Genomic DNA, 57671 nt, shown 5'->3' with positions numbered 1-57671 from the left:
GTCTGCACACGGCGGCCTGATCATGCGCAAGGGACTGTTTATCGGCATCAACGACTACACCCATATTTCGCGCCTGAGCGGTTGCAGCAATGACGCCATGGCCATGGCCTCGGTGCTGAAAACCGACGCCGACGGCGACCCCAATTTCAAAAACGTCGTGCTGACCTCGGCGGAGGATTACCTGGGCCGGGAGATGCTCGAAGACCAGATCCGCGAGCTGTTTTCCGGTGACTGCAACGTCGCGCTGCTGTACTTCGCCGGGCATGGCGGCTTCGACACCGACAATGATGAGGGCATGCTGCTGCCCCAGGATTATCGCAACGCCAAGGACGGCATCCGCATCAGCGACATCCTCAACTGGGCGAGCAAAGCCACGCGCATCAAGAACAAAGTGATCATCCTCGATTGCTGCCAAAGCGGCGCCGCCGGCGAGGTGCGCGCCTTGCGCAGCGAAAGCAGTGTGGTCGGCGAAGGCATGACCATTCTCACCGCGTGCAAAAAGGAAGAGCCGGCCATGGAAGGTGCGCAACACGGCGTGTTTACCGGTTTACTGCTGCAGGCTCTGCACGGTGGCGCGGCGAATATCCTCGGCAAGATCACCCCCGGCAGCCTCTATTCCTTCGTCGACAACGCCCTCGACGCGTGGGAACAACGCCCGGTATTCAAGACCAACGTGTCGCAGTTCATTTCCCTGCGCGAAGTCTCGCCGCTGATCCCCAAAGAGATCCTGCGCAAACTGCCCGAGTGGTTTGCCGAAGCCGAATCGACCTATCCACTCGACCCCAGCTACGAGCCGACCGAAGCGACGTTCAACCCCGAGCACGGCGAGGTCTTCGCCCAGCTGCAAAAGTGCAATCGCCACAGCCTGATCGAACCGGTCGACGCCGAGCACATGTACTACGCCGCCCTCCACTCCACCGGCTGCCGCCTCACCGCGCTCGGCGCCTACTACCGCGAACTCGCGATTAAAGGACACTTTTGATGCCTGTCTTCATCAGCTACCGCCACATGGATCGTATGCAGGCCATGGCGATCAACAGTCGCCTGAAACAGGCGAACATCAAGACCTACCTGGATGTGCTCGACCCGGAATCGCAGACCACCGACGACATCACCGGCGTCATCACCCGCAACATCACCGAATGCACGCACTTGCTCGCGGTGGTGTCGGAGAGGACCGCTTTGTCGTGGTGGGTGCCGTTCGAGATTGGTGAGGCGACGATCAGCAACCGACGGATCTGCTCGTTCAAGACCGGGCCGGCGCAGTTGCCGTTGTATCTGGATAAATGGCCGAAGTTGAGTACGGACAGAGATCTGGATTTCTTTATCGATGCTTATCGCGAGGAAGTGACGAACAAGCGGTCGGTGATGCTGGATTCGATGAGTGAGTCGATGAAGGGGACTTACAAGAGGAATGCCGAGCAGTTTCATGATCAGTTGAAGAGCAGGATTCGGCGGGGGTTCTAAGACCTCACTTGTCTGGCTCCCGATCAATTTCGTAACGTTACGCAATTGATCGGCGAGGTGAAATTCCAGCCACAAAAAAGCCGACATCGCTGTCGGCTTTTTTGTGCGTCACTGCTTCGGCGCGGGGGCCGGGGCAGTGGCTGGCGGAGTGGCCGGCGCTGGCGCCGCACTCCCCGGTTCCGCCGGTTTCGGCGCGGCGTCATCAAACAGGTTCAACCGCTCGCGCAACTCATGCGCAGGCACCGGTTGCTGATCCGCCGGCAGCGCATTTGGATCAACCGGCGTTGCCGGAGCAGCGCCGTTTTGACCTTGATCTGCCGGTTTCGCTGGATCGGCACCTTGCGCACCTTCGATCGCGGCTTGAGCCTTTTTGGTCAAAACAACGATGTCGATACGGCGATTGACCGGGTTGAACGGGTTTTCCCGGTCGAACAACGCCGACGAGGCATAACCGACCACCCGCGCCACTTGCGCATCCGGATAGCTACCAGCGACTAACGCACGACGAGCGGCGTTGGCACGGTTGGCCGACAGTTCCCAGTTACCGAAATCGCCGGTGCCGATGTACGGCTTGGCGTCGGTGTGACCGCTGATGCTGATCTTGTTCGGCACCGCTTTGATGGTGTCGGCCATGGCCAGCAAAATGTCTTCGAAGTACGGCTTCAGGCGTGCAGAACCGGAATCGAACATCGGCCGGTTCTCGGCGTCCATGATCTGGATGCGCAAGCCGTTCGGCGTGATCTCGAAGAGGATCTGATCCTTGAATTTCTGCAGCTGCGGGTTTTCGTCGACCTTGTTCTGCAGTTCTTGCAGGAGCAGTTCGAGGCGCTCTTTCTCGACCATTTCGGCCATGCCTTCGACTTGCTCGGCGTCGACCGTGACCTTGTCCGGTTGCGGCTGGGACTTCACCTCAGGGTTGAGGGTGTTTTCCGGCGCCAGCGTCGGCGTGCCGCCCAGATCGATAATGTACGGCGTGCCGCTTTCGGAGAAGCCGACCGGGTCCTTGAAGTAACCGGCGATGGCGATCTTCTGCTCAGGCGTCGCGGTGGACAGCAGCCACAGCACCAGGAAGAACGCCATCATCGCCGTGGCGAAGTCGGCGAAGGCGATTTTCCACGCTCCGCCGTGATGCCCGCCGGCTATGCGCTTGACGCGCTTGATGATAATCGGCTGATTATTTTCCATGGCTTAGCGACCGCGAACGGCTTGTTCCAGCTCGGCAAAGCTTGGACGGTGGGCCGGGTACAGCACCTTGCGACCGAACTCGACCGCCAGCGACGGCGGCATGCCGGAAGCCGAAGCCACCAGCGAGGCCTTGATGGCTTCGTAGACGTTCAGCTCTTCCTTGGCATCGTGGGCCAGGGAGTGCGCCAGCGGGCCGAAGAAACCGTACGCCGCGAGAATACCGAAGAAGGTACCCACCAGTGCCGCACCCACGTGCAGGCCGATGGACTTCTGGTCGCCTTCACCCAGCGAGGCCATGGTCACCACGATACCGAGTACCGCCGCGACGATACCGAAACCGGGCATGGCGTCGGCAATGCCGTTTACCGCGTGGGACGGGTGTTCGAGGTCTTCTTTGAGGCTGTACAGTTCCATGTCGAACAAGCCTTCCAGCTCGTGCGGGGCCATGTTGCCGGACGACATGATGCGCAGGTAATCACAGATGAACGCGGTCATGCGTTCGTCTTTGAGCACGGCCGGGTACTTGGCGAAGATCGGGCTCGCGGCGGCATCTTCGATGTCGCCTTCAATGGCCATCATGCCTTCGCGGCGGCTCTTGTTGAGGATCTCGTAGATCAGGCCGAGCACTTCCAGATAGAAAGTGTGGCTAAAGCGCGAACTGAACATGCTCAGGGATTTCTTGAGCACGTGCATCGTCATGTAGCCGGGGTTGGCCTGCAGGAATGCACCGAGTGCAGCACCACCGATGATCATCACCTCGAAAGGCTGGATCAGGGCGGCAATCTTGCCGTGGGAAAGCACGTATCCGCCGAGCACGCTCGCGAATACGACGATGATGCCGATAATTTTAGCCATAGGTAGGAAAGTACTTACTGAGTCGGGTTCAAGGTCATATTCGGAAGTTAAAAAATCTCTTCTTCTACTTATCGGCAAAACTGCGCCAGACTATAGCCAGTTCAGGCGAAAAGCCAATTTAGCCCATGCCGGGCGCGTCTACAGTCAGTGAAGATCCCGTCCAGACATGGCTAATGAAACGAACGTCCCACACGTAAAACCAACCACCCTCGAAGGCTGGGTCAAACTGCTCGACAGCGTCCGCCTGCCCGTGCCGCAAGAGGCTCACGATAAAGTCTGCCGGGCGATCCGCGACAATCGCAGCTCGCTGCGCGACATTGCCGACCTGATGCAAGACAGCCCGGCGCTGGCCTTGAGCATCATCCGTGAGGCCAATCGTCACACCCACGGCACCATGGCCACGCCAGCGGAAAATCTTGAGGTGGCGATCAATCGCCTGGGCCTCGCCCGCACCGAAGAATTGCTCGCGCGCCTGCCCGCCGAACCGCAAATGCAGATCCCCAAGGCTCTGCGCCAGTTACAGATGATCAGCCAGCACGCGACGCAACAGGCCAACGGTTTTTTCGCCAGTCGCCTGGCGCGGCTGTGGCAGGACATTCATTGGGGCAGCCTGCTGTTTCTGTCGCCGCTGTGGCCACTGGCGCTCACTTATCCACAGTTGCTCGAAGAGTGGGAGCTGCGGGTTATCCACAAGGGTGAATCGGCACGCGTGGTCGAGAAGCAATTATTCGGCGTGCGCCTGCTGCGGATCGCTGAAGCGCTGGTTGCGGTCTGGCATCTACCGATCTGGGTGCAACAAGGCTATAAATTGCTGCTCAGCGAACAGCGTGAATTGGTGAAAGTGCTGCGCATCGCCCGCGACAGCGAACATCCGCTGCGCCAGCAGAATCGCCTGGATGACGATCCGACCTTGCGCCGCTGGCTCAACCAGCCGGCCAACACTGTGCTGCTGGCCAACGGTCTGGCGCTCTCGGCGCAACAGGCCTGGGACAGTCCGCACAGTGAACGCTGGCAGTACCTGACCAGCCTTTATCTGCAAATCTCGATGGATGACGTGCAGCAACAACTGCACCAGCAGGCGGCCAACAGTGCGCGTCAGCATGCGATGCCGGATCTCTGGCACCCGGCGGTTTCGCTGCTGTGGCCGTGGGGCACGCACCGTTTGCCGGCAGGCATGTTGCCCGCAGCGGCGCCGAGCGCTGAAGACCTCGGCCAATGGCGCCGCCAATGCGCCGAACTGCTCGCCGAACCGAGCCGCTTCACCAATGCCATGAGCCTGACCGTCGCCGCCCGCGATGCGCTGATTGCCAGCGGCATGCGTCGAGTGATGATCCTGATGGCTGACCGCACGCAGTCCAATCTGCGCGTGAATCAAACCGCTGGCCTGCCGAAAGAAGCGGCGGCGCTGAATTTTGTCGTCAGCCAGAGCAGCGTCCTGCAACGGCTGCTGGCGCAACAGGCGCAGGTGCGGATAACCCCGGAGAACAACGCGCAGTTCTCCGCCCTGCTGCCGCCGGGCCTGCGCACACTGTTTCGTGGCGAGCACTTGTTTCTGCGTTCACTGGTCAACAATGGCCGGGTGATCATGATTGTGGTCGCCGATCAGGGCGGCGGGCCGTTCGCCGACATCACCGTGCAAGCCTTTGGCAAAACCGCGCAGTGCATCGAAAAAGCCCTGCACAGCTTTAGCAGCCGCGGCCGATGAGGCTGCGCTACAATTCCCCCCTTTGTGCTCTGGAGACCTCGCATGTCTGACTTCTCTGGCTTGCCGCTCGTCATCGAACCGAGCGACCTGCTGCCTCGGCTTGAGTCTGAAGAGCTGATTCTGGTGGATCTGACCAGTGCCGCGCGCTACAGCGAGGGACATCTCCCCGGCGCGCGCTTTGTCGACCCCAAGCGCACCCAGCTCGGCCAGCCGCCGGCGCCGGGGCTGCTGCCGGCCAAAGCCGATCTGGAAGCGTTGTTCGGTGAGCTGGGCCATCGCAAGGACGCGGTCTACGTGGTTTACGACGATGAGGGCGGCGGCTGGGCCGGACGCTTCATCTGGCTGCTCGACGTGATCGGTCACGACAAGTACCACTATATAGACGGTGGTCTGCCGGCATGGCTGGCGGATGGCATGCCGATGTCGATTCAGATTCCACCGGCAGCCGGCGGCCCACTGCCGTTGACCCTGAACGAAGAGCCGACCGCGACCCGTGAATACCTGCAAAGCCGTCTCGGCGCCGCCGATCTGGCGATCTGGGACGCGCGCGGGCCGCTGGAATACTCCGGCGAGAAAGTGCTGGCCGCCAAGGCCGGACACATCCCCGGCGCGGTCAACTTCGAATGGACGGCGGGCATGGACAAGGCGCGTCAGTTGCGCATTCGCAGCGACATGCCGCAGATCCTCGAAGACCTCGGGATCACCAAGGACAAAGAAATCATTACCCACTGCCAGACCCATCACCGGTCGGGCTTCACTTATCTGGTGGCCAAATCCCTCGGTTATCCGCGGGTCAAGGGCTACGCCGGTTCCTGGGGCGAATGGGGCAACCACCCTGACACGCCAGTCGAGATTTAAGGTTTTTAAGGACAACTAATGAAAGAGCGTCTGTTTATCCTCAGCCAGTACCTGCTGCCTCATCACCTGCTGTCGCGCCTGGCCGGCTGCGTTGCCGAGTGCCGCGTGCGCTGGTTCAAGAATGCGTTCACCCAGTGGTTCGCCAAGCGTTATCAGGTGGACATGTCGCAAGCGCTGGTCGAGGACCTGACCGCTTACGAGCACTTCAACGCCTTCTTCACCCGTGCCCTGAAAGACGGCGCGCGTCCACTGGACGAAACCCCGGGCGCGATCCTCAGCCCCGCCGACGGTGCGGTCAGCCAGCTCGGCCCGATCGAACACGGTCGCGTGTTCCAGGCCAAGGGCCACAGCTTCAGCGTGCTGGAACTGCTCGGCGGTGATGCGGCCAACGCGGCACCGTTCATGGGCGGCGACTTCGCCACCATTTACCTGTCGCCAAAGGACTACCACCGCGTGCACATGCCGCTGGCCGGCACACTGCGCGAAATGGTCTACATCCCGGGCCGCATCTTCTCGGTCAACCAGACCACCGCCGAAAACGTGCCGGAGCTGTTCGCTCGCAACGAGCGTGTGGCGTGCATTTTCGACACCGAGCGCGGGCCGATGGCCGTGGTGCTGGTGGGCGCGATGATCGTCGCTTCGATCGAAACCGTGTGGGCCGGTCTGGTCACGCCGCCGAAGCGCGAGCTGAAAACCTTCCGCTACGACGAAGCTGCGCGTGCGCCGATCCATCTGGAAAAAGGTGCCGAACTGGGTCGCTTCAAGCTGGGTTCTACCGCGATCGTGCTGTTCGGGCCGGATCAAGTGAAGTGGGCTGAAGAACTGGCAGCCGGCTCGCCGGTGCAGATGGGCCAAGGCCTGGCACTGCCAAACGCCTGAGTACGCATCGACCGTCATGGATTCCCCTGACGTTCGATACCTCTGTAGGAGCTGCCGAAGGCTGCGATCTTTTGATCTTTGGACGCGGAGCGTCCACGGCTGCGTTCCCACGCAGAGCGTGGGAACGATCAAGATCAAAAGATCGCAGCCTGCGGCAGCTCCTACACGTTGTTATGTGTGCATCATCAATGACGAAGCGTTGAGGCAGAACACCCGCTCGCTTATTTGCTGCTATGGTTTTTGGCATGAGCCAAACCATATCCTCCCCACAGCTACGTGCGCCGACCCCGAGTCAGCCGCGCCTGTCGTTTTGCGAAGCCACCCCGCGCGACCTCAAGCGCTGGATCGCCGGCCTGCCCAAGGCCAATATCGGCGAAACCGCCCGCCAGTTGTATCAAGGCCTGGGCGAACTCAACCAGTTGCTCACCCCCAGCGACAATCGCCTGCAACTGCTCGAGCTGCTGCGTCCCGAGGTGTATTACGTCTGCCAGCATCTGGAGCGGCATTTCCTGCATCAGGCGATCATGCTCGACGAACGTTCGCGCAAGATCAGCAACCTCTGCCAGGCGCTGCAAAGTCATCTGGCGACGGGTTACAAACAGATCGTCCTGCGCATCGCGCCCAAGTACAGCAAAGATCGCGTGACGCTGGTCAGCACGGCACTGCAACGGGCGGCTCATGCGCTGAAAGGGCAACTGGTGCGCGCGACGCAACTGTACAGCCCGGCGCCGGAACAGCTGTGGTTCGAGCTGCATCAGTTGTATCGCTGCGCCTGTGAATTACAGCTGCAACAGCGGCGCGTGCCGGATGCGCTGGCCAGCCTCACCGCCGAACTGAGCCTCGAACAGACCTACATCGCCGCCCTGCTGCTGGGTAGCGCACGCTGCAATCAGTTGCGGCAGAACCAGATCGCCCGACTCGCCGAAGTGCTCGAACCGTGGAGCGCCCTGCTCAAACTGCATCCCGGCCGCGCCGACGATGGCTTGTTTGCAATCAGCGCGCAAATCGACGCCGGGCCGCGTTACCGCAACATGTTCCGCAGCGAACAAAAGGCTGGATTGCTCGGTTTCGATCCCCAGCCGCTGGTGAGCACCCTCGAAGCGCATTTGCTGCATCAGGACACGTCGACACCCTTGCCGATCCCGACCGGGCTCAGCTTCGACACTCTGCAACACCTGCATGCCGCGTGGGGCCAGACCGCCGAACGCAGCTTCCAGCGCACCGTTGGCCAGGGCAGCCTGACCGTGTGCGTGGGCATGAGCGCCCTGCACTTCCACCTCGGCGGCGAGCGCAGTTTCAGCGACATGCTCAAACATCCCGCCGCCCGCGCAGCGAATTTCAGCAACGCCGTGGCCAAGGGTGAAAAGGACAGCTGGAGTCAGGCGTTCGACGCGGCACCGCAAAACAATGAGCAGTTTCTGCCCTACGAAGAAATCCAGTACGACCACCTCGTCGAAGACGAAAGCAGCGCCGACGCTGCACCGCACTATCCGACTTATGCCTTGCCCGTGATCAATCACAGCCCGGGCGGCTATTGCCTGGCGTGGCCAAAAGAGGTGCCCGCCGAATTGCAGGCCGGGGAAATGCTCGGCATTCAGGACAGCGTCAGTCTGGGCTGGAGCATTGCGGTGATTCGCTGGATTCGTCAGGTGCGCGGTGGCGGCACGCACATGGGCATCGAGTTGGTGGCACCGCATGCGCAGCCGTGCGGCTTGCAGTTGGTGCGCTCGCGCGACGATCACAGCCAGTATTTGCGCGGGTTGTTACTGCCGGAAATCAGCGCGATCGACTTACCGGCAACCTTGCTGGCGCCGCGATTGCCGTTTCAGGAAGGCAATAAAGTACTGATCAACACCCAGGGCGAAGAACACCGCGCCGGCCTGGATCGGCGGGTGGCGAGCACGCACAGTTTCAATCAGTTTGCTTATCGCTCGCTGGAGGCCGCGCAGAATGGCGCGAGCGAGGAGGATTTTGATTCGTTGTGGAAATCACTCTAAAGCAAAAGATCGCAGCCTGCGGCAGCTCCTACAGGAAACCTATGTAGGAGCTGCCGAAGGCTGCGATCTTTTGCTCTTTATTTACAACTGCCCATCACGATCGCGAAAGCCCAGCAGATACAGCACACCATCCAGACCCAACGTCGAGATCGCCTGCTTCGCCGACTGCTTGACCAACGGCTTGGCGCGGAATGCCACGCCCAACCCGGCAATCGCCAGCATCGGCAGATCGTTCGCGCCATCGCCCACGGCAATGGTCTGCTCCAGACGCAAACCTTCCTTGTGCGCCAGTTCTTTCAACAGATCAGCCTTACGCTGCGCATCGACAATCGGCTCGATCGCCACGCCCGTGCACTTGCCATCCACCACTTCCAGTTCGTTGGCGAACACGTAGTCGATGCCAAGCTTGGCCTGCAATTGCTTGGCGAAATAGGTGAAGCCGCCGGACAGAATCGCGGTCTTGTAGCCCAGACGCTTGAGCTCGGCGAACAGCGTTTCGGCGCCCTCGGTCAGGCGCAACGATGCGCCGATAGAGTCCAGCACGCTGACATCCAGACCTTTGAGCAAGGCCAGACGCTCTTTGAAACTGGCACGGAAATCCAGTTCGCCAGCCATCGCCCGCTCAGTGATTTCCGACACTTGCTCACCCACGCCGGCAGCCTTGGCCAGTTCGTCGATGACTTCCGCTTCGATCAGCGTCGAGTCCATGTCGAACACCGCCAGACGCCGGTTGCGGCGGAACAGCGAATCTTCCTGGAAGGCGATGTCGACATTCAGCTCTTGGGCGACGCTGAGGAATTCGGCGCGCAAGGCCTGCGGATCAGCCGCTTCGCCACGCACGGAGAACTCGATACAGCCCTTGCCCTTGTCGGCTGGAGTGTCCAGCGGCATGCGACCCGACAGACGGTCGATATGGTCGATATTCAAACCGTATTTGGCGGTGATCGAGCTTACGGCCTGCAATTGGCCGGCGGTCACTTTGCGGGTCAACAGGGTGACGATGTGGCGCTTTTTGCCCTGATTGCCCACCCATTGCTGGTAATCCTCTTCGGACACCGGGGTGAAGCGCACCTGCTGGTCGAGCTCGTAGCCCTTGAACAAGATGTCCTTGAGCACAGACTTGCCCTGCTCGGAATCGGGAATTTCCACGAGGATGCCGAACGACAGCGTGTCGTGGATCACCGCCTGACCGATGTCGAGAATGTTCACACCACCCTGTGCCAGAACACCGGTTATGGCTGCCGTCAGACCCGGACGGTCGACTCCCGTGATGTTAATCAGGACGATTTCGCGCAACGCGCACCCCCGCAACTGGAAAAAAACCGCATTCTACCCACTTTCAGTGACCATCGGGCACCGCGAGCGCTTTGCCGGTCTAGGGCCTGTCGCTATACTGCGCGTCAACTTCACGGACAAAAGAGCCGAGCTCAGTGAACCGGCCCACGCCAGTTAAAACCGATAACTTCTTCCTGCTGATCTTCCGTGCACTGCGCCACCGCCGTGTACCGATTGCATTGCGCATTGCCAGCCATAACGTGATCCTGGTCGCTCTGGCCCTGGTGATTTATGCCGGCGTGATGGGTTTGCAATTCAAGCAGGCCATGCACGAGCAGGCCGATGCGCTGGGCGAAAGCCTGACCACGCAGACCGCCACCTCCGCCACGGAGCTGTTGGTGTCCAACGACATCCTCAGCCTCAACGTGCTGCTCAACAACCTGACCAAAAACAAACTGGTGGCCCACGCGGCAATCTATAGCGTGGATAACCGCATCCTCGCCGAATCCGGTCAGCGGCCCAAGCACAGCCTGCTGGGCGAAGCCGAAGGCATGTACGAGAGCAAGATCACTTTCCAGGACGTGACCGCCGGGCAACTGCGCATCAGCCTGGACATGGATCAGTTCCAGCAGCCGATGACCATCAGCCTGCAAAGCATGGGCATCCTCAGTGCGATTCTGTTGGCACTGTCGCTGGCCTTGAGCCTGCGCATGGGCCGCTACCTGACGACACCGCTGCTGCAATTGCGCGTCTGGCTGCGCCGCATCGACGAACACACGCCGGGCACCGACCGTCAGGACGAGATCGGCGATCTTGCCCGTCAGTTGCACGCCGACTTTGCGCCGGAGCCTGCGCCAATACCTGAGCCGGAACCCGAGTTCGAAGAAGAGGACGACGAGCCTGAGTTCGAAGTGCGCAACCTGCGCGATCCGAGCTTCGATGAAAGCCGTCCGATGGCCGCGCAAAAACCGGCGCCTCGTCATGTAGTCAGCACCGTTGAAGACGACGATGACGACGACGCGTTTGCCGACCTGCGCGACGAATCGCTCGATCAGGCCCCGCACCCGACTCTGCGCAAAGCCACCCCGAGCGTGCCGCAACACAGCGCCGTGCTCGCTGTGCAACTGGGTTCGCAAGAGCAATTGCGACGCCTGCCGCGCGCACGCCTGGAAGAGCTGCTGGAGCGTTATCGCGACTGCCTCGATCAGGCCGCTTCGCTGTATCAGGGCGAAATCGAAACCCTCAACGACGGCAGCACGCTGATGCTGTTCCACACCGAAGACAGCGGCGACGATTACCTCACCAATGCAATCTGCTGCGGCGAGCTGCTGCGGGCGCTGGGTCATCAGTTGCAGATTGAAGTCGCGGACAGCGGCATCACCCTGCAATTGCAGTTGGGCCTGACGTTGGGCGATGAGTTGTTCGGTTTGAGCCAGATCGATCTGCTGCTGACCGATTCGGCGCAGGATGCTCTGGCCCTGTCGCAACACAGCCGCAACCTGTTGCTGGTTGAACGCAAGATCGGTGACGACGCGCTGATCCGCCAGCGTGCGCGGATCCGCCCGATCGCCAGCCCTGAAGGCGCTTGCTGCGTTGAGCGTTTGATGGAGCCTTATCCGTCGATGCTGGAGCGGCAATTGGCGCGGATGCATGAACGCCGGGCGTAAGCCACAGGCCTGAAACACAGAAGCCCGCAGACAAGTGATTGTCTGCGGGCTTTTTTGTGGACCACACTGGCCCCATCGCGGGCAAGCCCGCTCCCACAGTGGGCGTGGGAGCCCACAAAAGAGCAGACAGCCGAAGACCCTGTGGGAGCGGGCTTGCCCGCGATGAGGCCAGCACTGACGAAAAAGATCCCCGCCCTCCAGACACAACAAAGCCCGCACAAGGCGGGCTCTGTTTAACTCGATCCAGGCTTAGAAGCGGAACACTTCCATGTCCGTACGAATCGGCGATGCCATCGGGATCTTGGGCTGCTTCTCGGCTTCCGCCGCCGGTGCTGCTGGCTTCGGTGCCGATTTACGCGGTGCTTCAGCGACCGGAGGCTGGTTGGCCAACGGTTTCAGCGCTACCGACAATTGCTCGGCCAGACGCTGCAACAAAATCCCCTGCGCCTGAACCTGCGAAGCCGTGCTGCCAGCGTGCAACTCTTGCAGATGGACAATGCGGTTATCACGCACCTGACCACGGCGGTCGATCAAGCGCCACTGCGCATCAAGAATCGCCGGCTGTTTCACGCCGGAATCCAGACGCGTGATGGTCAGCAATACCTGCACATCCGGGGTAAACCCGCTGGTGGCCGGTGCCAGCACCACACGTTGGCTGTCCAGATGACCGGCGACCTGACGCATCAGCAATTGATCGATATCCGACGAAAGGCTGCCAGCCCAACGACCATCGGTCGCCGCTTGCAGGCTGCCGTCCGGCTGACGTTGCAGCAGTGTTTCACGTTGCAGGTAGTCAGCGACGACTACCGGGCCCAACAAAACCGCCATGCCCGCGCTTTGCGCAGGCTGAACCGGACTTCCGCTGTCCAGTTGATACAGCGACACCGGCTGGTGAACGCTGCAACCCGCCAGGCCAAGAACGCCGGCGAGCAACAAAATAAGTGGAAGGCGTAGCGCAGTCATCATCCCGTCCAGGTGGCCGCCACAAGGCTGACCACAGTGAAAATACTCAATAAATATGAAGAACGCTCGGCCACGCCGGCGCTTGGAAAGGCCATATCATCCGTGAATATGCGTTCCGACTCCAGCGCCAAAGCGTCGATCTACGCGTTAAATCGTAGATCGAACGCTCTAGGGCGCCTAATTGAGGTTTTCGACGAGCAGCGCATCCACTCTCTGGAAGCCCCTTGGAAGCTTGTTGCCGCGACGTCCACGCTCACCTTTGTAGTGTTCGAGGTCATCGGCCTTCAGCGACAAGGTTCGTTTTCCGGCCTGCAACACCAACGTGGCGCCTTCCGGAATAACGGCGATGTCCGTGACATATTCTTCGCGACTGGCCACACGTTCACCGGAAATACCGATGATCTTGTTGCCTTTGCCCTTGCCTAATTGTGGCAGATCGCTGATTTTGAAGATCAGCAGGCGACCTTCGGTCGTGACCGAAGCCAGCCAGTTGTGCTCACGATCGGCCACCGGGCGCGGCGCGATCACCTTGGCGTTGTTCGGCAGGCTCAACAGGGCTTTACCGGCCTTGTTCTTGGCTTGCAGGTCTTCGCCTTTGACGACGAAACCATAACCGGCGTCGGAAGCGATCACGTACAACGCATCGTCTTCCGGCATCAACACGCATTCGAAAGTCGCACCCGGTGGCGGCGTCAGACGACCGGTCAACGGCTCGCCCTGGCCACGCGCCGACGGCAGCGTATGCGCGGCAACCGAATAGCTACGGCCGGTGGAGTCAATCACCACGGCTGACTGGTTGGAACGCCCCGCCGCCGAGGTCTTGAAGCCGTCGCCAGCCTTGTACGACAGGCCGGTGGCGTCGATCTCGTGGCCCTTGGCCGAACGGATCCAGCCCTTTTCCGACAACACCACGGTGACTTTCTCGTTCGGCAGCAGGTCGTGCTCGGTCAACGCTTTGGCTTCGGTACGCTCGACGATTGGCGAACGGCGGTCGTCGCCATAGGTTTCGGCGTCCTTGATCAGCTCGGTGCGCACCAGTTTTTTCAACTTGGCTTCGCTGCCCAGCAGCGCTTGCAGTTTGGCTTGTTCCTTGAGCAGTTCGTCCTGCTCGTCGCGCAGCTTCATCTCTTCCAGTCGCGCCAACTGACGCAGACGGGTATCGAGGATGTAGTCAGCCTGAATCTCGCTGAGAGCGAAACGCTCGATCAGCTTGGCTTTCGGGTGTTCCTCGGTACGGATGATGTGGATCACTTCATCCAGGTTGAGGTAGGCAATCAACAAACCGTCCAACAGGTGCAGACGACGCTCGACCTTGTCGAGGCGGAATTGCAGGCGGCGACGCACGGTCAGCACGCGGAATTCCAGCCACTCGACCAGCAAGGCGCGGAGATTTTTCAGCTGCGGTTTGCCGTCCAGACCGATGATGTTGACGTTGACCCGGTAGGTCGACTCCAGCTCGGTGCTGGCGAACAGGTGCTGCATCAGCGCTTCGTGATCGACGCGGCTGTTGACCGGAATGATGACGATGCGGCACGGATTTTCGTGGTCCGATTCGTCGCGCAGGTCAGCGATCTGCGGGGCTTTCGACGGTTTCGCCTGCATCAACGCGGCGATCTGCTCCAGCACTTTCGCACCGGAAACCTGGTGTGGCAGCGCGGTGACGATGATGTCGCCGTCCTCGACGTGGTACACGGCGCGCATGCGCACCGAGCCCTTGCCGGTTTCGTACATTTTCAGCAGGTCGGCGCGCGGCGTGATGATTTCCGCTTCGGTCGGGTAGTCCGGCCCCTGAATGTGCTCGCAGAGCTGTTCAACCGTGGCTTTCGGCTCGTCGAGCAGACGCACGCAAGCGGTCGCCACTTCGCGCAGGTTGTGCGGCGGCACGTCGGTGGCCATGCCCACGGCAATACCAGTGGTGCCGTTGAGCAGGATGTTCGGCAGACGCGCCGGCAGCACCAGCGGTTCCTGCAGGGTGCCGTCGAAGTTCGGGCCCCAGTCGGCAGTGCCTTGGCCCAGCTCGCTGAGCAGTACTTCAGAATAACGCGACAGGCGTGCTTCGGTGTAACGCATGGCGGCGAAGGACTTCGGATCGTCCGGCGCACCCCAGTTACCCTGGCCGTCGACCAGCGTGTAGCGATAGCTGAATGGCTGGGCCATCAGCACCATCGCTTCGTAGCACGCCGAGTCGCCGTGCGGGTGGAATTTACCGAGCACGTCACCGACGGTACGCGCGGATTTCTTGTGCTTGGAATCGGCGTCCAGCCCCAACTCGCTCATCGCATAAATGATGCGACGCTGTACCGGCTTCAGACCGTCGCCGATATGCGGCAAGGCACGGTCCATGATCACGTACATGGAGTAATTGAGGTAGGCACTTTCGGTGAAGTCAGCCAGCGACCGGCGTTCTACACCGTCCAGGCTGAGATCAAGGGGGTTGCTCATGCAGGCCTCATCGGTTCGTTGTCTGGCGCAGCAACATGGTGCCACCGCGCTGAGTAAATTCAAGTTTGTTCAAGGCGCTCATGCCGAGCAGCACCTGATCGCCATGCAGCCCCGGCGCCACCAGTGCGCGGACGTCCCGCAGCACGATGTCGCCCAGTTGCAGACGGGCAATTTTGGTCCGATAGCCCTGGCTCAGGCCGTTGGCCGTGCTCAGAGTCACACCGAAACCTTCTTCCAGCTTCAAGCGTTTGGCCAGATCCGCCGGGATCGCCACATCGGTTGCGCCGGTGTCGAGCATGAACTCCACCGGCTCGCCGTTGATCTGGCCGCTGGCGACAAAATGCCCTTGGGCGTTGCCGGCCAGCTTCACTTCGATAAAACCTTCGCCCTGTTCCGAACTGACTACCACGTTCGGGTTCTGCTGGCGTTGTTCCCACTGGCCAAAAAAGCGCGTCGCCAGAAACAGCGCCGCGCACCAGGCCATAATCATCAGCACCCGACCGGCGCGTTTGCCCGGGGGTTGCTCACTCATGTTCAGCCATTCCAGCCACCTTCAGGGACGGCAAACCGCCAGACAGTCGGGCGTGCCTCGCCATCGTTGCGCACGACGCCGTTGTTGTCGGTGCCGATCCAGGCGCCTTTGTCGTCGACAATCAGCGCCTCGGTCAATCCATGCCGGCCGGGGTATTGCCGATGTGCAACCAGCGCATCGGCAGCGAACGACCAGCACCGCTCCTGAGCACCACTCAACGCATGCCGACAGACCTTGAAGGCATTGCGATCAAGCAAAAACAGTTTGCCGTTGAACAGTGAAATATCGGAAAAATCCATTTCTACCGGCGTCGAGCCAGGAAACTGTGGCGGCTGCGGCGCGAGCCCCCCTTCACTCAGGGTCACGCAGACTGGCGCGCAGGCCCATTTGTCGACGGATCTTGCGATGTGCACCAAGCCCCTTTTCTGCCGCTCGCCGGCCAGCCAGATATCGTTGCCGACACCTGATATCGCCAGACCTTCAAACAGGGCGTTGGCATGCAGCAACATGCCTGCCTTGCGCGCCTCTTCTGCCATCTGCGGCGCAATATTGAGCCACGACGCCTGACCTTGCGGGGTGACTTGCAGCACTGCTGAATAGGTTTCGCTGAGAATGTAACGATTTCCCGCGTCATCGCAACTGATGCCTTCAAAGTCGAGGGCGGCGTTGCGCACCAGCGAGCGGTACAGCGTATGAATCTTCATCGCCAGCGTACGCCCGGCATCGGCCGGTACCGGCGGGACATTGATCGCCACCGCTTCGGCCTTCCAGACGTCCGCCCGGGAATCGAGCCGATAGATCTGATCGTCGTCGCGATCCGATATTGTCCACAGATGCTCACCGCAAAGGGCCAGCCCCGACAGATTACCGCCGCGCATACCGTCGACAGGGTGTTCTGAAAGCAGATGCAATTCAGGATCCCCGGCCAACGCGAACGAGGACCAGATTACACAAGTAGCAGCAATACCTTGCTTGATGTTCATCCCTGACACTCCAATGACTTTCGTGATGTTCCTCACGGAAGTATTGCAGGGATTGCCCGTGGCACCGGATTACTTTGCCGCTGCCCCCCTTCACGGCTTGGCGCTCCAGCCACCGTCAGGTGCGGCGAAGCGCCAGATGATCGGGCGCTTTTCGCCGTCGGCGCGCGCACCGTCATTGTTGTCGATGCCGATCCACGCCCCCTGCGCATCCACCACCAGGGCTTCCGCCAGGCCGTAGGCTTGTGAATAACGGCGCTGTGGCTGCAGGGCATCTTCAGCGTACGACCAGCATTGTTCGACTTTGGCGGTCACCGCATCGCGGCGGCAGATCTGAAACGCATTGCGCTCAAGGGTGAACAGCTTGCCGTTGAACAGTGACAGATCAGCGAAGTCGCGGGTGACGGCGCGGGCCTTGGGGAACTGCGGTGGCTGCATTTCGACGCCGGCTTCGCTGAGCAGCACGCAGGCACCGTCACAATCCCAGACCGTTTGCTGACGCTTGATCTTCAGCAGCCCCCGGCGCTCGCGCTCGGCAGCGAGCCATAACTGATCGCCCGCCGGATTGATCGCCAAGCCTTCGAACAGCGCATTGAAGTGCAACAACATGCCACTGGCGCGGGCTTCTTTCACCAGCATCGGCGAGATTTTCAACCATGACGCCGGGCCTTGTGGCGGCACTTGCAGCACGGCGGCATGGGCCTCGCTGACGATGAAACGATTGCCAGCGTTGTCGCAGGTGATGCCTTCGAAATCCAGATCACCGCCACGGATGAACGAGGCGGCCCAGGTGCGCGAGCTGATACCCCACGGCAGACCACTGTCCGGCACGGGCGGGACATCGATGCGCACCGTTTCGGCTTGCCAGACCTGATCGGCCGTCTTCAGACGGTAGATCTGATCGTCATCGCGATCGGACACTGTCCACAGTTCGTTGCCGCACAGCGCCAGCCCAGAGAGGTTGCCGCCGCGCATGCCGTCGACCGGATGCTCGGCGAGCAGGCGCAGTTCTTGTATCGGCTCGGCCGACACGGTCATTGAACTCAGCAGCAACGCACCCGCCAAGGCCCAGCCAAACTGCATCAGGTCAGCACCTCGGCGAGGTTGCCTTTGGATTCGAGCCAGGTTTTGCGGTCGCCGGCGCGTTTCTTCGCCAGCAGCATGTCCATCATTTCCGAGGTCTCGGCGTAGTCTTCGCCCAGCGTCAGTTGCACCAGACGCCGAGTGTTCGGGTCCATGGTGGTTTCGCGCAGCTGTGGCGGGTTCATTTCACCCAGACCTTTGAATCGCGTGACCTGCGGTTTGCCGCGTTTCTTCTCGGCAACCAGACGGTCGAGAATACCGTCGCGCTCGGCTTCGTCGAGGGCGTAGTAAATTTCTTTGCCCAAGTCGATGCGGTACAGCGGCGGCATGGCGACGTAGACGTGACCGGCATCCACCAGCGGGCGGAAATGCTGGACGAACAACGCGCACAGCAGCGTGGCAATGTGCAGACCGTCGGAGTCGGCGTCGGCGAGGATGCAGATCTTGCCGTAGCGCAGCTGGCTCATGTCCGCCGCGCCCGGATCGACACCGATGGCCACGGCGATGTTGTGCACTTCCTGACTGGCGAGCACTTCGCTGCCGTCGACTTCCCAAGTGTTGAGGATCTTGCCGCGCAACGGCAGGATCGCCTGGAACTCCTTGTCCCGCGCTTGCTTGGCGGAACCACCGGCGGAATCACCTTCGACCAGGAACAGCTCGGAACGCATAGGATCCTGGCCGGCGCAATCCGCCAGTTTGCCCGGCAATGCCGGGCCTGCGGTGACGCGTTTGCGTTCGACTTTCTTGCTCGCCTTGAGACGGCGGCCGGCGTTGTTGATCGCCAGTTCAGCCAAGGCCAGACCGGTTTCCGGGTTGGCGTTGAGCCACAGACTGAACGCATCCTTGACCACACCGGAAACGAACGCCGCCGCTTCACGGGACGACAGACGCTCTTTGGTCTGGCCGGAGAATTGCGGCTCCTGCATTTTCATCGACAGGACGAAGGCGATGCGCTCCCAGACGTCTTCCGGCGCCAGCTTCACGCCGCGTGGCAGCAGACTGCGGAATTCGCAGAATTCGCGCATCGCATCGAGCAGGCCCTGACGCAAACCGTTGACGTGGGTGCCGCCCTGCGCCGTCGGGATCAGGTTGACGTAGCTTTCCTGCACCGCGTCGCCACCTTCCGGCAGCCACAGCAGCGCCCAGTCGACGGCTTCTTTATTACCGGCGAAAGCGCCGCAGAACGGCTCGTTCGGCAGGCGTTCGAATTCGCTGACGGCGTCGACCAGATACGAGCGCAAACCGTCTTCGTAATGCCACTCGACTTTCTCGCCAGTGCCTTTGTCTTCGAAGCTGACCAACAGGCCAGGGCACAACACAGCCTTGGCCTTGAGCACGTGCTTGAGGCGGCTGATGGAGAATTTCGGTGAGTCGAAGTATTTCGGGTCCGGCGCGAAGTACACGCTGGTGCCGGTGTTGCGCTTGCCGACGGCGCCGACGATTTCCAGCTCGGTGGCCTTATAGCCATCGGCGAACGTCATCTGGTATTCGTTGCCGTCACGCTTCACGCGCACCCGGACTTCGGTCGACAAGGCGTTGACCACGGAAATACCCACGCCGTGCAGACCGCCGGAGAACTGGTAGTTCTTGTTGGAAAACTTGCCGCCCGCGTGGAGTTTGGTGAGGATCAGTTCAACGCCCGACACGCCCTCTTCCGGGTGGATGTCGACCGGCATGCCACGGCCGTCGTCACTGACTTCCAGCGAGTGGTCGGCGTGCAGGATGACCTGCACCGATTTGGCGTGGCCAGCCAGGGCTTCGTCGACGCTGTTGTCGATGACTTCCTGGGCGAGGTGGTTCGGCCGACTGGTGTCGGTGTACATGCCGGGGCGTTTGCGCACCGGGTCGAGGCCCGAGAGGACTTCGATGGCGTCGGCGTTATAAGAGCTAGCGCTGGGAGTGGCCATAGGGTCTCGTCGTCAGTCATTCATGAAATAGGGGCAAGACTTCACAGTGCGGTGAAATCGATTGCCTGATACACATCGGCACCAATGCCGGCAAAACTCAGCAACGCCGGCAATTGACCGGCAAAGCCTTGGAAACTGTGGTCGCCGCCGGCCTGAATGCGCAAGGCACAGGCGCGGTAATACTGCTGGGCGAGGCGATAATCCAGTGTTTCATCGCCGGTCTGCAACCAGACCTGATAGCGCTGGGCGTCCTGAGGCGCCGGCACTTCCAGTTCGGCCAAGGCCGTGACGTGGTCGTGGGTCAATTCCCAGGTTTCATCGGTATACAGGTTTTTCTGCGTGCCCAGATAGCCGTCGAACATCCGGTGCGGGCTGACCGCCGGGTTGACCAGCAGGGCTTTCAGGCCATGGCGCTCGGCCAGGTGAGTCGCATAGTAGCCGCCGAGGGAGCTTCCCACCAGCAGCGGGCTGCCCAGCTCGGCGATTGCCTGCTCCAACTGACCGATGGCTTCGCGCGGATGGTGATGCAGGGCCGGCACACGCAGTTGATCGCTCAAACCCAGTTGCTCCATCACCGTCACCAGCTGACAGGCCTTTTTCGAGGCCGGAGCGCTGTTGAAACCGTGGATATAGAGGATCGAACCGGACATTTGAGCTCCCTGAGTGTCGGCAAAAGATAGCGGAGTTTACAGGGAGTCAGGGCAGGATGGGCCATCCAAATGATGCCTTCCTGCATCCTGTAGGAGCTGCCGCAGGCTGCGATCTTTTGATTGTTTTTGAAGATCAAAAGATCGCAGCCTGCGGCAGCTCCTACAGGGATTATCAATATCCGTTGGAGCCGTAGTCGACGGTGAAGGCGAAATTGATGACGCGTTCGACACCGGTTTCCAGGCGACCATCCGGTAACAACCGCAACCAGCGATACCCCGGCGCCTGTTCGCCGACCTTGAAGTCTTCACTGCCCGGCTCGAACTGAATGCACGTCGAAGGTGAAGCCATCAACCGCACGCCATTACGCTCGCGATCAATCTCCTGATGCACATGCCCCCACAGCACCGCGCGCGCTTGTGGAAAACGATCCAGCACCTCGAAAAACGCTTCAGGATTGCGCAAACCGATCGGCTCCATCCACGCGCAGCCGATCGACACCGGATGATGATGAAAGCACACCAGATGATGCCGCTCCGGCGCTTCGCTCAGCGAGCGGGCCAGCAGTTGCAACTGATCATCCTGCAAATACCCTGGCACTGAGCCGGGTACAGCCGAATCAAGCATCGTCACGCGCCAGTTGCCGATATCCACCACCGGTTCCAGCAGCGAGCTCTGCACGGCGGCCTGCGCCATGATCAGCGGTTCATCGTGATTACCGGGAATCCAGCGCGCGGGCGCATCGATCTGCGCACTGATCTGGCGAAACTGCTGGTACGACTCCAGCGTGCCGTCCTGGGAAATATCCCCGGTGGCCAGAATCAGGTCGATCTGCGGCTGCTGGCCCAACACCAGCTCGATGACCTTTTGCAGGCTCTCGCGGGTGTTCATGCCCAGCAGCGTACCGTCCGCTTCCGCGAACAGATGGCTGTCGGACAACTGCACCAGCAGCGCCGAATCGGCGGGGGTCAACGTGGATACGCTCGGCAAGGCGTTCTCCCAAGGCAAGAGCACGGAATCGATCAAGTGCCGCAATTATGCTGGGGGATCAGTGAAAGAGGAAACCGCCTAACCGGACACAGTTCACAACTAGCGTACGACTTCGTACTCATGCCCCAATGCCAGGCAATGGCTCAGCCATTCCCCCAGGAACAGATTGAGCTGAGCCTTTTCATCCGGCTGGTGCATCGCCGCGTTCGGGTAAGGATAGATGCCGCGAAAGCGCCGTGCATGTTCGGCGCTGACCACTTCAGCCATGCGCGCGTCGTGATAGACCTGAACTTCCAGTTGCGGCACCGGCAGCCACGGCAGGCTGTGTTCCTGACGCACCTGCAACGTGGTGGTGTAAGGACAGGCCTGCAACACTTCGAGGGCCAGCACGCCGAGCATCTGCTCGCCCTGGGTCACGGCGATGCGCCGCGCCTCGGGTTCGTTGCGCATGTCCGGCAGCAGTCGCATCAGGCGCGCGTAGTTGGCCTCGCAGGCGGCTTGCAGCCCCGCGAGGTCGACTCGATAACGATCGCGCAACTTGTTTACAACCATAGCCCCCTCACTTCGGCGCGGTTCAGCGCCAGCCATTGCAAGGCGATGATGCTCGCCGCGTTGGCAATGCGTCCGTCACGGACGGCCTGCAAGGCATCTTCAAAGGCCCAGACCGTGACGCGGATATCTTCTGCCTCTTCTTCCAAGCCATGCAGGCCGCCAACGCCTTCGGTGCTGCAACGCCCCAGATACAAATGCACGAACTCGTTGCTGCCACCCGGCGACGGGAAATATTTGGTCATCGGCCACAGGGCCTTGATGTCCAGCCCAGCTTCCTCCTGCGCCTCGCGGCGAGCAACTTCTTCCGGCACTTCTTGCTTGTCGATCAGACCAGCGACCAGTTCGATCAGCCACGGGTTGTCGGTCTTGCCCATGGCACCGACACGAAACTGCTCGATCAGCACCACTTCGTCACGCTGCGGATCGTAGGGCAGCACGCACACGGCATCGTGGCGCACGAACACTTCACGGTTGATCTCGCGGCTCATGCCACCGGCAAACAATTCATGGCGCAGGTGCACACGGTCGAGCTTGTAAAAGCCCTCGTAGCATTTTTCGCGCCGCACGATATCGACGGCGGTCGGAATGGCGTTGGCAAAATCAGTCATGAGCATCCTCTTTACTGCAGATCCATTACGAGGTTGCTGTGTGACTGGCAACCTCGACTTCGCGCCATCCTAACGCGCCCGCACCGTTTGATGCAGCCCCTTTACCGTCAGCGGGATGGACGGTGGAGGCGAAACCCACTCTAATTAGCTTAGTGGCGAACTGACTGCTTCTGCGAGAGTCGAAGCGGATATCTTTTTGCCTTCCCTTGCTTTCGAAAGGACGCCCATGTCGCTTTTCAAAATTGCCTCCGTGGCCGCCATCGCCCTGACTCTGGGCGCCTGCGCCAGCCTGTTCCAGCCCAACTACCGCACGCCGCTGGAGACCACCCGCGACGCCTCGGAACAACTGAAACCCGGCTGTTCCAACCCTGATTGCCCGCTGGTGAACATCGACACCCTGCGCTTCCCGGCAGAACCTGCGCTGGACGGCATCATCGAAAAACGTCTGCTGCAAATGACCCGCACCGAGAAAAATGCACCGGTAGCGCCAACCCTGGCGGCCTATCGCGAGCAGTTTCTGGCCAGTGCCGGCCCGCGCAACAGCAGCTACCTGCAAGCGAAAGTACGCGAGCAGCATGACGGCTTGGTGATCATCGAGTTGTCGAGCTACCTCGACACCGGCGGCGCGCATGGCACACCGGGCCGTGGTTTCATCAACTATTCGCGCCAGCAGCACAAGGTACTGAACCTGTCCGACATGCTGATGCCGGGTCAGGAAGAGGCGTTCTGGAAGGCGGCGCAGGTCGCGCACAACAGCTGGTTGATCAGCACCAAGCTCGATCAGGAAGCGGAGTTCGTGAAGAACTGGCCGTTCGTGAAAACCCCGAACGTGGCGCTGACCTATGGCGGCGTGATCCTCAAGTACGACGTGACCACTATTGCGCCTTATGCGCTGGGCCACGTCGAACTGAAGATTCCTTATCCGCGTCTGAACGGCATTCTCAAGCCTGAGCTGTTTCCCGGCCGTAACTGAAGGCCCGACCGAGCACTAGCTGCAACAGCCCTGCCAGCACCAGCGCCGGCAGGGTTGCGCCGACATCCGGATACAGATTCGCCAGCAAGTGGTAGGTGCTCACGCCACCCAGCCACGCCAACAATGCCGGCCAGCGCAATGCGGCTGACGCGACCTGAGCACTGCGCTTGCGCAGAATGAAGTGATCCACCAGCACCACGCCGAACAGCGGCGCAAACACCGAACCGATCAACAGCAGGAAATTCTGGTACTGCGCCAACGGCGCCAGCAGGGCGATCAGCGTGCAGATCACGCCGATGGCCAAGGCCAGATGCTCGACTTTCAGACGCAACAGAATCCCGCTCGAAACCGCTGCCGAATGAATGTCGGCGAAGGCGTTTTCCGACTCATCCAACAGAATCAACAACAGCGGAATGCCCAGACCGGCGCCGGCCAAGGCCAACAGCAACGCATTGACCTCACCGCTCGGTGCGAAGGCCAGGGTGTAGGCGACGCCAAGGCTCATCAGCCAGAAGTTGCCGATGAAGAAACCGACCGCAGTGCCACCGAAGACATTTTTCGCACGCTTGCCGAAACGCGAGTAATCGGCGATCAGCGGCAGCCACGACAGCGGCATCGCGATGGCAATGTCGAAACCCACGGCGAATGGCATCGAACCGTCACCGGCACGCGACCAGAGATCCGCCAGATCGGCTTTGGCGAACAGGTTCCAGGTCAGCCAGATGCACGCTGCCAGCAGCAGCCAGATGCCCCACTTGCGCAGGATCTGCCGCACGAAAGTCAGCGGGCCGCTGACCGCGAGCAAGGTGGCCAGCGCGCCGAAAAACAACGTCCACAACACCGGGTTCGACCATAGCGAACCTTCGCTGAACGCCCGAGTGCCGAGCAGGCTGGCGGCGTCACGCATGACGATGATTTCAAACGAGCCCCAACCGATCAGTTGCAGCAAATTGAGCAGCGCCGGCAGGCTTGCGCCCTTGCTGCCGAGGCTGAGTTTGAGGGCAGCCATCGACGACAGGCCGGTGTCGCTGCCGATCACGCCAACGGCGGCCAGCAACAGCACGCCGACCAGCGTGCCAAGGAAAATCGCCAGCAGCGAACCGGACAGGCCCAAACCTGGCGCGAGCAATGCGCCGGTCTGCAAAACCATCAGGCCGATGCCGAGGGAGAACCACAGGGAAAACAGATCGCGACCGCCGAAGACACGCTTGTCGGCGGGCACGGCGAGGTCGGGGGAATAAGTGCTGGGTTGAATGCTCAAGGGTGTTATCTCAGAGGGACATTTGTTGTTGTGTGATCGTTCCCACGCTCTGCGTGGGAATGCCTCTAGGGACGCGGAGCGTCACGGGCTGCATTCCCACGCGGAGCGTGGGAACGATCAGTACGGGGTCAAACCTTTTTGTACAGCTGACTGCCTTCCTTCTTGAACCGCTCGGCCTGTTCCGCCAGGCCTTGGGCGACGTCCACGTCGACCGCTTCGATCCGCTGGTTGGCCGCGTATTCGCGGACTTCCTGGGTGATCTTCATCGAGCAGAATTTCGGCCCGCACATCGAACAGAAATGCGCGACCTTGGCCGAGTCCTTCGGCAGGGTTTCATCGTGATACGAACGCGCGGTGTCCGGATCCAGACCGAGGTTGAACTGGTCTTCCCAACGGAATTCGAAACGCGCCTTGCTCAAGGCGTTGTCGCGAATCTGTGCGCCCGGATGCCCTTTGGCCAAGTCCGCCGCATGCGCCGCGATCTTGTAAGTGATGATCCCGGTCTTCACGTCATCCTTGTTCGGCAGGCCCAAGTGTTCCTTCGGCGTCACGTAGCAAAGCATCGCGCAACCGAACCAGCCGATCATCGCCGCACCGATACCGGAGGTGATGTGGTCATAGCCCGGCGCGATGTCGGTGGTCAGCGGGCCGAGGGTGTAGAACGGCGCCTCGTCGCAGCACTCCAGCTGCTTGTCCATGTTCTCTTTGATCAACTGCATCGGCACGTGGCCAGGGCCTTCGATCATGCATTGCACATCATGCTTCCAGGCGATCTTGGTCAGCTCGCCCAAGGTCTCCAATTCACCGAATTGCGCTTCGTCATTGGCGTCGGCAATCGAGCCCGGACGCAGGCCGTCGCCCAGCGAGAAGCTGACGTCGTAGGCCTTCATGATTTCGCAGATTTCGTCGAAGTGGGTGTAGAGGAAGTTCTCTTTATGGTGCGCCAGGCACCACTTGGCCATGATCGAACCGCCACGGGAGACGATGCCGGTCACGCGCTTGGCGGTCAGCGGCACGTAGCGCAGCAGTACGCCGGCGTGGATGGTGAAATAGTCGACGCCCTGCTCGGCCTGCTCGATCAGCGTGTCGCGGAACAGCTCCCAGGTCAGGTCTTCGGCGACGCCATTGACTTTTTCCAGCGCCTGATAAATCGGCACGGTGCCGATCGGCACTGGCGAGTTGCGGATGATCCACTCGCGGGTTTCGTGAATGTGTTTACCGGTGGACAAGTCCATCACGGTGTCCGAACCCCAGCGAATGCCCCAAGTCAATTTCGCCACTTCTTCTTCGATCGAAGAACCCAGCGCGCTGTTGCCGATGTTGCCGTTGATCTTCACCAGGAAGTTACGGCCGATGATCATCGGTTCCAGTTCGACGTGGTTGATGTTGGCCGGAATGATTGCGCGGCCACGGGCGATTTCTTCGCGGACGAATTCGGCAGTGATTTCTTTCGGGATGCTCGCGCCAAAGCTGTGGCCGGCGTGTTGTTGCGTCAACAGGCCGGCAGCGCGGGCCTCTTGCAGCTTCATGTTTTCGCGGATGGCGACGTATTCCATCTCGGCGGTGATGATGCCTTTACGGGCGTAGTGCATCTGGCTGACGTTGGCCCCGGCCTTCGCGCGGCGCGGGTTGTTGACGTGGGCGAAACGCAGCTTGGTCAACTCTGCATCGGCGAGACGTTGTTGGCCGAAGTTCGAGCTCAGGCCTGGCAGGCGCTCGGTGTCGCCACGGTCATCGATCCACGCCGAACGCACATCGCCCAGACCTTTGCGCACATCGATCACTACGTTCGGATCGGTGTACGGGCCTGAGGTGTCGTAAACGGTGACCGGCGCGTTGATTTCACCGCCGAAATCGGTCGGCGTCACGTCGAGGCTGATTTCGCGCATCGGCACGCGGATGTCCGGGCGGGAGCCCTGAACGTAGACTTTTTGCGAACGGGTGAACGGCTTGACCGATTGCTCGTCGACCTTGGCCGAGTCACTCAGGTTGATCGCGTTTTTTGATTTTGTAGTCATCACGGGCTCTCCAGACAGCATCCAGGCAGTGGATTGTCGGAGCAGAACCTGAAAGGCACGGACGCACCAGGACTGGTGCTGTGCATCGTCGTCGAGCGTTCGATTGTCGAACAATTTCCCGGACGAAGCACAAGAGGACTCGCCGGGTGACGAGAAATCTTGTTCCCTACGCAGGCGCTAACCTGATCAGGTTCAACGGGATCCGAAATTATTCGATCTCAGCCTCATAGCAAGGCACCCCGACAAGAACCCGGCCAGTCTAGACACAACCGGCAAAGAACGCCAACACCGCAGCAAACACCATGATGAATGGCGCAAATACACGGGTTGGGCCGATTGTTGTGATCGGTTTGCGCAACTACACTCGCTTTGCCCCGCCACGCCTTGACGCTGTGGGGCCTGCGCCTTACCTTTGGCGCCCCGATTACTTCCATAATATTAATGCTAGGGATCGCCTCATGCTGCGCAAACTCTCACTGGCTGTTGCCGTGTCTTGTGCGTCCAACGCAATGGCCTGGGCAGCAGAAGCGCCCTTGTCGACCAAAACCGATCTGGTCAGCGTCTATCAGGAAGCGGTCGACAACAACGCCGATCTGGCCGCCGCCCGCGCCCAGTACGGCGCACAGAAAGAAGTGGTGCCACAGGCCCGCGCCGGCTTGCTGCCGAACCTGTCCGGCGGCGCCGAAACCGCCAATGTGCGCACCTCGATCGATCAGCCTTCGGCCATCGCCAACCGCAGCGCTCACTCGTATCAGGCGACCCTCGCCCAGCCGCTGTTCCGCGCCGATCGCTGGTTCCAGTACCAGGCCGCCAAGGACGTCAACGAGCAAGCCGCGCTGCAACTGTCGGCAACCGAGCAGAACCTGATCCTGCAATCGGCCGAAAGCTATTTCAACGTGCTGCGCAGTCAGGACAATCTGGCCTCGACCAAGGCTGAAGAAGCCGCGTTCAAGCGCCAGCTCGACCAGTCCAACGAACGCTTCGATGTCGGCCTGTCGGACAAGACCGACGTCCTGCAATCGCAAGCCAGTTACGACACCGCACGGGCCAACCGCATTGTTGCGCAGCGTCAGGTAGATGATGCGTTTGAAGCGCTGATCACCCTGACCAACCGTCAGTACAACTCGATTCAGGGCATCGTCCACTCGCTGCCGATCCTGCCGCCAGCGCCGAACGATGCCAAATCGTGGGTTGATACGGCGGCGCGTCAGAACCTGAATTTGCTGGCCAGTAACTACGCCGTCAGTTCCGCCGAAGAGACCTTGAAGCAGCGCAAGGCCGGTCACTTGCCGACCCTCGACGCGGTGGCCAAATACGAAAAAGGTGACAACGACGCCCTCGGTTTCGCCAACCCGAACTCGTTCGGTGCGCCTTACGGTGGCAACGTTGAACAGACCACCGTCGGACTGCAGCTGAACATCCCGATCTATAGCGGCGGCCTGACCAGTTCGCAAGTGCGTCAGTCGTATGCGCAACTGGATCAGAGCGAGCAGCAGCGTGAATCGCTGCGTCGGCAGATCGTTGAGAACACCCGCAATCTGCACCGCGCGGTGAATACCGACGTCGAGCAGGTACAGGCGCGCAAGCAATCGATCATCTCCAACCAGAGCGCAGTGGAAGCGACGGAAATCGGTTATCAGGTCGGTACGCGCAACATCGTCGACGTGCTCGATGCGCAGCGTCAGCTGTACACCTCGGTGCGCAACTACAACAACACTCGCTACGATTACATTCTCGACAACCTGCGCTTGAAACAGGCGGCGGGGACGTTGAATCCCGGGGATCTGGAAGATCTGCGACGCTATCTGAAAGCCGACTACAACCCGGACAAGGATTTCCTCCCGCCGGATCTGGCCAAGGCTGCCGAAGAACAACTCAAGGCCCGCCCATAAACAATCTGGAATGAATCCCCTGTGGCGAGGGGATTTATCCCCGATGGGTTGCGTAGAAGCCCCAAAACCATTCACCGCGGTGATTCAGTCAGATCTGGCAAACAGGATTTACGACTGCTGCGCAGCCGATCGGGGATAAATCCCCTCGCCACAGTAATATTCCAAGCGACTATTTGAGCAGCCGCGCCAAACCATCCAGCAAGCGCTGCAACGCGCCCTGGTTGCGGCGCATCACCGCCAGCCCGGCCTCGGCCATGCGCTGCGCATCACGCGGCAATTCGAACAAACGCTGCACTTCCACCGCCAGCCCTTCAGCATCATCGACCTCTGCCAACGCCCCGGCTTCACGCAATTGCGCGGCGATGTCGAGGAAGTTGAACAGGTGCGGGCCGCTGAGCACCGGTTTCGCCAAGGCTGCGGGCTCCAGCAAATTGTGCCCGCCATTAGCCACAAGGCTGCCGCCGACAAATGCGCTGTCAGCCAAGGCATACAGAAACAGCAATTCACCCATGGTGTCGCCGAGCAGTACAGAAGTCTGCGCATCGACATTGGCCCCGGTCGAACGTCGCACCGTGGAGAAACCTTCACGCTGACATAGCTCAAACACCGAGTTGAAACGCTCAGGATGGCGCGGCACCAGAATCAGCAACGCATCCGGGTGATTGGCCAGCAAACGACGATGGGCATCGAGCACCACTTCGTCTTCGCCTTCATGGGTGCTGGCGGCGATCCACACCGGACGCTCCAGCGCCTGCCATTGCCCACGCAATTCAGCGGCGCGTTGCAGCAGCGCCGGGTCAATGGTCAGGTCGAATTTGATCGAGCCCGTCACCTCGACCGTTTCCGGACGCGCACCCAATTCGCGGAAGCGCTGGGCTTCAGTTTCAGTCTGAATCGCAAAAAAACTCATCTCGGCGAGCATCGGTGCGGTCAGTTTGCGGAACCGCCCATAACCGCGTGCCGAACGCTCGGACAAGCGTCCATTGGCCAGCGCCACCGGAATCCCGCGCTTGGCGCACTGGTGAATGTGGTTGGGCCACAGTTCGGTTTCCATGATCACTGCCAGTTTCGGCTGTGCGCGATCAAGAAACCGCGCCGCCGCACACGGCAAGTCATACGGCAGGTAGCAATGCTGGATGCGTGGCTCGTTGGCGAACAGCGCCTGAATGCGTTCCGAACCGGTCGGCGTCATGCAGGTTACGGTGATCGGCAGTTGTGGATAACGTTGCAGCAGAGCGCGGATCATCGGCGCCGCAGCGATGCTCTCGCCCACCGACACCGCGTGCACCCAGATGCCGCCGGGTTGCAGCGTCGGCATGCCGTAGGAGAAACGTTCGCCAATCCGCTTGGCATACGCCGGCGCCTTGCGCGCCCGCAGCCACAGCCGAATCGCCACCAATGGCAGCCCCAGGTAAAACAGCGCGGTGTACAGAGTTCTATTCATGGCGGCGGAGTTTATCGACTTTTGTCGCCGATCGCCCGCAAGTGCACGGCAAAACGCTCCGCCAGCCAACGCGCCGCCGGGCCAAGCGGCTCGTCACGGCGCCAGACCAGTTCCACCACCAGCGCCGGCGGCGTCCATTCGCTGTCGAGTTCGACCATCAACCCCTGATACGCCGAGTACTGCACGACGTGGCGCGGCAACCACGCCCAACCGAGATCGCGCACCAGCCATTCGGCCATCACGTAATAGCTGTCGGCGCGCCAGACTTGCGGGCTGGCCGGTTCGTTGCCGGGGTAGACGCTGGTTTGCGTCGACATCAACAGTTGCCGATGCTGCGCCATCTGCTGACATGTGACATAGCTCTGCGTCGCCAACGGATGATTGATCCCGCAGACGGTGACCATTTCGACGCTACCAAGGACTCGGCGCTCCAGCGCTTCGGGGATTTCATCGTGATAGAACAGCAAGCCGAGATCGGCACGACGCTCGACCAGTTTGCGCGCGACTTCGCCCTGGGCGGCACTGGTCAGTTGCACTTCGAGGCTGGGAAATTGTTCGGCCAGCGCGCCGAAGCTTTCCACCAGCGCCTGATACGGCATCGCTTCATCCTGCGCCACGCGCAATTGCGCTTCCTGACCGCGCATCATCGCCATGGCCCGGCCGTTGAGGCGTTCGCACTGGCGCAGCACTTCCCGCGCTTCTTCGAGTAACGCTTCACCTGCTTCAGTGAGGGTTGGCTGACGACCGCTGCTTCGCTCGAACAGGCTGACGCCCAGATCGTCCTCGAGCATCGCGACAGCACTGCTGATCGCCGACTGCGCCTTGCGCTGCTGACGCGCCACGGCGGAGAACGAGCGTTGATCGGCGACCGCGATAAATGTGCGTAATTGATCTAGATTCCACTGCATGCTGCTCGCCCAACCCATCTTTCAAACAGATAGGTAATGACTTTACCGCATCTGAAGAATCACTAAAATGCCGACCTCAGACAGTAACGCTCCACTTGAGGAATACCCATGAACGCCTACGCCTACCTTGCCATCGCTATTTGCGCCGAAGTCATGGCCACCGTTTCGATGAAAGCGGTCAAAGGCTTCAGCACGCCGCTGCCTCTGCTGGTGGTGATCGTGGGCTACGCCATCGCGTTCTGGATGTTGATCCTGGTGGTGCGCACCGTTCCCGTTGGCGTGGCCTACGCGGTATGGGCCGGCATGGGCATCGTGATGGTCAGCGTTGCGGCGCTGTTCATTTACGGGCAGAAACTGGATATCCCGGCGATGCTCGGGATGGCCTTGATCGTGCTGGGCGTCGTCGTCATCCAGCTGTTCTCGAAAACCGCCGGCCACTAAAGACAAAACACATCCCCCTGTAGGAGTGAGCCTGCTCGCGATAGCGATCTGTCATTCAACATTTATGTCGTCTGATAGAACGCATCGCGAGCAGGCTCACTCCTACAGGTTTGCGCTCCCTCTGTTGATCATCGACAAATCCCCCTCTTTCCCGAGTCTGTATACTGCGCCCTCGTCTTGAACACCTGAGGTCGCTGCATGCCATCCGTTATTTCCACCGACGTTCTGATTGTCGGCGCTGGTGTCGCCGGCCTCTGGCTGAACGCGCGTCTGCGCCGTCAGGGTTTTTCGACCGTGCTGGTGGAAAGCGCCAGCCTCGGCGGCGGGCAGAGTGTGAAGTCGCAGGGGATCATCCACGGCGGCGCCAAGTACGCGCTGCACGGTGCGCTGACCGGCGCCTCGGAAGCCATCGCCGACATGCCGCGCCGCTGGCGTGAAGCGCTGGCCGGCAACGGCGAGCTGGACCTGTCCGGCGTGCGCCTGCTCTCCGAAGCTCACTACCTGTGGTCGCCCGGCACCCTCGCCGGCAACCTCACCAGTTTCTTCGCCAGCAAAGCCGTGCGCGGCCGCGTCGATCAGGTCAAGGGCGAGCAATTGCCGGCGGCCCTGCAAGACAAACGCTTCAAGGGCAAGGTCTACCGCCTCGCCGAACTGGTGGTCGATGTGCCGAGCCTGATCCAGCGCCTGGCCGATCTGGCCGGTGATGGCCTGCTCGCCGGGCAAACCATCGAGCCGCTGCTGGAAGCGGGCGTGCTGGTCGGTTTGAAAGTCGACGGCCGCGAGATCCGCGCCCAGCGCATCGTCCTCAGCGCCGGCGCCGGTACCGCGCAATTGCTTGAAGACCTCGGCCTGAGCCAGCCGGCCATGCAACGCCGGCCGCTGCACATGATCATCGCCAAAGGCCCGGGCCTGAAACCGCTGTACGCACACTGCCTGGGCGGCGGCACCAAACCGCGCATCACCGTGACCACGCACCCGGCGGCTGACGGTCAGTGGGTCTGGTACATGGGCGGCGACATCGCCGAAAGCGAAGGCGTACACCGCGAACCGGCCGAGCAGATCGCCACCGCGCAAAAGGAAATCGCCCAGTTGCTGCCGTGGATCGACCTCAGCACCACGCAATGGGCGACCCTGCGCGTCGACCGCGCCGAACCGCTGCAAACCGGGCTGACACGCCCCGATAACGCCTTCCTCGCCGAGCAGGGCCGGTTGCTGGTCGGCTGGCCGACCAAATTGGCGCTGGCGCCGGACTTCGCTGACCGCGTGATCGCTTCTCTTGAACGCGACGGCATCCAGCCACAAGCCAGCGAACCATTGCCGGCCTTGCCGAAACCACCGATGGGCGTTCCCGCCTGGGAGCAATTGCTGCCATGAGCCTTCCAACCCTGCACGACTTCCACCGTCCACTGGGCAGCACCGGTCTGACGGTTTCGCCGCTGGGCCTGGGCACGGTCAAACTCGGCCGCGACCAAGGCGTGAAATACCCCAACGGTTTTCAGATCCCCGGCGACGACGAAGCGCGGATGTTGCTGCGCCAGGCGCGCGAACTGGGCATCAACCTGATCGACACCGCCCCGGCCTACGGTCGCAGCGAAGAACGCCTCGGCCCACTGTTGCGCGGTCAGCGTCAGGACTGGGTGATTGTCAGCAAGGTCGGCGAGGAGTTTGCCGATGGCGTGTCGCACCACGACTTCAGCGCTGCGCACACGCGCATGTCGGTTGAGCGCAGCCTGAAACGTCTGGAAACGGATTTTATCGATCTGCTGCTGGTGCATTCCGACGGCAACGACATGGCGATCCTCGAGCACGAAGAGGTTTACGCGACACTCGCCGCGCTCAAGGCCGAGGGCAAGATTGGCGGCTTCGGCTTTTCCGGCAAAACCGTCGAGGGTGGCCTGAAAGCACTGGAGCAGGGCGATTGCGCGATGGTCACCTACAATCTGAACGAACAAAACGAGAAAGCTGTCATTGACTATGCTGCTGCCCACGGCAAAGCCATTCTGGTGAAAAAAGCCTTGGCCAGCGGTCACGTTTGCCTGAGCCCGGGCGTAGATCCGGTGCGCGCCAGTTTTGAGTTGCTGTTCGCGCAGCCTGGCGTGGCCAGTGCTATTGTCGGCACGATCAATCCGCTGCACCTCGCCCACAACGTTGCGACCGTAGCCCAGGTCCTGCGTGGTCACTGACGCCGCTTCGCGGCCTTAAGCAGGAGCCGATATGCCGCGCACGCTCATCAGAAAGAACCCGAGCAACTTCAAGACCCTGCCGCTGTTCGTCGAAGCCACGCCCGAAGGCCTGACCTACCAGAGCGTCGGCATGCCGCTGAACTTCGCCCAGACCTTGCAGCGGCGCAAACCGGTGAGCGTCGCCGATGCCGAGCGCTTCTCGCTGGAGTTGGCCAACCTCGGTGTGTCGGTGCGCCTGACCCTGCATTGGCAGAATCGCGACTACTGGGTGCTGGTGCGCCAGCGCCGGCAAGATCGCGGCGACGTGGTGCTCAAGCTGATTTCCGGCTACGTACCGGCGCACGAATTGAACATTCCGCTGCACACGGCGATTCAGGAAATTGCTGAAGAGTGTTTGCTGGAAACGCCTGAAGGCTGGCTCGGCGGGCGTTTCAACGACACCTGGCTGCCGGCGCCCTACTCATCTGCCCTGCATTATCGTGAGGCCTTGCCGTTTCGCCTGACCCCGTTGTCCGGGTCTGCACGGCCGGTGCGCTGCGCCAATCTGCAATTGCTGGAGCGACCACGCGCCTATGTGCATCTGCCGACCGCATCATTGCAATTGATCTACGACCTGCGCCTGGACGTGCCCAAGGAAGCCAAATCCCTGAGCCTGTTTCATGTCGATGAACGACTGGAAGGTGATCAACTGGTGGCGCGACTGGATCGCAAGCGGCCGGATCTTTATCTGATGCCGTTGCAGGACGGCCAACCGTTGCCGGAGTTGTACACCTTGAAAAAGGATCAACTGTACCCGGCGAGCACCCGCGGTTTATATCTGGCGGAAAGCTTTGCCCGTCAGGAGGGCTGGCTGGTGCGCGATGAGCGGATTCGCTGGAAGGACTGGTTGCGTCAGCAGGGACTGACGCCGCCGGAGAAGGCGACTGGTCTGGCGCGGTTGCGCGGCAAGGCCAGGCAACTGCTGAAAAAAATCGTACCGCGCAAAGCGATTTGAAATCTTCACATAATCTTGTGGCGAGGGGATTTATCCCCGTTGGGTGGCGAAGCCGCCCCAAAACCTGCGACCGCGGTTAGATTAATCGCGGTGACTGGTTTTACGACTGCTACGCAGCCGAACGGGGATAAATCCCCTCGCCACAATTGTCCTTCATCAGGACTTGCGGATTTTTTCCACAATCGCCGTGGTCGAGCTGTTTTCCACCAGCCCCAGCACTTTCACCGTACCGCCGTAAGCGGTGACGATATCCGCGCCAACCACCTGCTCGATGCCGTAATCCCCACCCTTGACCAACACATCCGGCTTGACCTCGCGCAGCAGGTTTTCCGGCGTGCCTTCAGGGAAGCTGATCACCCAATCTACTGCGCCCAGACCGGCGAGTACCGCCATGCGTCGGTCGACACTGTTGATCGGACGACCCGGGCCTTTCAGACGGCTGACCGAGGCGTCATCGTTGATCGCGACGATCAGGCGATCGCCTTGCGCGCGCGCCTGTTCCAGGTAGGTCACATGGCCAGCATGGAGGATGTCGAAGCAGCCATTGGTGAAGACGATCCGCTCGTTGTGCGCACGGGCATCGTCAACCGCCAGCAGCAGTTGCTCCAGACCCAGCACGCCACGCTCGGAGCCTTCTTCACGCTGAATCGCGCGGCGTAGCTCCGGGGCGCTGATCGCCGCCGTACCGAGTTTGCCAACAACAATGCCGGCTGCCAGATTGGCCAGCGCCACCGCGTGAGGCAGTTCTTCGCCCGCTGCAATTGCTGCCGCCAACGTCGAAATCACGGTATCGCCGGCACCGGTGACGTCGAACACTTCACGGGCACGTGCCGGCAAGTGCAGTGCCGGATGATCCGGGCGCAACAGGGTCATGCCGTGTTCGCCACGGGTCACCAGCAACGCGCCGAGCTCGAGGTCGTGCATCAGGGTCGCGCCCTTGCTCACCAACTCGTGCTCATCGGCACAGCCGCCGACGATGGTTTCGAATTCGCTGAGGTTCGGCGTGATCAGGCTGGCGCCACGGTAGATCGAGAAATCCTTGCCCTTCGGATCGGCCAGCACCGGAATGCCTTTGGCACGTGCGGCCTGGATCAGCACTTGATGGTTTTTCAGCGCGCCTTTGCCGTAGTCCGACAGCACCAGCACCTTGATGCCTTCGAGCAAGTCTTCGACCTGCGAGGCCAGGGCCAGCGCATCGGTGGCAAACGGTTCTTCGAAATCGATACGCAGCAATTGCTGGTGCCGGCTCATGACCCGCAGTTTGACGATGGTCGGTTGATGCGCAATGCGCTGAAACAGCGCACGCACACCCGCGCCCTTGAGACTGTTGCTCAGGCTGTCGGCGGCTTCATCATCGCCGGTCACACCGACCAGCGACGCCGGCGCACCCAGCGCGGCAATGTTCAAGGCAACGTTGGCAGCGCCGCCCGGACGGTCTTCGATTTGCTCGACTTTAACGACCGGCACCGGCGCCTCAGGGGAAATCCGTGAGGTACCACCATGCCAGTAACGGTCGAGCATGACATCGCCGACCACCAAGACAGGGGCTTGATCGAATCGCGGCATGGACAACTTCATGGAGCAACCCACATACAAAATGAACAGGGGCGCGATATTAACACAGGGTTGGCGCCGGCTTGCGCGCAGGCTGCAACAGGATGAAACAGGTGGGTTTTCTGCTCATTTTTTGAGCAGCAACGCCGCCAACTGCTGACAGGCTTCGGGCAGTTCAAGGGCTCCAGTGTCGATTCGGCATTCCGCACTCAGCGGGGGCTCGTAGGGACTGTCGACGCCGGTGAAGTTGCTGATCCGGCCTTCGCGAACCGCTTGATACAACCCCTTCGGATCGCGCCGCGCACAGACCTGCAACGAGGTACTGACATGCACCTCGATAAAATCCTCCGGCGCAAACAGTCGGCGTGCAGCCTCGCGCTCGGCGCGGAACGGCGAGATGGCCGCGACGATCACGATCAACCCGGCATCGACCATCAGCCGCGCCACTTCGGCCATACGCCGAATGTTCTCGCGGCGACAGGCATCGCCCATGCCCAGATCGCAGCACAGCCCACTGCGCACATTGTCGCCATCGAGCAAAAAGGTGTGCAGACCAAACTGATGCAGATATAACTCCAGCGCGTTGGCCAGCGTCGATTTGCCGGCACCGGAAAATCCGGTCAGCCACAGGCAACGCGGACGCTGCCCCTTGATTATGGCGCGGGCCTGATGCGACAGCGCCAGACCATAAGGGCGAATGGCCGGCGCTGGCGTCGGCAGCGACAGGGATTCATTCATAGCCGAGCAACTCGTAGTCACGCTGATAGGCCCGCTTCACCAGTCGCCGGGTGCGCGCGGTGCAAAATTCACGTGCGGGGATTGGCTGACGTTGCCGGGAGCTGTTGACGTGGGGCAACTGGCTGGACAGCCCCAATTGCTCGCAGACCAGCTGAAAGTCGCGCTGCAAATGCTCCTGATAGCCGATGAAATCCAGTGCCAGATGCCCCAGCGAGTCGGTGAGGAAATCGGTTTGCGCAGCAAAGTGCAATTGCCGGGAGATATTGTCGGGATGTAGCCAGCGCAAGACAAAATCTTCGAAATCCCGGTACTGCCTGACCAGTTGCTGCGCAGCCTGATCGCGGCCACTCAGTTCATTACCGCGCAGAAACGCAAACGCCGAGTACGCACGCTCCAGCGGATCCCTGACGAAAGCAAACTTGTAAGTCGAGGCAAACTGCTGGGGAAACTGCTCCTGATACCAGTACAACGGCAGATGCCCCGGACGCCAGCCGTCGAACATCGCTTCGCAGACACTGCTGCCGGCGCACTTGGGCACATGAATGAATAAACAGGAGTGCTGCTGGAAAGCCTTTGGAAACGCGAGACTGGCCGACATCGACTTGTTCACGACCTGCCGATCAACCACCGACAAGCGCCCAAGCAGGAAGGCCCGCTGCGGTTTTGGCAGCAGTTTCCATAGATAGCGTTGCAACATGAGAGTACCCGCGCGACGGGGATGTCCCCCTCGATAGATGTAAGAGTTCGTTGAGGAACCTTAACAAGCGCGGTGCCCGGTTTTATGCCGGTTTGGTCAAGAAGGGTAAAGGTCTGGATACAAACAACGTCCCACAACTGCAATCCACTTTCCATGTAGGAGCTGCCGAAGGCTGCGATCTTTTGATCTTGCTTCTATGAAAACAGATCAAAAGATCGCAGCCTGCGGCAGCTCCTACCGGGCCGCGTGAACATTATCAGGCGATGTCTTCAGCCGGGGCATCGAGGCCCATAGCGTTCAAACGGGCGTAGTAGCCATTCTGCGCCAGCAGCTCATCGTGGGTGCCGCGCTCGACGATACGGCCCTGATCCATGACCAGAATCAGGTCAGCCTTCTCGATGGTCGACAGACGGTGCGCGATCACCAGCGTGGTGCGACCCTTCATGACTTGATCGAGTGCCGCCTGAATATGACGCTCGGACTCAGTGTCGAGGGCCGAGGTGGCCTCGTCGAGAATCAGCAGCGGCGCGTTCTTGAGCAATGCACGGGCAATCGCCAGACGTTGACGCTGACCGCCGGAAAGCAGCACGCCATTCTCGCCGACCTGAGTGTCGAGGCCCTCGGGCAGTTGCGCGATGAAGTCCATGGCATAGGCATCACGCGCGGCTTTCTCGATGTCCTCACGCGGCGCGCCGGCCAGATCGCCATAGGCGATGTTGTTCGCCACGGTGTCGCTGAACAGGGTCACGTGCTGGGTCACCTGAGCAATATGACGACGCAGGTTGAGCAGTTTGTAGTTTTCGACTTCCACACCGTCGATGAGGATCTCGCCCTTGTCGTGGTGATAGAAGCGCGGAATCAGATTGGCCAGCGTCGACTTGCCGCTGCCGGAGCGACCGACCAGCGCGACCATCTGCCCCGGTTCCACCGAGAAGCTGATGTTGTCGAGTACCTGACGCTCGGTGTCCGGGTAGGTGAAGCTCAGGTTACGCACATCCAGACGACCGGTCACGGCATCGCGCTCGACGGTGCCGGTGTCGACTTCCGGCGTCACGTCCAGTTGTTCGAAAATGCTTTCCGCACCGGCCACGCCTTTCTGGATGGTCGAGCTGACTTCGGACAATTGGCGAATCGGTTTCGGCAGCAGGCCCGCCAGGGTGATGTAAGCCACCATGTCACCGGCCGACGCGTCACCGCGCAGGTACAGCACGAGGAACATCAGCACCGCCATGGCGCTGTAGATCACCAGTTGCAGCATCGGCGTGTAGATCGCGCCAGTGCGGGTCATGCGCAGCTGTTTGTCGGTGTTGCTCTGGCTGGCCTTGAGGAAGCGTTTTTCTTCGTAGATTTCACCGCCGAAGCTGCGCACCACGCGATAGCCCTGGATGGTTTCCGAGGCCACGTGAGTGACGTCGCCCATGGCCAGTTGGATCTTCTTGCTCTGCTTGCGGAATTTCTTGCTCGCGGTGCGCACCATCACGGCGATCAGCGGCAGGATCGCGACCATCACCAGCGTCAGTTTCCAGTTCATGAACAGCAGGGACGCGAACAGGAAGATCACGGTCATGCCTTCACGAATTACGACCTTGATCGCATCTGTTGCCGCCCCCGTGACCATGGTCACGTTGAAGGTGATACGCGAAATCAGATGACCGGAGTTATGCTTGTCGAAGTAGCGGTTGGGCAGGACCAGCAGGTTGTTGAACAACTGCACACGCAGGTCATGCACCAGGCCGAGGGAAACCTTGGCCAGAAAGTAGTTGCCCAGATAAGATCCCAGCCCCTGCCACGCGGCGATCAGGATGATCAGCAGCGGAACGGCCTGCAACAGTTGCAGGTCACGCAGGTAAGGTACGGTCGGAAACAGCACCGCTTCAGGGTTCGACAGGCCGTCGACGAAGTACTTGAGAATGTAACCAAGCATCGGCTGGGTCGAGGCGAAAATCAGGAATCCGACGATGCTGATCAGGAACAGACTGATGTACGGCCGGACATAGCCGAGCAGGCGGAAGTAGATTTTCAAGCTCGAAGGGCTTGCGGCAGGACTGGAGTCGGTCATATCACGCGAGAGTCGATAAAAAGGACGCTGACTTTAGCACAGCTTCTTCGGGGTTCTGGCAATCGGCGAAAGGCTGTTATTGTTAAGCAACTTTTCCAGCATCAAATAGCCATCATCCGAATGGTCGATCAACTTCAGGATTGAATCTCACAGCATGCAACTTCGCGGCTTCAGCAGTACGTCCAATCGAGTCTTCGATTTCATTAGCCTGTGGATTCTTCCCACCGGCTATCTCTTGCTCTTGTGCGCGCTGTTTTTCCTGCCGGGCCGAAGTCTGCATCACAAGCTGTTTTACGGTCTGTTCAGCATCCCCACGCTGATTGCCCTGTGCCTGCGTCCGCGCGAGCTCAAGGAGCTGCTGCGCGAGCCGATCTTCATCGCCCTTCTGCTGTTTGTCGCCTGGGCCTTGCTCAGCCTCAGTTGGGGGCCTGGCGGAGAACCGGTCGGCGGCATGTTCAAACCGCCGCTGCACACCTTGCTGCTGTTTGCCGGCTCTTATCTGCTGGTGCGGTACCGCAATGACATCCTGCAACCGCTGCTGTTTACCGCCGCTCTGGTCGCACTGATTGCCACAACGTGCTTCCTGTTCCAGTTCGCCCGAGTCTATGAACCCGGCATGCGCCTGGTGGGCGGTGGGGCCTTCGACAACCCACTGCTGAGTTCGCACCTGTTCGGTTTTTTCAGTGCCTACTGGCTCGCCGTGACCATGACCTGCAAGCGCCGCCAGATGATGTGGCTCAGCGTGCCGGCCATGGCGATCATGTTCATGGCGGTGATTGGCACTGGCTCCCGAACGCCACTGGTGGCGCTGACCATGGCCGCGCTGTGGCTCTGCTTCATCTGCTGGAATCGGCGTTCGCTGGGTTTGCTGGCAGCGCTGGCAGCCAGCGGCATTGCAGTGCTGACCGCTTTTTCGCAGATGATCATCGAACGCGGTGACTCTTACCGGCTGGAAATCTGGCAACAGGTTCTGCACCTGATCGGCGAACATCCGTGGATCGGCCATGGCTACAACGCCAGTCTGGCGATCGACCCGGGCGTCGGTTACAACTTTCAGGAACCGCACAGCTTTGTCCTCGGCGTGCTGTTTTACGTCGGCATCTTCGGGCTGCTGCCGTGGCTGTTCTTCCTTGCCTGGGGCCTGCTCAGCAGTTGGCGCCAGCGCGTGCAGCCGCTGTTGATCATGGCCTCGACCCTGCTGGTGTTCGGTATCGGCGCCGGGCTGACCGAGGGTGGCGGGATCATTTCGCGGCCCAAGGAGCACTGGTTCCTGCTGTGGATCCCGCTGGCACTGATCGCGGCACTGAGCATCAATCAGCGTGCACGTCGCCTGCTCACCTTGCCGGTGCAAAAGCTCTCGGCAACCGACCTGCAAGGCATGAGTCGCGAGGCGCAAATCATTGAAGAGGACGGCCTCGGCCCGAAAGTCCTGCGCCTGAACGACGGCACGTTCCTCAAGCTGTTCCGCCGTCGCCGCTGGTACACCTCGGGCAGCTTCAACCCGTATTCCGAACGCTTTGCAGTCAATAGCGAACAATTGCGCCAGATGGGCATTCCTACCCCGCAGGTGTTGAATCTGTATCGCCTGGCCGACGGCAGCAGCGCGGTGCATTACGCACCGTTGCCGGGCCACACGCTGCGCCAGGTGTTGCAAAGCATCACCGCGCCAGCGGTTCGCCAGGCGCTGGTCGAGCGCTTTGGCAAGTTCATGGCGCAACTGCATGAGAAGGGTGTGTACTTCCGCTCGCTGCATCTGGGCAACGTACTGGTGCTGGAGGATGGCGAATTCGGCCTGATTGATCTGGCCGATCTGCGGGTCTACCCTACCCCGCTCAGTCTGTCCTTGCGTCAGCGCAATCTGCGCCACATGCAACGTTACACCGTCGACAAGCGCTGGCTGTTCGAGGATCACTTCGAAGCGCTGCTCCAGGGGTACGCCACGATGGCGTCGAAATCCGCTGTGGATAATCTGCACAAGCAAGTGCTGGCCGGCAACACTCCGACCCAGGTTCATTGATGAACGAAACCAACCCGTTGATTGCGCTGGCAGCCTATCTGCTGGCGATCGTATCCGCTGCGCTGTTGTTGCGCGCGGTGCCAAAAATTGCCCGTCACCTGCAGCATTCCGGCGAAAGCCGCTATGCAAGCATCGATGGCCTGCGCGGCTACCTGGCGTTTGGCGTGTTCGTGCACCACTCGGTCATTACCTGGATTTTCCTGCGCACCGGGGTGTTCGAGTTTCCGCCGAGCAACTTTTACTCGATGCTGGGTCAGGGCAGCGTCGCGCTGTTTTTCATGATCACCGGGTTTCTGTTCTGGAATCGCCTGCTGGCCCAGGGTCGACAGCATGACTGGCTGGCGTTCGGGATTTCGCGCGTGTTTCGCCTGTATCCGCTGTACCTGCCGCTGATGCTGATCGTCTTCGTCACCGTGTTCCATCTGCAGAACTGGGAACTGAAAGAGCCCGGCGTACAACTGTTCAAGCAGATTCTGGCGTGGCTGACCTTCGACCGACCCGACGTCAACCAACACCCCCAGACCGGCATGCTGATCTCCAACGTCACCTGGACGCTGGCTTATGAGGTGTTTTTCTATTTGGCACTGCCGCTGGCCGGATTGGTTTTCATCTATCGCGGCAGCTGGCTGCAAGTGGTGCTGTGCCTGATCGGCATTTACGCCCTGTATCAGGTCGTGGGCTGGGAGCACTCGCTGAAGAAGCATTTCCTCGCCAGCTTTCTCGGCGGTATCGCCGCGGCGTACTGGATTCGTCGACCCGCACTGGTGGCGTGGAGCCGCACGCGTCTGGCCGGGTTCATCGCTTTGCTGGCACTGGTCATCGCCTTTACCGCGTTCAATCGTGCGTTCAAGGCAGCGCCGCTGTTTCTGCTGTCGTTGTTCTTCGTGATCGTCGCTTCCGGCAATTCCCTGTTCGGCGTATTGAAGCCGCGCAGCATCCGCTGGCTCGGCGAGATCAGCTACAGCACCTATCTGCTGCACGGTTTCGTACTGTGGCTGATGGTGCAGCGTCTGCCGCTGATGCTGAACCTGGACGCTACTGAAGCGTGGGTCTACCTGCCGCTGGTGGCGGCATGTACCTGCCTGTTGATTGTGATCAGCAGCGCGACGTTCCTGTACATCGAACTGCCAGGAATGGCCGCCGGCAAGAAACTCCTGCACTGGCTGCGCCAACGCCAGAAAGGCGAAAAGCGCCTGTCGGAGAAAGCCGCTCGCTGATCGCGAGCGGCAGCGGCTTCAGTCCTTTTCCAGCGGCGAAAACAGCAAACGCCCCAGACCGCGCCAGGTCTTCTTGTTCCACGCCTTGAACGGGATCTGCGCCAGCAGCTCGCGGGCCAGCTTGCGATTGCGGTTGGCGGTCTTGAGGAACATCGAATTCAGTGCCTTGTAACGCACTTCGTCGTACAGCGGATGATCGCTGAACAACGCATAGATGCGCAGGATGCTTTCGATCATGAAGCGGTGATTCTTGTACGAATTGGTGGCGTGCTTGCGATAGCGCGCCATCACCACGTTCAAGCCGTCGATGAAGTAACCGGCACGGGTCACCTTCAACTCGATGTACAGGTCTTCGAGGCGAATCGTCGGATCGAAGCCACCAACCTTGTCCAGCGCTTCGCGGCGGATCATCAAGGTCGGGGCCGGCGGGTAAGGCTTGCGCTCAAGGAACATGTCATCGAAGTCGAGGCGACGGAACGGCACATCGCGACGCTGGCGTTTTTCCGGGTAGAGGTTGCCATCTGCGTCCATCAACTCGATGTTGCCGGCGCAAATCCCGACCTCTGGCTTGCCGTCCATATACGCCACCTGAGTCGCGATGCGCTCCGGGTACATGATGTCGTCGGAGCCGAACGGCACGATCAGGCTGCCCTTCGCGCGCGCGATGGCGCCATTGAGCGTGTTGGTCAGGCCCTGATTCTGCTGCACACGGAAATCGAAACCGTACTGCGCCTGCAAGGCGTTGATGCGCTCGACGCTGTCATCCGTCGAGCCGTCATCGATCACCAGCAGTTCGATGTTCTGGTAGGTCTGCTTGAGGACGCTGAGAATGCTTTCCTCGATATACGGGCCGTGGTTGTACGAAGCGATGATCACGGTGACGAGGGCATTGGCTTCGCTCATGGCTTCTTGTTCGCTCATGGCTGCACCTTGCGCGCTTGTTCCAGGCCAGTGTCGATCAGGTCCAGGTACTCCTGACGGAACACCTCGATGTCATGCTGTTCCTGCAGATAGCGGTAGGCTTGTTCGCCCTTGGCCTTGAGTTCGTCATCGGACAACGCGAGGTACTGATCCAGCGCCGCGACAATACTCGGTACATCCTTGGGCGTAATCGCCAGACCGCCAGCGCCTTCGATCAGCGGCAACATCGCCGGCACGTTCGAGGCGATCACCGGCAAATGTCCGCTCATGCCTTCCAGCAAGGCCAGACCCAAACCTTCGGCCAGCGACGGCATGGTCCAGAGATCAAAGGCACGCACGTATTGCAGGGCGTTTTCCTTGAAACCGAGCAGGTGCGCGCGACCGCTCAGGCCCAGTTGCTCGATCTCGGCGGCCAGCGGCGCTTGCAGGCGCCCGGCACCGATGATTGCCAACTGGGTGTTCGGGTATTTGTCTTTCAGCGCGGCAAAGGCCTGCAACAGATAGGTATGGCCCTTGACCGAGACCAGCCGCCCCAGCGCACCGATCAGGCGCACATTCGGGTCGATGCCGAGCAGCTCGCGCGCTTTTTCGCGGCTGTGCTGCAAGCCTTCGGCCTGTTCGATATCGATGGCGTTGGTGATGGCGTAAGTGTTCTGGTCGGTGAACCCGCAATCGCAGTCCAGCAGGTACTGTTTGACCGCTGGTGAGACACCGACGAAGCGCCAGTGGCGGTCGATCAAACGCTGAGTCTGACGACGACGATAGAAGCGGTCGTACTCGCCAAAACCGTGGGAGATGCCAATGCACAGCGGCACCTTCAACCAACGGTTGAGCGTGAGCATCATGTTCACCGGTTTGAAGCGGTTGCAGATGACGACGTCGAACTTCTCGCGGCGGCAGAACTTGTACAGCGCCCACATCGCGCGCAGGCGCATGCCTTTGAGGGATTTGTCGGAAAACTCGAAATACACCGAACGATCGGCGCGGCTGACCGGCTCGCCAGGTGCGGGTTTGCCACGCAGAAACGCAGCGGTGATCTCATAACGATCCGACGGCAGCGCCTTGACGATCTGCTCGGCAAGGTCGGCGAAATCATGGGCTTTGACGTTGTAGTCAGGCTGCAACTGCAGCACCTTCGACCGTTGACTCATAACTTTCCCCGATTCACGCCTGATTCACCCGGTTTCAGCAGCCAAAGCAATTCCTGGCGTCTGACCGCTTTTCGAAAAAATTCGTTTTCGCCGTACACCGACGGCTTGCGACCGGCCAGCAAACGCTGGATCGAGCGGCGCAAACGACGCTTGAACGGTGCTGGCGGCTGCAGGTCATGCATCATGCCCAGCGCCATGGCCTTGTCACGTTGCTGCTCAACCGTCAGTGGCAGGCACAACGGCTGCATGGGTACAGCGGCGTCGAAAGCCGGCGGCAGCGCGATGCCGTCACCGGCATTGCCCATCGGCCAGCGATCGTTGTCGTGCAGATGGTTGGCGTAACCGAGCAGGGTTGGCTGCCAGTCGAGGCTGCTGAGCACCTGCAACACGGCTTGTTGGCTGCAAATATGATCGGGGTGCGGATCAAGCGTCGGATGCGGCAGGACGATCACGTCCGGATGTGCGCGCAGCAGCACTTCGCGCAGGTCGGCCAGCAAATTGTTCCAGGTCGGCGCGCCATCGACATCGCTCGGCAAGCTGAACGGGTTCAACTGACGGAACAGACGGGTATCACTCAGATCGGCTTCGCGTGAAGCAATCGCCTGATTCGGCGCTGCCTGCATCGCTGCCAGTTGCAGACAGAAGTAACCGAGTTGTACGCAGTTTTCCGCCGGCACACCGGCCCAGCGCGGCACCGCGAGGCTGTCCCAAGCGCGCAATCGACCCTTGAGTCGCGCGGCTTCGACCTTGTTCAGGCCCATCTGCTGATAGTGTTCGGCTTCGATTTCGCCAGCGGTCAGGGTGACGATCCAGGCTTCGTCTGCCTGACTGTACAAACCGTAGGCTGCCAGCTCGGCGTCGTCGGCGTGCGGGGCGATTACCATCACTCGCGAACGACGATAGTCCGCTTGCTCCAGCGCCCACAGAACCGCTTCGCCCGATAAGCGGCAGAAGCGCCCGCGCAAGCGCAGCCCGCCTTGCGACAAGGCTTGCGCCTGACCACTGAGGTTCAGATAGCGCAGGCCGTTGACGCCGCGTTCGAAGGTTTGCGCGTCAGGATTCGTGCCGCCCACCAGCTCGATGCGCGGGTCGAAGAAGCGTCCCAGCCACGTGCTTTTGACCTGCACCGAGAGAATCAGGGTGGCGTCATCCACCAGCATCACGCCTTCGTCCAGGCGCAATTGCTCGCCGTTCAGATGCACCTTTGGCTGCGGTGTATACGGTGGAAAGCTGTACTGGTAATCGTCTTTCGGCGAATAAAACAGGTGATCGGCGAACCACGCTTCATGGGCGATCCAGCCGACCACCGCCAGCAGCAGCGGCAACCACCAGGCGACCAGCACACCGATGGCGATCAATACGATCAGTGCGATCAGCAGGCCTATGCGTTTGTTGCGCCGGTGGCGCTTGAGCAGTTGCTGTTTGCGGCTCATGGGCTGACTCATACGGTGAACACCGGCACAGGATTGCACCAGCGATCCTTGTATTCACGGTCGGCGCGACCGAAGGAAAAGCGCAACGGCTTGTTCAGCGCGCGCGCATGCTCCCAGGCGCTTTGCGTATTGAGGAAGCTCAACACGCTGCCGGGGCTGAATTCACGGGTTTCGGGGTCGACGCCGCCATTGATGTACTCGACGCTGATCCACTCCGGCGCTTCAACGCGGTACACCAGTTGAATCGCGATCGGCGCCTCGTTGAGGAAGATCACCGAACCGATCAGCAGCTCGCGCAGCAGCTCGATGACATCAGCCATACGCGCTGCGCCGGTAGCGGGGAAACCCCAGCGGCGCTGAAACAGATCGCAGTAGATCGCCGCCAGTTCAACACTGGAGAAGTCGCTGACCGGACGCACCACGCCGCCCGCCTCTTCCAGCAGACGCAGTTCGCGGCGCTGGTTGTAGCGAAACTTCTTCGACAGTTCTTCGGGGGTACGGGCCATGGCCAGTTGTTCGGCCTGCAACTTCATGCCGCTGAAGCGGGTTTCATTGAGAGCCGACAGGTAGCGCGCGCGATGGCGCAGCGGGGCTTGGGCATCGACGGCGGCCGGCAGGATCAGCTCGGCGTTGCCGAGGTCGAACAGACCTTTTTTGCCGTTGCGTTTGAGCACGTCCTTGGACAGGGCCAGATCGCGGCCCCAGGTCGGGATCGCCGCTTTGACTTCGCCCTGCTGTTCCCAGGCCAGATAACGCACCGGAATGCCGGCGAGATCCGCCAGGCGCTCGACCACCAGCGGGTGCGTCGCGACACTGCCGCCAAATTGCTGCCAGGCGCTGGCATAGGTGGAGGCGTCAACGGGCGACCAGCCACGTTCGCGCCAGCCTTGGAATCGGTTGAGCATCAGCCCCTCGGTGCCAGATCGATAACTTGCGGCAGACGCCAGAAGGTGTCGCGCACCGCACGGTCGGAGAATTGCTCACGCAGACGTTCGAGCATCATCTCGGCGCACTGATGGCGCTGTTGATCATCCATACCGGCCAAATGTTGCAGGCCTTGGGCAAGGTGTTCGGCATCGCCTAGCGGGAACAGAATGCCCACGCCTTCGACCACTTCCTTCGCCCCGCCACACGCGGTGGCCAGCAACGGCACGCCGGCGGCCATGGCTTCCAACAGCACCATGCCGAACGGTTCGTGATCAGAGCTGAGCGCGAACACATCAAAGGCACGGAAGTAATTGCGCGCGTCTGGCACCTGCCCGAGGAACAGCACGCGATCGCCGATACCCAGCTCGCGCGCCAGCTCCTTGAGATCCTGTTCCAGGCGGCCCTTGCCGAGAATCACCAGTTGGCTGTTCTCGGGCAAACCCGGCAGCGCGGCGGCGAAACCGTGCAGCAATGTCGCCTGATCCTTGTCCGGGTGCAGCCGACCGACGTTGCCGACAATCCACGCATCCGCCGCCAGCCCCAAGGTCTCGCGGGCTTCGCGGGCAGACACCTGAGCAAATTGCAGCGCAGGCAGATCGATACGGTTGTACAGCGTCTGAATTCGCGCTTGCGGCCATTTCGGCAGGCAACGACGCATGTCGTCGCGCACCGCATCGGACACGCCAAGCAGGCTCAGGCGCTTGCGGAAAATGTGCGCAAAGAATTTGCGCGTACCGCGTTTGTAATCGTCAAACGCGTGGTGCACGCCAATCACCGGCAGCGACGTGCCGAGCAAGGCGATGTAGATCGGCTTGAAGCGATGGGCGATGCAGAAACTGAAATTGCGTGAAGCGGCGATCTTGCGCAGATCGCCGATGGCGCCCAGCTTCAGGCCACGAATGGCCTTGGAGCTGTACTCCATGAACAACACTTCATCAGAGGCACACGCTGCGGCCACCTCGCTATCGGCGGCCCCGGTCAGAAAGACCGTGGTCACCCGATAACCGGTGCCCGCGAACAGGCTGGCGTACTGCCGTGCGCAGTCGAGGAACGGCCCGTCATAGCCGTGACAGAACTGCAGCACATGGCGTTCAGCCGAGCGAGTCATAAGCGTTTGCGCCCTCTTTGACCACCAGAATGTCTTCCATGATCAGGTACTGCAGATCGGAGCCGAAGAACATGTTCAGCGCGTCGGTCGGCGAGCAGATCATCGGTTCGCCACGACGATTGAGCGAAGTGTTCAGCGACACACCGTTGCCGGTGAGGACTTCCAGCGCCTTCATCATGTCGTAGTAGCGCGGGTTGTATTCGCGCTTGAGCACCTGGGCACGCGACGTACCGTCTTCGTGGACGACTTCCGGCACACGGGTTTTCCACTCATCCGCGACTTCGAAAGTGAAGGTCATGAACGGCGCCGGGTGATCGATCTTGATCATCTGTGGCGCAACGGTGTCGAGCATCGACGGGCAGAAAGGCCTCCAGCGCTCGCGGAACTTGATTTGATGGTTGATGCGGTCAGCCACGCCAGGGATGCTCGGGCAACCGATGATCGAACGACCACCGAGTGCGCGCGGACCGAATTCCATGCGGCCCTGGAACCAGGCCACCGGGTTGCCATCGACCATGATCTTGGCGATCTGCTCAGGCATGTTGTCGAGCTTGCGCCAGGTCGGTTTGTTCTCGTGACGGGCACACGCGGCGATCACGTCTTCGTTGCTGTACGACGGGCCGAGGTAGACGTGTTCCATCTTCTCGACCGGCACGCCACGGGCGTGCGACACGTAAGCGGCGGCGCCAACTGCGGTGCCGGCATCGCCGGACGCCGGCTGTACGAACAATTCTTTGACGTCATCACGGGCGATGATTTTCTGGTTGAGCTTGACGTTCAACGCACAGCCGCCGGCGAACGCGAGTTTGCCGGTTTCCTTGAGGATGTCGCCCAGGTAGTGGTCGATCATCTGCAGCGAGATCTTTTCGAACAGCGCTTGCATGCTTGCGGCGTAGTGGATGTACGGCTCGTCAGCGATATCGCCTTCGCGTTTCGGGCCCAGCCATTCGATCAGCTTCGGCGAGAAGTAGAAGCCTTTGCCCTTCTCTTTGTAGCGACGCAGGCCGATCACGTTGGCGTAGTCGGTGTTGATCACCAGCTCGCCGTTCTCGAACGAGGCCAGACGCGAAAAATCATATTTGCTGGCATCGCCGTACGGCGCCATGCCCATGACTTTGAACTCACCGTCGAGCATCTCGAAACCGAGGAACTCGGTGATCGCGCCGTACAGGCCGCCGAGGGAGTCCGGGTCGAAGAATTCCTTGATCTTGTGGATCTTGCCGTTTTCGCCGTAACCGAAGAAGGTCGTCGCGTACTCGCCCTTGCCGTCAATGCCGAGGATCGCGGTTTTCTCTTGGAAACCCGAGCAGTGGTAGGCGCTGGAGGCGTGAGCCAAGTGGTGCTCGACCGGTTCGATCTTGATCTTTTTCGGATCGAAACCCAGTTGTTCCAGGCACCAGACGATCTTGTTGCGATAGCGCTTGTAGCGACGGTTGCCCATCAGGATCGCATCGAGGGCGCGATCCGGCGCATACCAGTAGCGTTTGGCGTAGTGCCAGCGGGCCTCACCGAACAGGCTGATCGGCGCGAACGGAATCGCTACAACGTCAACGTCGGACGGCTTGATGCCAGCCTGTTCGAGGCAGAACTTCGCCGATTCGTAGGGCATGCGGTTCTTTGCATGCTTATCGCGTACGAAACGCTCCTCTTCAGCCGCCGCCACCAGCTTGCCGTCGATGTACAACGCGGCTGAAGGGTCATGGCTAAGGGCGCCGGACAGGCCAAGAATCGTCAATGCCACAGGGGTCTAGCCTCTTTAGTCTGCATTCAGGCGCGATGCGCCTTGAAAATTGATGTGCCCTCGCACCGGGCGAGAGACAGCTAAAGGGCGGGATTATAGCGTAAACGTGGCGGGAATGACCCAGAGCTATTTGCCGAACAGCGGTGAGGATCAAAAGATCGCAGCCTTCGGCAGCTCCTACAGGAAATCGCATTCCAAATGTAGGAGCTGCCGAACAGCGATCTTTTAAATCTTCAGACTCGATCAATACTTTTCGGCAAACGCTGATCAATCACTTGATACAGCGCACTGCTTTCTGGCCAGTTGCGCATGAAGCGTGCGCGGTCGCGGGCGTAGGCCGGGGCGAAGCTGCCGAGGGAGCGGTGTTGGCACATTGAGTCGAGGTCGATCAGGGCCCAGCGATCGTCCTGCCAGAACAGGTTATGGCCCTTGAAGTCGCCATGGCTGATGCGCTCGGCGATCAGGCGGGCGAACAGTTGATCCAGTGCCTGCAGCTCGGATTCCGGGGCCTCGCCGTTTTCAACATACGGCGCAAAGCGCTCGATGATGTCCGGACCCGGCAGGTATTCGGTGATCAGATACGCGCGGCTGCGCAGCCACAGGAAACGTTTTTCCAGCACCGCCAACGGTTTCGGCGTGGCGATGCCGAGGAACGCCAGGCGATTGCCTTCACGCCACGAATGCCAGGCGCGGCTCGGACGCCAGAAGCGCTTGAGCCAATGTGCGAAATTCTTGATGTTGTAGCGCTTGATCACCAGTGTGCGCCCGGCCACGTCGACCTTGCCGACACTCGCGGCGCCACCGGTCTTGTACAAATGGCCCTGATCGAGCAGCGCATCGGCCTGTTCCAGCACCGGCACCATCGCCGCCTCTTCTTCGCGACGAATAGCGCGCAAGGCGAACGCTCCGCGCTGCACGGCAAACAGCGTGCACTCACGACCGACCTTGATCAGGTAATCGCGCAGACGCCAGGCGCGCACCTTGTCGATCTGCTTCTGCAACGCTTCCAGCGGCAGCGCGTGCTCGGCGTTGCTCAGCAGGTAATACACCAGCAATTCTTCGGTAAACGGCTCCAGCGCCTTGGGCAACTGGGCGAAAAACACTCCGAGGTTTTCCAGGACTTTCTGCCGCGACAATGGCTGGCCGGCAGTTTCCGCGCAGATGCCGGCACCGTCGATCAGATACAACTGGCCGCCATGGCGCAGCAGATTGTCCAGGTGCAGGTCTTCCTGCCACAGGCCCTTGCTGTGCAACTGCGCAATCGCGCCGAGTGCGTCGCCCAGCACCGCCGATTGTTCATCCGCCAGCACCGGCAACGACTCGACCTGTTGCCAGGCATCACCAAGGCTTTCCGCATCTTCAAGGAATTCGAACAGCAGCCAGCCGCCCTCGCCTTCCTTCAAGCCATCGGCCAACAGCAGCGGCGTGGTCAGGCCTTGCGCCGCCAGCAGTTTCACGCCATTGAGCTCACGCTGAAAATGCCGCGCCGCCTTGCTGCCGACCAGCAATTTCGCCAGCACCGGCCGACCGCGCCAAACACCGGCACCGACATAACGCTGCCCCGGCAGCACCCGCAGCAGACTTAGCAGCTGCAAATCGGCAGGCCCGGCGGCATCGGCCAGGGCAATCGTCAACGGCAGACTTGGCGTGCGCCCGGCGTTTTTCAGGTCGGACAACTGCATCAGCGGGTCTCCTTGCGACTGCGTCTTGCGGTCAGACGCGTAACCCAACTGTCGACCAGCGAACTGTCGCTCGGTTGATCAACATAGGCCGCGAGCAATTCGCGCAGTTGCGCCTCGCTCCACTGCGGCGCACGGCGCAGCAGCGGCTCCAGATCCTTGACCCGGTCGCGCTGACCGAACAGCAAGGGCCGGGTCTTTTCCAGGTCGATCAACTGCGCGCGATATTCAGCGCCGTCGGCCTGCAAAAAAATATGTTTCGGGTAAAAACAACCGTGCACCTGACGCAAGCCGTGCAGCAGCCGCGCCAGTTGCCCACAGGCCTTGAGGATCGCCGATTGCTGCGTGGCGGTCAGTTCCGACCAGCGCTGCAACAACGAATCGAGATCATCCCAGCCATCAAGGGCGCGGGTCAGCAGGATCGCGCGGACTTCACCGTCGACCTTGCGCTGCCCGAAGAACGCCGCTTGCAACGCCGGAATCCCCAGCGTGTTGTAGCGGCTGATGTTGCGAAATTCGCGGGCAAAACTTGGCTCGCCAAATGGCGCGTGCAAGGTGCGCGTCAGGTAGTTGCTCTGGCGCTTGAGGTAATAAGCGTGACCTTCCAGCTCCAGACGAAACACGCTGCTCCAGCCACCACCGTCGGTGTTCGGCTCGTCCACCGCTTCAAGCTGTTTGGCCCAGAGCGCGTCGAAGGTGCCGAGGCCATGGCGCTCAAGCAGCGCACGGTCTTCAGCGGCCAGAAAATCAGTCATTCGCGTCCCTCGAAAAATCTCACCACGTGGCGAATGCGCTTCTTGTCAGCGGCATCCAGGCGATCACGTCCACGGTATTGCAGATAGAAGCGCAGGCGCTGGGTGTTCGACAGATGATATTTGGCGACCTTGTCGAGGCAGGCCAGATCCTTGGTGATGCGGTACTTGAGCCAGAAACCGCGCCAGAAATCACCGTTCGGGCAGTCGATCAAAAACAACTGCGCCTGATCGTCGATCAGTAGGTTGCGCCACTTCAAATCGTTATGGGTGAAGCGGTGATCGTGCATGGTCCGCGTGTAAGCGGCCAGTTGCCGACTGACGCCATCGACCCAGGCGCGATCCTTGAGCTTGGGATCGTTGCGCTCGGCCAGCGCCGAGAGGTCTTCGGTGCGCGGCAATTCGCGGGTGATCATCGCGCCACGGTCGTACGCCGCGCCACGTCGCTCCAGACCCCAGGCCACCACTTCAGCGGTGGGAATGCCCCACTTGGCGAAGCGTTTGAGGTTCTGCCATTCCATCTTCACCCGCGGCTTGCCGAGGTAACGGCGCAAGCCTTTACCGGCGCCGACGTAGCGTTTGACGTAATAGTTGACGCCGTTGCGCTCGACACGGACGACTTCGGACAGTGGATCGCGAGTCAGCCGTTCGCCTTGCAGGGCAAACACCGCTTCGAGGCTGCCAAAGTCTTCGGCGAGTTCACTGTATTGCGGCTCCAGAATCCAACCCGCCATCAGAGCGCATCCCCGTAGCGCTGTTTACGCGCATAGAGCTTGTTGGCCTTGCCTTCGAGCCAGCTCAGCAACGGCGCTTCTTCAGCCAGGATCTGCCGCAGCGGTTGCTGAAAATAGCCTTTGAGGAAACGCAGCTTGTCGCGGCGAGTCAGACCGATGTCCAGCGCGGAAAAGTACAGCGCGGCCAGATCCTTGTTGCGCCAGCGCTGCGTGATTTTCGCGCGGGTCTGGGCACGGTGCAGGTCGATCACCGAAAGCTTGAAATCGTCTGCCGTCACCGGCTTATCGGTGTGCAGCAGAAAGTGGCAAATGTAGCAGTCGCGGTGATTGACGCCGGCGCGGTGCATCATGCCGGTCATGCGCGCGACTTCGGCGATCAGCGCGCGCTTGAGCTTCGGCTCCGGCGGCTGCTTGACCCAGTCGATGCTTAAGTCCTCAAGGCTGACGGTAGGCGCCAGCTCTTCGGTGACGATGAACGAGTGCTGATCCGCCGGGTTGCTGCCCTTCTCGCCGTACGCGACGGCGGTCATGGTCGGCACGCCGACTTCCTGCAGACGCTGGATAGCCTTCCACTCCTGACCCGCGCCGAGTACCGGCAGCTTGGCGGTCAGCAGGTTCTTGAAGATTTCGCCCCAGCCGATGCCACGGTGAATCTTGACGAAAAATCCGTTGCCGTCGACTTCCGTGCGCAGTGTCCGGCGTGCTTCCAGCTCGCGGTATACCTCGCCCTGCAAGCCTTCGACTTCGGCGAACGGGTCGCGTCCGGCCCAAAGGCTTTTGAACGGTTCAGCCAGCATCAACTTCATTAAGCGTGCTCCGCCAGAATCACATCGGCCGCGTGCTGCGGCATGCTGTAGAGGTCGGCCGTCTCGGCGAAGGCCAGACCATTGCGGCTCCAGGCCGCGCGTGCAGCGTCGTCTTTCAACATGTCAGTCAGGTATTGCGTCAACTGCGCTTGATCGAACGGCTCGTCCAGCACTCGCCCGGCGTCGGCCTCGGCGATGTAATGGGCATAACCGCAGACCGCACTGACCAGCACCGGCAAGCCGGCGACCAGCGCTTCAAGCAACACAGTACCGGTGTTTTCGTTGTACGCCGGGTGAATCAACAGGTCAGCGCCGAGCAGGAAACGCGGGATATCGCTGCGCCCTTTGAGGAACGTCACGTTATCGCCCAGACCCAACGTCGCGCTCTGCATCTGGAATAATTTGGGGTCATCCTGGCCGATTACAAACAGCCGGGTACGCTTTCTCAGTTCAGCGGGCAATGCGGCCAGTGCTTTCAGGCTGCGATCGACGCCTTTGGTTTTGAAACCGGAACCGATCTGCACCAGCAGCAGCTCGTCATCCTTCAGATTGAATTCAGCGCGAAAACCGGCGCGGATTTCGTCAGCATCCGCTGGACGGCGACGATCCTGAGCGATGCCCGGTGGCAGCAAGTGGAAGCGCTCAAGCGGCGTGTCGTAATGCTTGATGAACAGCGGCTGCTGCACTTCGGAAATCATCAGCACTTCGGTCTTCGCGTCTTTGGCGAACACCGCGCGCTCGTACTCGGCGAAGTGGCGATAGCGGCCCCAGCGACGGTACAGCGAGTTGCGCAGATTCTGCGCCTTGTCTTCGAAGCAACCGTCGGCGGCGTAATAGACGTCCAGCCCCGGCATCTTGTTGAAGCCAATCAGGCGATCAACCGGGCGCTTGGCCAGATCCGCTGCCATCCATGCGCTGAGTTTTTCGTTGCGACGATGATTGAAGAAGGCTTTGACCGGCGCCACCAGCACCTCAAAACCGGGCGGCACGTCGCCTTCCCAGATCAGCGTGTAGACGCGGATCTGATGCCCGCGTTTCTGGCATTCGAGGGCGATACGCATGAAGTCGCGCTGCAAGCCACCGAACGGGAAATATTTGTACAGGACGAATGCCAATTGCATCAGCGCAGCTCCTCAGCCATTAACAACGTGCTCAGTCGGCTGGCGACACGCTCGGGATTCAGACGCGTGAAGCACAGAGGCTGTTCACGCTTCAGGTCAAACTGACGGGCATCCTGCGCGGTCGGTTGATAGGTACATTTCTTTTGCAGGCACGGCGCGCACGGGAAGTCGCTGGCCAGGTGAATCTGCAATTTGCCGTAGGCGCCGGTCAGGCCCGGGTTGGTCGGGCCGAACAGCGAAATGGTCGGCACGTCCAGCGCCGCAGCCAAATGGCCGAGGCCGGTGTCCACCGCGACACAGGCTTGCGCCCCGGCGAGGACTTTGCCGACGCCGGCCAGATTGAGTTTCGGCAGCACTTCGGCATGTTTGAAACCAGCGGCGATGCGTTCGGCGCGGGCCTTTTCCTGGGGATTACCCCACGGCAGTTTGATGCCGACGCCGAGGTAACCGACGCGTTCAGTCAATTCGCGCCAATAGCTTTCCGGCCAGTGTTTGGTGTCCCACGTGGTGCCGTGCAGGAACACTACGAAGGCGTTTTTGCGCGGCAGCTCGACCAGACGTTCGACGTTGAGGCCGTAATCGCCCAGGCCTTTGGGCAGGTCGTAACCGAGGGCGATGGCGAACAGTTGGCGCACGCGTTCGACGGCGTGTTGGCCACGGGCCACGGCCAGTTTGCGATCGTAAAAACGCGCGGCCATCGGCTCGCGAGCCGAACCTTTGTCGAGACCGGCCACCGGCGCTTTGACGTAACGGGTCAGCCAGGCACTTTTCAGCAGGCCCTGAGCGTCGATCACCAAGTCATATTTGTTGGCGCGCACGCTTTGCTTGAAGCGTTTCCACTCGCCGCTGGTGATGGTTTTCCAGATGTTTTTGCGCCAGCGGCGGATCGCCACTGGAATCACTTTGTCGACGGCCGGGTGCCAGGCCGGGATCTCGGCGAAGCCTTCTTCCACGACCCAGTCGAATTTGATCCCGGGGATCGCCCTGGCGGCGTCGGTCAGCGCCGGCAACGCATGGATCACGTCGCCCAGCGATGAAGTCTTGATCAGCAGTACCCGCAACTTAATGAACCTCGACCACAGAGCCCTGCAATTTCTGCAAGGCATCGTTGACCGCGTCCGGCATCAGCTGGCGCAGGCAGTTGTAATGGCCGAAGCGGCAGGTACGGTCGAAGCACGGGCTGCAATCGAGACCCAGACGAACCACTTCGACGTGCTCGGCCAGCGGCGGGGTAAAGCCCGGTGAAGTCGAGCCGTAGACCGCCACTAATGGACGGTTCAGGGCGGCGGCAACGTGCATCAGACCAGAATCGTTGGAGACCACCGAGTCGGCGCAGGACATCAGGTCGATGGCCTCGGCCAGCGAGGTGCCGCCGCTGAGGTTGACCGATTCTTCGCGCAGGCCAGGGATCAACCGGGCGCGAATGTCTTCGCCGACCGCGTGATCGTTTTTCGAGCCAAACAACCAGACCTGCCAGCCTTCGCGAATACGCGCTTCGGCGACTTTGGCGTAGTGCTCGGACGGCCAGCGCTTGGATTCGCCGAACTCGGCGCCGGGGCACAGGGCCAATACCGGGCGATCGAGGCTCAGGCCGAATTTGGCCAGTGCGGCTTCGCGGGTCACCGGGTCGATTTGCAGGCTTGGGCGCGGATAGGGCTTCGGCAGCTCGGCGTTCGCTTCATAGGCCAGCGCCATGAAACGCTCGATCATCAACGGATAGCGTTCTTTGTCGAGGGTGCGCACGTCGTTGAGTAGGCCGTAACGGAATTCGCCGCGCCAGCCGGTGCGTTTCGGGATGCCGGCGAAAAACGGCACCAGCGCTGATTTCAGCGAGTTGGGCAGCAGGATCGCCTGATCGTACTGACCGCGCAGGGATTTGCCGATGCGCCGACGCGTCGCCAATTCCAGCGCGCCGTGGCCGAGCGGGAAGCTCAAGGCCTGGCGCACTTCGGGCATGCGCTCAAGGATCGGCCGGCTCCACTCGGGGGCCAGCACGTCGATTTCGCATTGCGGGTGGCGCTGTTTGAGACACTGAAACAGTGTCTGCGCCATCACCATGTCACCGACCCAACTGGGCCCAACGATCAGAATATTCATGTGGTTTCCAAAAACGAACCGGGGAGGCATTTACGCCTCCCCGCCTCGAGAATCACTGAGGGAACGGCGCTGCTTGCGATGGGTCATTACCTTCAACATAACTGTCGACTGTCACTCCGCTATCGCGAGCAGGCTCGCTCCCACATGGTTTTTTCGTCTTGCCTTGATTCTGCGTACACCGCAGATCCATTGTAGGAGTGAGCCTGCTCGCG

Annotated in this window: 50 protein-coding genes and 1 riboswitch (1 of these 51 only partly in view); of the genes, 16 read left to right on the top strand and 34 right to left on the bottom strand. The window is 60.8% G+C overall.

Annotated elements, in window-relative coordinates; all coding sequences use genetic code 11:
• The 3 genes in view from ACQ4MY_RS09815 to ACQ4MY_RS09805 are tightly spaced (at most 2 nt apart) and all read left to right on the top strand, a layout consistent with a single transcriptional unit that may run on beyond the window.
• Positions 1-20: the 3' portion of a TIR domain-containing protein gene (locus tag ACQ4MY_RS09815; RefSeq protein ID WP_440094903.1), read on the top strand. It extends 388 nt beyond the left edge of the window; only the last 20 of its 408 coding nucleotides appear in the window; the start codon falls outside the window, past its left edge; the stop codon is at positions 18-20.
• A 2-nt stretch (positions 21-22) separates the two neighbouring features.
• Entirely contained in the window at positions 23-982 is a 960-nt protein-coding gene (locus ACQ4MY_RS09810; RefSeq protein WP_008078344.1) for a caspase family protein, read from the top strand.
• Complete coding sequence (locus ACQ4MY_RS09805) at positions 982-1467, top strand: toll/interleukin-1 receptor domain-containing protein (protein ID WP_008078345.1); 486 nt, start codon at positions 982-984, stop codon at positions 1465-1467. The genes ACQ4MY_RS09810 and ACQ4MY_RS09805 overlap by 1 nt, the downstream gene beginning before the upstream one ends.
• Positions 1468-1575: 108 nt before the next feature.
• Here ACQ4MY_RS09805 and motB read toward each other — a convergent pair whose 3' ends face one another.
• Positions 1576-2652 carry a flagellar motor protein MotB gene (gene motB / locus ACQ4MY_RS09800; RefSeq protein ID WP_008078349.1) on the bottom strand — a complete coding sequence of 359 codons (1077 nt, stop codon included), beginning with the start codon at positions 2650-2652 and terminating at the stop codon, positions 1576-1578.
• Positions 2653-2655: 3 nt separating this feature from the next.
• A complete protein-coding gene (gene motA / locus ACQ4MY_RS09795) occupies positions 2656-3507 on the bottom strand; it encodes a flagellar motor stator protein MotA (protein ID WP_007952169.1) in 852 nt (283 codons plus the stop codon).
• Positions 3508-3673: 166 nt separating this feature from the next.
• Here motA and ACQ4MY_RS09790 point away from each other — a divergent pair, with 166 nt between their 5' ends.
• The 4 genes from ACQ4MY_RS09790 to ACQ4MY_RS09775 all read left to right on the top strand — a co-directional run bounded on the left by ACQ4MY_RS09790 (position 3674) and on the right by ACQ4MY_RS09775 (position 8946).
• Entirely contained in the window at positions 3674-5212 is a 1539-nt protein-coding gene (locus ACQ4MY_RS09790) for an HDOD domain-containing protein (RefSeq protein ID WP_440094902.1), read from the top strand.
• Between the two features lie 42 nt (positions 5213-5254).
• A complete protein-coding gene (gene rhdA, locus ACQ4MY_RS09785; RefSeq protein ID WP_440094901.1) occupies positions 5255-6070 on the top strand; it encodes a thiosulfate sulfurtransferase in 816 nt (271 codons plus the stop codon).
• 18 nt (positions 6071-6088) lie between these two features.
• Positions 6089-6949, top strand: a complete 861-nt coding sequence (asd, locus tag ACQ4MY_RS09780; RefSeq protein WP_440094900.1) for an archaetidylserine decarboxylase — start codon at positions 6089-6091, stop codon at positions 6947-6949.
• Positions 6950-7194: 245 nt separating this feature from the next.
• Entirely contained in the window at positions 7195-8946 is a 1752-nt protein-coding gene (locus ACQ4MY_RS09775) for a molecular chaperone (protein ID WP_440094899.1), read from the top strand.
• A gap of 81 nt (positions 8947-9027) precedes the next feature.
• Here the strand turns inward: ACQ4MY_RS09775 and serB are convergent, their stop codons facing one another.
• Positions 9028-10242 carry a phosphoserine phosphatase SerB gene (gene serB, locus ACQ4MY_RS09770; RefSeq protein WP_008079219.1) on the bottom strand — a complete coding sequence of 405 codons (1215 nt, stop codon included), beginning with the start codon at positions 10240-10242 and terminating at the stop codon, positions 9028-9030.
• Positions 10243-10376: 134 nt separating this feature from the next.
• Between serB and ACQ4MY_RS09765 the strand changes: the two genes are divergently transcribed.
• A complete protein-coding gene (locus ACQ4MY_RS09765) occupies positions 10377-11888 on the top strand; it encodes an AhpA/YtjB family protein (protein WP_440094898.1) in 1512 nt (503 codons plus the stop codon).
• 249 nt (positions 11889-12137) lie between these two features.
• Here the strand turns inward: ACQ4MY_RS09765 and ACQ4MY_RS09760 are convergent, their stop codons facing one another.
• The 10 genes from ACQ4MY_RS09760 to ACQ4MY_RS09715 form a co-directional block, all read right to left on the bottom strand.
• The gene (locus ACQ4MY_RS09760) at positions 12138-12851 is read right to left on the bottom strand and encodes a PqiC family protein (protein WP_008079231.1); all 714 of its coding nucleotides are present in this window, start codon (positions 12849-12851) and stop codon (positions 12138-12140) included.
• A 177-nt stretch (positions 12852-13028) separates the two neighbouring features.
• Entirely contained in the window at positions 13029-15293 is a 2265-nt protein-coding gene (gene parC, locus ACQ4MY_RS09755) for a DNA topoisomerase IV subunit A (RefSeq protein WP_008079233.1), read from the bottom strand.
• Positions 15294-15300: 7 nt separating this feature from the next.
• Entirely contained in the window at positions 15301-15825 is a 525-nt protein-coding gene (locus ACQ4MY_RS09750) for a retropepsin-like aspartic protease family protein (RefSeq protein ID WP_008079235.1), read from the bottom strand.
• 2 nt (positions 15826-15827) lie between these two features.
• A complete protein-coding gene (locus ACQ4MY_RS09745) occupies positions 15828-16802 on the bottom strand; it encodes an esterase-like activity of phytase family protein (RefSeq protein WP_371924504.1) in 975 nt (324 codons plus the stop codon).
• Positions 16803-16898: 96 nt separating this feature from the next.
• Positions 16899-17888, bottom strand: a complete 990-nt coding sequence (locus ACQ4MY_RS09740) for an esterase-like activity of phytase family protein (RefSeq protein ID WP_440094897.1) — start codon at positions 17886-17888, stop codon at positions 16899-16901.
• Complete coding sequence (gene parE / locus ACQ4MY_RS09735; protein WP_158829987.1) at positions 17888-19795, bottom strand: DNA topoisomerase IV subunit B; 1908 nt, start codon at positions 19793-19795, stop codon at positions 17888-17890. Before parE ends, ACQ4MY_RS09740 begins: the two co-directional genes overlap by 1 nt.
• A gap of 41 nt (positions 19796-19836) precedes the next feature.
• Positions 19837-20445, bottom strand: coding sequence for a YqiA/YcfP family alpha/beta fold hydrolase (locus ACQ4MY_RS09730; RefSeq protein WP_008079241.1), 609 nt, complete (start codon positions 20443-20445; stop codon positions 19837-19839).
• 172 nt (positions 20446-20617) lie between these two features.
• The gene (gene cpdA, locus ACQ4MY_RS09725) at positions 20618-21433 is read right to left on the bottom strand and encodes a 3',5'-cyclic-AMP phosphodiesterase (RefSeq protein ID WP_440094896.1); all 816 of its coding nucleotides are present in this window, start codon (positions 21431-21433) and stop codon (positions 20618-20620) included.
• Positions 21434-21532: 99 nt separating this feature from the next.
• On the bottom strand, positions 21533-21985 hold the full coding sequence (locus ACQ4MY_RS09720; RefSeq protein WP_440094895.1) for a DUF1249 domain-containing protein: 453 nt from the start codon (positions 21983-21985) through the stop codon (positions 21533-21535).
• Positions 21976-22593, bottom strand: a complete 618-nt coding sequence (locus ACQ4MY_RS09715) for an NUDIX domain-containing protein (protein WP_440094894.1) — start codon at positions 22591-22593, stop codon at positions 21976-21978. The genes ACQ4MY_RS09720 and ACQ4MY_RS09715 overlap by 10 nt, the downstream gene beginning before the upstream one ends.
• Before the next feature lie 226 nt (positions 22594-22819).
• On the opposite strand from ACQ4MY_RS09715, the gene ACQ4MY_RS09710 reads away from it, so the two are divergent.
• Complete coding sequence (locus ACQ4MY_RS09710) at positions 22820-23566, top strand: RsiV family protein (protein WP_440094893.1); 747 nt, start codon at positions 22820-22822, stop codon at positions 23564-23566.
• On the opposite strand, the gene cytX is transcribed toward ACQ4MY_RS09710, so the two are convergent.
• Entirely contained in the window at positions 23535-24827 is a 1293-nt protein-coding gene (gene cytX, locus ACQ4MY_RS09705; RefSeq protein WP_064117169.1) for a putative hydroxymethylpyrimidine transporter CytX, read from the bottom strand. The two genes, ACQ4MY_RS09710 and cytX, sit on opposite strands and share 32 nt — an antisense overlap.
• A 128-nt stretch (positions 24828-24955) precedes the next feature.
• Positions 24956-26845 (bottom strand): phosphomethylpyrimidine synthase ThiC, encoded by a 1890-nt coding sequence (thiC, locus tag ACQ4MY_RS09700; RefSeq protein ID WP_053116740.1) that lies wholly within the window; start codon positions 26843-26845, stop codon positions 24956-24958.
• A 146-nt stretch (positions 26846-26991) separates the two neighbouring features.
• A riboswitch (TPP riboswitch) is annotated at positions 26992-27097 on the bottom strand.
• A 206-nt stretch (positions 27098-27303) separates the two neighbouring features.
• Between thiC and ACQ4MY_RS09695 the strand changes: the two genes are divergently transcribed.
• Complete coding sequence (locus ACQ4MY_RS09695; protein WP_008079254.1) at positions 27304-28737, top strand: TolC family outer membrane protein; 1434 nt, start codon at positions 27304-27306, stop codon at positions 28735-28737.
• Between the two features lie 169 nt (positions 28738-28906).
• Here the strand turns inward: ACQ4MY_RS09695 and waaA are convergent, their stop codons facing one another.
• Complete coding sequence (gene waaA, locus ACQ4MY_RS09690) at positions 28907-30181, bottom strand: lipid IV(A) 3-deoxy-D-manno-octulosonic acid transferase (protein WP_440094892.1); 1275 nt, start codon at positions 30179-30181, stop codon at positions 28907-28909.
• Between the two features lie 11 nt (positions 30182-30192).
• Positions 30193-31089: a LysR family transcriptional regulator gene (locus ACQ4MY_RS09685; protein WP_008079256.1), complete on the bottom strand. Its 897-nt coding sequence runs from the start codon at positions 31087-31089 to the stop codon at positions 30193-30195.
• 108 nt (positions 31090-31197) lie between these two features.
• Here ACQ4MY_RS09685 and ACQ4MY_RS09680 point away from each other — a divergent pair, with 108 nt between their 5' ends.
• From ACQ4MY_RS09680 to ACQ4MY_RS09665, 4 genes are all read left to right on the top strand, one after another.
• Positions 31198-31530, top strand: a complete 333-nt coding sequence (locus ACQ4MY_RS09680) for a DMT family transporter (protein ID WP_008079257.1) — start codon at positions 31198-31200, stop codon at positions 31528-31530.
• Positions 31531-31728: 198 nt separating this feature from the next.
• On the top strand, positions 31729-32904 hold the full coding sequence (locus ACQ4MY_RS09675) for an NAD(P)/FAD-dependent oxidoreductase (RefSeq protein WP_440094891.1): 1176 nt from the start codon (positions 31729-31731) through the stop codon (positions 32902-32904).
• Positions 32901-33713, top strand: a complete 813-nt coding sequence (locus ACQ4MY_RS09670) for an aldo/keto reductase (RefSeq protein WP_008079260.1) — start codon at positions 32901-32903, stop codon at positions 33711-33713. Before ACQ4MY_RS09675 ends, ACQ4MY_RS09670 begins: the two co-directional genes overlap by 4 nt.
• 31 nt (positions 33714-33744) lie before the next feature.
• Positions 33745-34707 (top strand): metal ABC transporter ATPase, encoded by a 963-nt coding sequence (locus ACQ4MY_RS09665; RefSeq protein WP_440094890.1) that lies wholly within the window; start codon positions 33745-33747, stop codon positions 34705-34707.
• A gap of 156 nt (positions 34708-34863) precedes the next feature.
• Here the strand turns inward: ACQ4MY_RS09665 and hldE are convergent, their stop codons facing one another.
• The 4 genes from hldE to msbA all read right to left on the bottom strand — a co-directional run bounded on the left by hldE (position 34864) and on the right by msbA (position 39755).
• Positions 34864-36285 (bottom strand): bifunctional D-glycero-beta-D-manno-heptose-7-phosphate kinase/D-glycero-beta-D-manno-heptose 1-phosphate adenylyltransferase HldE, encoded by a 1422-nt coding sequence (gene hldE / locus ACQ4MY_RS09660; protein ID WP_008079264.1) that lies wholly within the window; start codon positions 36283-36285, stop codon positions 34864-34866.
• Positions 36286-36387: 102 nt separating this feature from the next.
• A complete protein-coding gene (gene cysC, locus ACQ4MY_RS09655; RefSeq protein WP_440094889.1) occupies positions 36388-36999 on the bottom strand; it encodes an adenylyl-sulfate kinase in 612 nt (203 codons plus the stop codon).
• Complete coding sequence (locus tag ACQ4MY_RS09650; protein WP_440094888.1) at positions 36992-37696, bottom strand: sulfotransferase family 2 domain-containing protein; 705 nt, start codon at positions 37694-37696, stop codon at positions 36992-36994. Before ACQ4MY_RS09650 ends, cysC begins: the two co-directional genes overlap by 8 nt.
• Before the next feature lie 256 nt (positions 37697-37952).
• Positions 37953-39755 carry a lipid A export permease/ATP-binding protein MsbA gene (msbA, locus tag ACQ4MY_RS09645; RefSeq protein WP_440094887.1) on the bottom strand — a complete coding sequence of 601 codons (1803 nt, stop codon included), beginning with the start codon at positions 39753-39755 and terminating at the stop codon, positions 37953-37955.
• A 154-nt stretch (positions 39756-39909) separates the two neighbouring features.
• On the opposite strand from msbA, the gene ACQ4MY_RS09640 reads away from it, so the two are divergent.
• Positions 39910-41772 carry an O-antigen ligase family protein gene (locus ACQ4MY_RS09640; protein ID WP_440094886.1) on the top strand — a complete coding sequence of 621 codons (1863 nt, stop codon included), beginning with the start codon at positions 39910-39912 and terminating at the stop codon, positions 41770-41772.
• The gene (locus tag ACQ4MY_RS09635; RefSeq protein ID WP_440094885.1) at positions 41772-42989 is read left to right on the top strand and encodes an acyltransferase family protein; all 1218 of its coding nucleotides are present in this window, start codon (positions 41772-41774) and stop codon (positions 42987-42989) included. Before ACQ4MY_RS09640 ends, ACQ4MY_RS09635 begins: the two co-directional genes overlap by 1 nt.
• Before the next feature lie 18 nt (positions 42990-43007).
• On the opposite strand, the gene ACQ4MY_RS09630 is transcribed toward ACQ4MY_RS09635, so the two are convergent.
• From ACQ4MY_RS09630 to waaF, 13 genes are all read right to left on the bottom strand, one after another.
• Positions 43008-43892: a glycosyltransferase gene (locus ACQ4MY_RS09630; protein WP_045123043.1), complete on the bottom strand. Its 885-nt coding sequence runs from the start codon at positions 43890-43892 to the stop codon at positions 43008-43010.
• A 14-nt stretch (positions 43893-43906) separates the two neighbouring features.
• On the bottom strand, positions 43907-45061 hold the full coding sequence (locus ACQ4MY_RS09625; protein WP_440094884.1) for a glycosyltransferase family 4 protein: 1155 nt from the start codon (positions 45059-45061) through the stop codon (positions 43907-43909).
• The gene (locus ACQ4MY_RS09620) at positions 45058-46494 is read right to left on the bottom strand and encodes a PIG-L family deacetylase (protein WP_440094883.1); all 1437 of its coding nucleotides are present in this window, start codon (positions 46492-46494) and stop codon (positions 45058-45060) included. Before ACQ4MY_RS09620 ends, ACQ4MY_RS09625 begins: the two co-directional genes overlap by 4 nt.
• An 8-nt stretch (positions 46495-46502) precedes the next feature.
• A complete protein-coding gene (locus tag ACQ4MY_RS09615; protein ID WP_440094882.1) occupies positions 46503-47399 on the bottom strand; it encodes an antimicrobial resistance protein Mig-14 in 897 nt (298 codons plus the stop codon).
• A complete protein-coding gene (locus tag ACQ4MY_RS09610; protein ID WP_440094881.1) occupies positions 47399-48529 on the bottom strand; it encodes a glycosyltransferase in 1131 nt (376 codons plus the stop codon). Before ACQ4MY_RS09610 ends, ACQ4MY_RS09615 begins: the two co-directional genes overlap by 1 nt.
• Positions 48513-50270, bottom strand: a complete 1758-nt coding sequence (locus tag ACQ4MY_RS09605; protein WP_008079282.1) for a carbamoyltransferase family protein — start codon at positions 50268-50270, stop codon at positions 48513-48515. Before ACQ4MY_RS09605 ends, ACQ4MY_RS09610 begins: the two co-directional genes overlap by 17 nt.
• A 233-nt stretch (positions 50271-50503) precedes the next feature.
• Positions 50504-51952 carry a lipopolysaccharide kinase InaA family protein gene (locus tag ACQ4MY_RS09600; RefSeq protein WP_440094880.1) on the bottom strand — a complete coding sequence of 483 codons (1449 nt, stop codon included), beginning with the start codon at positions 51950-51952 and terminating at the stop codon, positions 50504-50506.
• Positions 51952-52704, bottom strand: a complete 753-nt coding sequence (locus ACQ4MY_RS09595; protein ID WP_008081349.1) for a lipopolysaccharide kinase InaA family protein — start codon at positions 52702-52704, stop codon at positions 51952-51954. Before ACQ4MY_RS09595 ends, ACQ4MY_RS09600 begins: the two co-directional genes overlap by 1 nt.
• Positions 52701-53435, bottom strand: a complete 735-nt coding sequence (locus tag ACQ4MY_RS09590; protein ID WP_008081351.1) for a lipopolysaccharide kinase InaA family protein — start codon at positions 53433-53435, stop codon at positions 52701-52703. The genes ACQ4MY_RS09595 and ACQ4MY_RS09590 overlap by 4 nt, the downstream gene beginning before the upstream one ends.
• Complete coding sequence (gene rfaP, locus ACQ4MY_RS09585) at positions 53435-54241, bottom strand: lipopolysaccharide core heptose(I) kinase RfaP (protein WP_440094879.1); 807 nt, start codon at positions 54239-54241, stop codon at positions 53435-53437. The genes ACQ4MY_RS09590 and rfaP overlap by 1 nt, the downstream gene beginning before the upstream one ends.
• Positions 54241-55362, bottom strand: a complete 1122-nt coding sequence (locus ACQ4MY_RS09580; RefSeq protein ID WP_440094878.1) for a glycosyltransferase family 4 protein — start codon at positions 55360-55362, stop codon at positions 54241-54243. The genes rfaP and ACQ4MY_RS09580 overlap by 1 nt, the downstream gene beginning before the upstream one ends.
• Entirely contained in the window at positions 55362-56423 is a 1062-nt protein-coding gene (waaC, locus tag ACQ4MY_RS09575) for a lipopolysaccharide heptosyltransferase I (protein ID WP_440094877.1), read from the bottom strand. Before waaC ends, ACQ4MY_RS09580 begins: the two co-directional genes overlap by 1 nt.
• A 1-nt stretch (position 56424) precedes the next feature.
• Positions 56425-57459 carry a lipopolysaccharide heptosyltransferase II gene (waaF, locus tag ACQ4MY_RS09570; RefSeq protein ID WP_045123125.1) on the bottom strand — a complete coding sequence of 345 codons (1035 nt, stop codon included), beginning with the start codon at positions 57457-57459 and terminating at the stop codon, positions 56425-56427.
• Positions 57460-57671: the final 212 nt, after the last annotated feature.

It is taken from the genome of Pseudomonas sp. SM4 (assembly GCF_051913165.1).
Classification (GTDB): Bacteria; Pseudomonadota; Gammaproteobacteria; order Pseudomonadales; family Pseudomonadaceae; genus Aquipseudomonas.
This window is presented reverse-complemented; position numbering and strand designations above follow the sequence as displayed.

Coding starts and splice junctions, on each gene's coding strand:
- ACQ4MY_RS09810 (WP_008078344.1), top strand. CDS start 23: ATGCGCAAGGGACTGTTTATCGGCATCAACGACTACACCCATATTTCG.
- ACQ4MY_RS09805 (WP_008078345.1), top strand. CDS start 982: ATGCCTGTCTTCATCAGCTACCGCCACATGGATCGTATGCAGGCCATG.
- motB (WP_008078349.1), bottom strand. CDS start 2,652: ATGGAAAATAATCAGCCGATTATCATCAAGCGCGTCAAGCGCATAGCC.
- motA (WP_007952169.1), bottom strand. CDS start 3,507: ATGGCTAAAATTATCGGCATCATCGTCGTATTCGCGAGCGTGCTCGGC.
- ACQ4MY_RS09790 (WP_440094902.1), top strand. CDS start 3,674: ATGGCTAATGAAACGAACGTCCCACACGTAAAACCAACCACCCTCGAA.
- rhdA (WP_440094901.1), top strand. CDS start 5,255: ATGTCTGACTTCTCTGGCTTGCCGCTCGTCATCGAACCGAGCGACCTG.
- asd (WP_440094900.1), top strand. CDS start 6,089: ATGAAAGAGCGTCTGTTTATCCTCAGCCAGTACCTGCTGCCTCATCAC.
- ACQ4MY_RS09775 (WP_440094899.1), top strand. CDS start 7,195: ATGAGCCAAACCATATCCTCCCCACAGCTACGTGCGCCGACCCCGAGT.
- ACQ4MY_RS09760 (WP_008079231.1), bottom strand. CDS start 12,851: ATGACTGCGCTACGCCTTCCACTTATTTTGTTGCTCGCCGGCGTTCTT.
- parC (WP_008079233.1), bottom strand. CDS start 15,293: ATGAGCAACCCCCTTGATCTCAGCCTGGACGGTGTAGAACGCCGGTCG.
- ACQ4MY_RS09750 (WP_008079235.1), bottom strand. CDS start 15,825: ATGAGTGAGCAACCCCCGGGCAAACGCGCCGGTCGGGTGCTGATGATT.
- ACQ4MY_RS09740 (WP_440094897.1), bottom strand. CDS start 17,888: ATGCAGTTTGGCTGGGCCTTGGCGGGTGCGTTGCTGCTGAGTTCAATG.
- parE (WP_158829987.1), bottom strand. CDS start 19,795: ATGGCCACTCCCAGCGCTAGCTCTTATAACGCCGACGCCATCGAAGTC.
- ACQ4MY_RS09730 (WP_008079241.1), bottom strand. CDS start 20,445: ATGTCCGGTTCGATCCTCTATATCCACGGTTTCAACAGCGCTCCGGCC.
- ACQ4MY_RS09720 (WP_440094895.1), bottom strand. CDS start 21,985: ATGGTTGTAAACAAGTTGCGCGATCGTTATCGAGTCGACCTCGCGGGG.
- ACQ4MY_RS09715 (WP_440094894.1), bottom strand. CDS start 22,593: ATGACTGATTTTGCCAACGCCATTCCGACCGCCGTCGATATCGTGCGG.
- ACQ4MY_RS09710 (WP_440094893.1), top strand. CDS start 22,820: ATGTCGCTTTTCAAAATTGCCTCCGTGGCCGCCATCGCCCTGACTCTG.
- thiC (WP_053116740.1), bottom strand. CDS start 26,845: ATGACTACAAAATCAAAAAACGCGATCAACCTGAGTGACTCGGCCAAG.
- ACQ4MY_RS09695 (WP_008079254.1), top strand. CDS start 27,304: ATGCTGCGCAAACTCTCACTGGCTGTTGCCGTGTCTTGTGCGTCCAAC.
- waaA (WP_440094892.1), bottom strand. CDS start 30,181: ATGAATAGAACTCTGTACACCGCGCTGTTTTACCTGGGGCTGCCATTG.
- ACQ4MY_RS09685 (WP_008079256.1), bottom strand. CDS start 31,089: ATGCAGTGGAATCTAGATCAATTACGCACATTTATCGCGGTCGCCGAT.
- ACQ4MY_RS09680 (WP_008079257.1), top strand. CDS start 31,198: ATGAACGCCTACGCCTACCTTGCCATCGCTATTTGCGCCGAAGTCATG.
- ACQ4MY_RS09675 (WP_440094891.1), top strand. CDS start 31,729: ATGCCATCCGTTATTTCCACCGACGTTCTGATTGTCGGCGCTGGTGTC.
- ACQ4MY_RS09670 (WP_008079260.1), top strand. CDS start 32,901: ATGAGCCTTCCAACCCTGCACGACTTCCACCGTCCACTGGGCAGCACC.
- ACQ4MY_RS09665 (WP_440094890.1), top strand. CDS start 33,745: ATGCCGCGCACGCTCATCAGAAAGAACCCGAGCAACTTCAAGACCCTG.
- hldE (WP_008079264.1), bottom strand. CDS start 36,285: ATGAAGTTGTCCATGCCGCGATTCGATCAAGCCCCTGTCTTGGTGGTC.
- cysC (WP_440094889.1), bottom strand. CDS start 36,999: ATGAATGAATCCCTGTCGCTGCCGACGCCAGCGCCGGCCATTCGCCCT.
- ACQ4MY_RS09650 (WP_440094888.1), bottom strand. CDS start 37,696: ATGTTGCAACGCTATCTATGGAAACTGCTGCCAAAACCGCAGCGGGCC.
- msbA (WP_440094887.1), bottom strand. CDS start 39,755: ATGACCGACTCCAGTCCTGCCGCAAGCCCTTCGAGCTTGAAAATCTAC.
- ACQ4MY_RS09640 (WP_440094886.1), top strand. CDS start 39,910: ATGCAACTTCGCGGCTTCAGCAGTACGTCCAATCGAGTCTTCGATTTC.
- ACQ4MY_RS09635 (WP_440094885.1), top strand. CDS start 41,772: ATGAACGAAACCAACCCGTTGATTGCGCTGGCAGCCTATCTGCTGGCG.
- ACQ4MY_RS09630 (WP_045123043.1), bottom strand. CDS start 43,892: ATGAGCGAAGCCAATGCCCTCGTCACCGTGATCATCGCTTCGTACAAC.
- ACQ4MY_RS09625 (WP_440094884.1), bottom strand. CDS start 45,061: ATGAGTCAACGGTCGAAGGTGCTGCAGTTGCAGCCTGACTACAACGTC.
- ACQ4MY_RS09620 (WP_440094883.1), bottom strand. CDS start 46,494: ATGAGCCGCAAACAGCAACTGCTCAAGCGCCACCGGCGCAACAAACGC.
- ACQ4MY_RS09615 (WP_440094882.1), bottom strand. CDS start 47,399: ATGCTCAACCGATTCCAAGGCTGGCGCGAACGTGGCTGGTCGCCCGTT.
- ACQ4MY_RS09610 (WP_440094881.1), bottom strand. CDS start 48,529: ATGACTCGCTCGGCTGAACGCCATGTGCTGCAGTTCTGTCACGGCTAT.
- ACQ4MY_RS09600 (WP_440094880.1), bottom strand. CDS start 51,952: ATGCAGTTGTCCGACCTGAAAAACGCCGGGCGCACGCCAAGTCTGCCG.
- ACQ4MY_RS09595 (WP_008081349.1), bottom strand. CDS start 52,704: ATGACTGATTTTCTGGCCGCTGAAGACCGTGCGCTGCTTGAGCGCCAT.
- ACQ4MY_RS09590 (WP_008081351.1), bottom strand. CDS start 53,435: ATGGCGGGTTGGATTCTGGAGCCGCAATACAGTGAACTCGCCGAAGAC.
- rfaP (WP_440094879.1), bottom strand. CDS start 54,241: ATGAAGTTGATGCTGGCTGAACCGTTCAAAAGCCTTTGGGCCGGACGC.
- ACQ4MY_RS09580 (WP_440094878.1), bottom strand. CDS start 55,362: ATGCAATTGGCATTCGTCCTGTACAAATATTTCCCGTTCGGTGGCTTG.
- waaF (WP_045123125.1), bottom strand. CDS start 57,459: ATGAATATTCTGATCGTTGGGCCCAGTTGGGTCGGTGACATGGTGATG.